The sequence below is a fragment of the Vibrio viridaestus genome, from assembly GCF_003856525.1.
In the GTDB taxonomy this organism is placed as follows: domain Bacteria; phylum Pseudomonadota; class Gammaproteobacteria; order Enterobacterales; family Vibrionaceae; genus Vibrio; species Vibrio viridaestus.
The window spans coordinates 1-57,671 of the sequence record NZ_RJVQ01000008.1 but is presented as its reverse complement, the minus strand read 5'-3'; the positions used below and the strand labels follow the sequence as shown (position 1 = coordinate 57,671).

General features: G+C 41.6%; 50 protein-coding genes, 4 tRNA genes, 1 pseudogene and 1 riboswitch (1 of these 56 running past the window's edge). Of the genes and pseudogenes, 31 read left to right on the top strand and 24 right to left on the bottom strand.

All coding sequences use genetic code 11. The annotated features are described in order from the left end of the window. On the top strand, positions 1-366 hold the 3' end of the coding sequence (locus tag EES38_RS16430; protein ID WP_124938304.1) for an NADP-dependent isocitrate dehydrogenase. It extends 1,863 nt beyond the left edge of the window; 366 of the gene's 2,229 nt are visible here — the last part of the coding sequence; its start codon lies beyond the left edge, outside the window; it ends in the stop codon at positions 364-366. 101 nt (positions 367-467) lie between these two features. Here the strand turns inward: EES38_RS16430 and cspD are convergent, their stop codons facing one another. Beyond that, entirely contained in the window at positions 468-689 is a 222-nt protein-coding gene (gene cspD / locus EES38_RS16425; protein ID WP_166434295.1) for a cold shock domain-containing protein CspD, read from the bottom strand. A gap of 485 nt (positions 690-1,174) precedes the next feature. On the opposite strand from cspD, the gene clpS reads away from it, so the two are divergent. Together clpS and clpA are read left to right on the top strand one after the other, a co-directional pair. Further along, positions 1,175-1,495 (top strand): ATP-dependent Clp protease adapter ClpS, encoded by a 321-nt coding sequence (clpS, locus tag EES38_RS16420; RefSeq protein ID WP_124938302.1) that lies wholly within the window; start codon positions 1,175-1,177, stop codon positions 1,493-1,495. Positions 1,496-1,539: 44 nt separating this feature from the next. Further along, positions 1,540-3,813, top strand: a complete 2,274-nt coding sequence (clpA, locus tag EES38_RS16415; RefSeq protein ID WP_124938301.1) for an ATP-dependent Clp protease ATP-binding subunit ClpA — start codon at positions 1,540-1,542, stop codon at positions 3,811-3,813. 73 nt (positions 3,814-3,886) lie between these two features. Here clpA and infA read toward each other — a convergent pair whose 3' ends face one another. From infA to aat, 3 genes are all read right to left on the bottom strand, one after another. Further along, a complete protein-coding gene (infA, locus tag EES38_RS16410) occupies positions 3,887-4,105 on the bottom strand; it encodes a translation initiation factor IF-1 (protein WP_001040192.1) in 219 nt (72 codons plus the stop codon). An 80-nt stretch (positions 4,106-4,185) separates the two neighbouring features. Further along, positions 4,186-4,881, bottom strand: coding sequence for an arginyltransferase (locus EES38_RS16405; protein ID WP_124938300.1), 696 nt, complete (start codon positions 4,879-4,881; stop codon positions 4,186-4,188). Position 4,882: 1 nt separating this feature from the next. Further along, positions 4,883-5,599, bottom strand: a complete 717-nt coding sequence (aat, locus tag EES38_RS16400; RefSeq protein WP_124938299.1) for a leucyl/phenylalanyl-tRNA--protein transferase — start codon at positions 5,597-5,599, stop codon at positions 4,883-4,885. 14 nt (positions 5,600-5,613) lie between these two features. On the opposite strand from aat, the gene EES38_RS16395 reads away from it, so the two are divergent. After that, positions 5,614-6,069, top strand: coding sequence for an outer membrane lipoprotein (locus EES38_RS16395; protein ID WP_243694213.1), 456 nt, complete (start codon positions 5,614-5,616; stop codon positions 6,067-6,069). Positions 6,070-6,195: 126 nt separating this feature from the next. Continuing rightward, positions 6,196-7,476, top strand: coding sequence for a 3-phosphoshikimate 1-carboxyvinyltransferase (gene aroA / locus EES38_RS16390; RefSeq protein ID WP_124938297.1), 1,281 nt, complete (start codon positions 6,196-6,198; stop codon positions 7,474-7,476). Between the two features lie 35 nt (positions 7,477-7,511). On the opposite strand, the gene EES38_RS16385 is transcribed toward aroA, so the two are convergent. Next, positions 7,512-7,760 (bottom strand): DUF2498 family protein, encoded by a 249-nt coding sequence (locus tag EES38_RS16385; protein WP_124938296.1) that lies wholly within the window; start codon positions 7,758-7,760, stop codon positions 7,512-7,514. 337 nt (positions 7,761-8,097) lie between these two features. Here EES38_RS16385 and topA point away from each other — a divergent pair, with 337 nt between their 5' ends. The 4 genes from topA to EES38_RS16365 all read left to right on the top strand — a co-directional run bounded on the left by topA (position 8,098) and on the right by EES38_RS16365 (position 14,586). Continuing rightward, the gene (gene topA / locus EES38_RS16380; protein ID WP_124938295.1) at positions 8,098-10,704 is read left to right on the top strand and encodes a type I DNA topoisomerase; all 2,607 of its coding nucleotides are present in this window, start codon (positions 8,098-8,100) and stop codon (positions 10,702-10,704) included. Positions 10,705-11,033: 329 nt separating this feature from the next. Then, on the top strand, positions 11,034-12,260 hold the full coding sequence (glgC, locus tag EES38_RS16375) for a glucose-1-phosphate adenylyltransferase (RefSeq protein WP_341824586.1): 1,227 nt from the start codon (positions 11,034-11,036) through the stop codon (positions 12,258-12,260). A gap of 2 nt (positions 12,261-12,262) precedes the next feature. Then, the gene (glgA, locus tag EES38_RS16370) at positions 12,263-13,714 is read left to right on the top strand and encodes a glycogen synthase GlgA (protein ID WP_124938293.1); all 1,452 of its coding nucleotides are present in this window, start codon (positions 12,263-12,265) and stop codon (positions 13,712-13,714) included. A 77-nt stretch (positions 13,715-13,791) separates the two neighbouring features. Next, positions 13,792-14,586, top strand: coding sequence for an alpha/beta fold hydrolase (locus tag EES38_RS16365; protein ID WP_124938292.1), 795 nt, complete (start codon positions 13,792-13,794; stop codon positions 14,584-14,586). A 32-nt stretch (positions 14,587-14,618) separates the two neighbouring features. Here EES38_RS16365 and EES38_RS16360 read toward each other — a convergent pair whose 3' ends face one another. The 3 genes from EES38_RS16360 to elyC all read right to left on the bottom strand — a co-directional run bounded on the left by EES38_RS16360 (position 14,619) and on the right by elyC (position 17,584). After that, positions 14,619-15,206, bottom strand: coding sequence for a TfoX/Sxy family DNA transformation protein (locus EES38_RS16360; protein ID WP_124938291.1), 588 nt, complete (start codon positions 15,204-15,206; stop codon positions 14,619-14,621). 89 nt (positions 15,207-15,295) lie between these two features. Next, positions 15,296-15,382, bottom strand: a riboswitch (cyclic di-GMP riboswitch). 147 nt (positions 15,383-15,529) lie between these two features. After that, positions 15,530-16,540, bottom strand: a complete 1,011-nt coding sequence (gene purR / locus EES38_RS16355; protein WP_124938290.1) for an HTH-type transcriptional repressor PurR — start codon at positions 16,538-16,540, stop codon at positions 15,530-15,532. Between the two features lie 237 nt (positions 16,541-16,777). Beyond that, positions 16,778-17,584: an envelope biogenesis factor ElyC gene (elyC, locus tag EES38_RS16350; protein ID WP_124938289.1), complete on the bottom strand. Its 807-nt coding sequence runs from the start codon at positions 17,582-17,584 to the stop codon at positions 16,778-16,780. A 113-nt stretch (positions 17,585-17,697) separates the two neighbouring features. On the opposite strand from elyC, the gene cmoM reads away from it, so the two are divergent. The 4 genes from cmoM to mukB are packed head-to-tail and all read left to right on the top strand — an operon-like array spanning position 17,698 to position 25,000. Beyond that, a complete protein-coding gene (cmoM, locus tag EES38_RS16345; RefSeq protein ID WP_124938288.1) occupies positions 17,698-18,477 on the top strand; it encodes a tRNA uridine 5-oxyacetic acid(34) methyltransferase CmoM in 780 nt (259 codons plus the stop codon). Positions 18,478-18,490: 13 nt separating this feature from the next. Further along, complete coding sequence (gene mukF / locus EES38_RS16340; RefSeq protein WP_124938287.1) at positions 18,491-19,828, top strand: chromosome partition protein MukF; 1,338 nt, start codon at positions 18,491-18,493, stop codon at positions 19,826-19,828. Further along, positions 19,809-20,552: a chromosome partition protein MukE gene (mukE, locus tag EES38_RS16335; protein WP_166434294.1), complete on the top strand. Its 744-nt coding sequence runs from the start codon at positions 19,809-19,811 to the stop codon at positions 20,550-20,552. Before mukF ends, mukE begins: the two co-directional genes overlap by 20 nt. Next, positions 20,549-25,000 carry a chromosome partition protein MukB gene (mukB, locus tag EES38_RS16330; RefSeq protein ID WP_124938285.1) on the top strand — a complete coding sequence of 1,484 codons (4,452 nt, stop codon included), beginning with the start codon at positions 20,549-20,551 and terminating at the stop codon, positions 24,998-25,000. The genes mukE and mukB overlap by 4 nt, the downstream gene beginning before the upstream one ends. A 72-nt stretch (positions 25,001-25,072) precedes the next feature. Here mukB and EES38_RS16325 read toward each other — a convergent pair whose 3' ends face one another. From EES38_RS16325 to EES38_RS16300, 6 genes are all read right to left on the bottom strand, one after another. Continuing rightward, positions 25,073-26,050, bottom strand: a complete 978-nt coding sequence (locus EES38_RS16325; protein ID WP_124938284.1) for an alpha-L-glutamate ligase-like protein — start codon at positions 26,048-26,050, stop codon at positions 25,073-25,075. Continuing rightward, positions 26,047-27,558: an inactive transglutaminase family protein gene (locus EES38_RS16320; RefSeq protein WP_124938283.1), complete on the bottom strand. Its 1,512-nt coding sequence runs from the start codon at positions 27,556-27,558 to the stop codon at positions 26,047-26,049. Before EES38_RS16320 ends, EES38_RS16325 begins: the two co-directional genes overlap by 4 nt. A gap of 19 nt (positions 27,559-27,577) precedes the next feature. Next, the gene (locus EES38_RS16315; protein ID WP_124938282.1) at positions 27,578-28,342 is read right to left on the bottom strand and encodes an ATP-dependent zinc protease family protein; all 765 of its coding nucleotides are present in this window, start codon (positions 28,340-28,342) and stop codon (positions 27,578-27,580) included. A 113-nt stretch (positions 28,343-28,455) separates the two neighbouring features. Further along, positions 28,456-29,427 carry a tRNA 5-methoxyuridine(34)/uridine 5-oxyacetic acid(34) synthase CmoB gene (gene cmoB / locus EES38_RS16310; protein WP_124938281.1) on the bottom strand — a complete coding sequence of 324 codons (972 nt, stop codon included), beginning with the start codon at positions 29,425-29,427 and terminating at the stop codon, positions 28,456-28,458. Positions 29,428-29,474: 47 nt separating this feature from the next. Continuing rightward, positions 29,475-30,203, bottom strand: a complete 729-nt coding sequence (gene cmoA / locus EES38_RS16305; RefSeq protein WP_124938280.1) for a carboxy-S-adenosyl-L-methionine synthase CmoA — start codon at positions 30,201-30,203, stop codon at positions 29,475-29,477. Between the two features lie 112 nt (positions 30,204-30,315). Beyond that, positions 30,316-31,185, bottom strand: a complete 870-nt coding sequence (locus EES38_RS16300; protein ID WP_124938279.1) for a DUF72 domain-containing protein — start codon at positions 31,183-31,185, stop codon at positions 30,316-30,318. Between the two features lie 297 nt (positions 31,186-31,482). Here EES38_RS16300 and aspS point away from each other — a divergent pair, with 297 nt between their 5' ends. Together aspS and EES38_RS16290 are read left to right on the top strand one after the other, a co-directional pair. After that, positions 31,483-33,255: an aspartate--tRNA ligase gene (aspS, locus tag EES38_RS16295; protein WP_124938278.1), complete on the top strand. Its 1,773-nt coding sequence runs from the start codon at positions 31,483-31,485 to the stop codon at positions 33,253-33,255. 68 nt (positions 33,256-33,323) lie between these two features. After that, positions 33,324-33,902, top strand: coding sequence for a thymidine kinase (locus EES38_RS16290; protein WP_124938277.1), 579 nt, complete (start codon positions 33,324-33,326; stop codon positions 33,900-33,902). Positions 33,903-33,943: 41 nt separating this feature from the next. On the opposite strand, the gene EES38_RS16285 is transcribed toward EES38_RS16290, so the two are convergent. Further along, positions 33,944-34,789: an NAD-dependent epimerase/dehydratase family protein gene (locus tag EES38_RS16285; RefSeq protein ID WP_124938276.1), complete on the bottom strand. Its 846-nt coding sequence runs from the start codon at positions 34,787-34,789 to the stop codon at positions 33,944-33,946. Positions 34,790-35,040: 251 nt separating this feature from the next. Between EES38_RS16285 and EES38_RS16280 the strand changes: the two genes are divergently transcribed. From EES38_RS16280 to EES38_RS16245, 8 genes are all read left to right on the top strand, one after another. Then, positions 35,041-35,114 (top strand) — tRNA-Cys (locus EES38_RS16280). Between the two features lie 3 nt (positions 35,115-35,117). Further along, positions 35,118-35,193, top strand: a tRNA-Gly gene (locus EES38_RS16275). A 52-nt stretch (positions 35,194-35,245) separates the two neighbouring features. Further along, a tRNA-Leu gene (locus EES38_RS16270) sits at positions 35,246-35,332 on the top strand. 22 nt (positions 35,333-35,354) lie between these two features. Continuing rightward, positions 35,355-35,430, top strand: a tRNA-Gly gene (locus tag EES38_RS16265). A 267-nt stretch (positions 35,431-35,697) separates the two neighbouring features. After that, positions 35,698-36,681, top strand: coding sequence for a phenylalanine--tRNA ligase subunit alpha (gene pheS / locus EES38_RS16260; protein WP_124938384.1), 984 nt, complete (start codon positions 35,698-35,700; stop codon positions 36,679-36,681). A gap of 17 nt (positions 36,682-36,698) precedes the next feature. Continuing rightward, positions 36,699-39,086, top strand: coding sequence for a phenylalanine--tRNA ligase subunit beta (pheT, locus tag EES38_RS16255; RefSeq protein WP_124938275.1), 2,388 nt, complete (start codon positions 36,699-36,701; stop codon positions 39,084-39,086). Between the two features lie 416 nt (positions 39,087-39,502). Then, positions 39,503-39,802 carry an integration host factor subunit alpha gene (ihfA, locus tag EES38_RS16250; protein WP_124938274.1) on the top strand — a complete coding sequence of 100 codons (300 nt, stop codon included), beginning with the start codon at positions 39,503-39,505 and terminating at the stop codon, positions 39,800-39,802. Between the two features lie 72 nt (positions 39,803-39,874). Further along, entirely contained in the window at positions 39,875-40,450 is a 576-nt protein-coding gene (locus EES38_RS16245) for a class I SAM-dependent methyltransferase (RefSeq protein WP_124938273.1), read from the top strand. Positions 40,451-40,486: 36 nt separating this feature from the next. On the opposite strand, the gene purT is transcribed toward EES38_RS16245, so the two are convergent. After that, complete coding sequence (gene purT, locus EES38_RS16240) at positions 40,487-41,662, bottom strand: formate-dependent phosphoribosylglycinamide formyltransferase (protein ID WP_124938272.1); 1,176 nt, start codon at positions 41,660-41,662, stop codon at positions 40,487-40,489. Between the two features lie 233 nt (positions 41,663-41,895). Between purT and EES38_RS16235 the strand changes: the two genes are divergently transcribed. Continuing rightward, positions 41,896-44,628: an EAL domain-containing protein gene (locus EES38_RS16235; RefSeq protein WP_124938271.1), complete on the top strand. Its 2,733-nt coding sequence runs from the start codon at positions 41,896-41,898 to the stop codon at positions 44,626-44,628. Here the strand turns inward: EES38_RS16235 and cdd are convergent. The 4 genes from cdd to sbcB form a co-directional block, all read right to left on the bottom strand. Continuing rightward, positions 44,625-45,434 carry a cytidine deaminase gene (cdd, locus tag EES38_RS16230; protein ID WP_124938270.1) on the bottom strand — a complete coding sequence of 270 codons (810 nt, stop codon included), beginning with the start codon at positions 45,432-45,434 and terminating at the stop codon, positions 44,625-44,627. The two genes, EES38_RS16235 and cdd, sit on opposite strands and share 4 nt — an antisense overlap. Positions 45,435-45,564: 130 nt before the next feature. After that, positions 45,565-46,251 carry an LrgB family protein gene (locus EES38_RS16225; RefSeq protein WP_124938269.1) on the bottom strand — a complete coding sequence of 229 codons (687 nt, stop codon included), beginning with the start codon at positions 46,249-46,251 and terminating at the stop codon, positions 45,565-45,567. 2 nt (positions 46,252-46,253) lie between these two features. Beyond that, positions 46,254-46,619 (bottom strand): CidA/LrgA family protein, encoded by a 366-nt coding sequence (locus tag EES38_RS16220; RefSeq protein ID WP_124938268.1) that lies wholly within the window; start codon positions 46,617-46,619, stop codon positions 46,254-46,256. Between the two features lie 28 nt (positions 46,620-46,647). Next, on the bottom strand, positions 46,648-48,069 hold the full coding sequence (gene sbcB / locus EES38_RS16215) for an exodeoxyribonuclease I (protein WP_124938267.1): 1,422 nt from the start codon (positions 48,067-48,069) through the stop codon (positions 46,648-46,650). 195 nt (positions 48,070-48,264) lie between these two features. Here sbcB and cobT point away from each other — a divergent pair, with 195 nt between their 5' ends. From cobT to btuD, 6 genes are all read left to right on the top strand, one after another. After that, a complete protein-coding gene (cobT, locus tag EES38_RS16210) occupies positions 48,265-49,314 on the top strand; it encodes a nicotinate-nucleotide--dimethylbenzimidazole phosphoribosyltransferase (protein WP_279432220.1) in 1,050 nt (349 codons plus the stop codon). A gap of 62 nt (positions 49,315-49,376) precedes the next feature. Next, positions 49,377-49,922 carry a bifunctional adenosylcobinamide kinase/adenosylcobinamide-phosphate guanylyltransferase gene (gene cobU / locus EES38_RS16205; RefSeq protein ID WP_124938383.1) on the top strand — a complete coding sequence of 182 codons (546 nt, stop codon included), beginning with the start codon at positions 49,377-49,379 and terminating at the stop codon, positions 49,920-49,922. Beyond that, positions 49,919-50,521: a histidine phosphatase family protein gene (locus tag EES38_RS16200; protein WP_124938265.1), complete on the top strand. Its 603-nt coding sequence runs from the start codon at positions 49,919-49,921 to the stop codon at positions 50,519-50,521. Before cobU ends, EES38_RS16200 begins: the two co-directional genes overlap by 4 nt. Positions 50,522-50,632: 111 nt before the next feature. Further along, positions 50,633-51,589 (top strand): succinylglutamate desuccinylase/aspartoacylase domain-containing protein, encoded by a 957-nt coding sequence (locus EES38_RS16195; protein ID WP_166434293.1) that lies wholly within the window; start codon positions 50,633-50,635, stop codon positions 51,587-51,589. Between the two features lie 73 nt (positions 51,590-51,662). Next, entirely contained in the window at positions 51,663-52,658 is a 996-nt protein-coding gene (gene btuC, locus EES38_RS16190; RefSeq protein WP_124938263.1) for a vitamin B12 ABC transporter permease BtuC, read from the top strand. Beyond that, complete coding sequence (gene btuD, locus EES38_RS16185; RefSeq protein ID WP_124938262.1) at positions 52,645-53,400, top strand: vitamin B12 ABC transporter ATP-binding protein BtuD; 756 nt, start codon at positions 52,645-52,647, stop codon at positions 53,398-53,400. The genes btuC and btuD overlap by 14 nt, the downstream gene beginning before the upstream one ends. A gap of 216 nt (positions 53,401-53,616) precedes the next feature. Here btuD and EES38_RS16180 read toward each other — a convergent pair whose 3' ends face one another. The 4 genes from EES38_RS16180 to EES38_RS16165 form a co-directional block, all read right to left on the bottom strand. Further along, positions 53,617-54,189 carry a nucleoside triphosphate pyrophosphohydrolase family protein gene (locus EES38_RS16180; protein ID WP_124938261.1) on the bottom strand — a complete coding sequence of 191 codons (573 nt, stop codon included), beginning with the start codon at positions 54,187-54,189 and terminating at the stop codon, positions 53,617-53,619. A 21-nt stretch (positions 54,190-54,210) separates the two neighbouring features. Further along, positions 54,211-54,561, bottom strand: a complete 351-nt coding sequence (locus EES38_RS16175) for a DUF2750 domain-containing protein (protein WP_124938260.1) — start codon at positions 54,559-54,561, stop codon at positions 54,211-54,213. Between the two features lie 121 nt (positions 54,562-54,682). Beyond that, entirely contained in the window at positions 54,683-55,333 is a 651-nt protein-coding gene (locus EES38_RS16170; protein WP_124938259.1) for an OmpA family protein, read from the bottom strand. 9 nt (positions 55,334-55,342) lie between these two features. Beyond that, positions 55,343-56,656 carry a TolC family outer membrane protein gene (locus EES38_RS16165; protein ID WP_124938258.1) on the bottom strand — a complete coding sequence of 438 codons (1,314 nt, stop codon included), beginning with the start codon at positions 56,654-56,656 and terminating at the stop codon, positions 55,343-55,345. A gap of 381 nt (positions 56,657-57,037) precedes the next feature. Between EES38_RS16165 and EES38_RS16160 the strand changes: the two are divergent. Then, positions 57,038-57,671 (top strand): annotated as a pseudogene (locus tag EES38_RS16160) (hypothetical protein); the annotation flags it as partial.

Sequence of the window (57,671 nt, the reverse complement as noted above, 5' to 3'; positions counted from 1 at the left end):
CAAGTGACAGGCAATGCTAAAGCGAAAGTCTTGGCTGACACCTTAGATAAAGCGACAGGTGACTTCCTGAATAACAACAAGTCTCCATCGCGTAAAGTAGGTGAAATAGATAACCGCGGTAGTCATTTCTATCTTGCTCTATACTGGGCTCAAGCGTTGGCAGGTCAAACTGAAGATAGTGACTTAGCGAAGGAATTTGCTCCAATCAGTCAGGTTATGGCTGAGAAAGAAGAGGACATACTTGCCCAACTAAATGGTGCTCAAGGCGTCGCCGGTGATTTAGGAGGTTATTACCTACCTGAATTTGCTAAGGCATCATCATTAATGCGACCAAGTTCAATTCTAAATGAGATCATTAGTGAGTAATGGTCATCGAATCTGATAAACAAAAAACCCGCCAACTGGCGGGTTTTTTCATTTTTCGATTCAATGGTCAGACGTTGAGTTGAAATCAGTTTAAGTCAGAACTATTTTGCTTGTTCACCTTCAATCGGAACAACACTACTGGCATGATAACCTTTAGGTCCTTGTTCCACTTCGTAAGAAACTACTTGGCCTGCTTTGAGGGTACGATATCCGTCCATTTGAATGGTTGAATAATGTGCGAAGATATCCCCTTCTTCTCCTTCCGGACAAATGAAGCCAAATCCCTTGGCGTTGTTAAACCATTTTACTGTACCTGTAGCCATGCTATACATCCCTCATGCATTTTATTTACTGGAAATAGTATTGACCTTGAAACGAAATATTTGTTTACAATTTTGTTTCATTGATGTGATAAAAATTTAGATAATTGCTAAAAAATTAGTCACTAATTAACCAATTTAGCGTGTTCAATACCGTAGTCAATACCAAAAGGGCATAAATATGCCTATGATTGCAACAAATTCCAGTAATGTTTACATTTCTGTAACTAAAGTGGTAGTGTATTTGTGAAGGATATCAATCGGCCATATCAATGACAGTTTACTCGATATCCAATTTCGCAATCTTATTGAAGTAAATAGCAATCTTTTATTTGCAGCGATACAATTGGTGCATTAGTCTCTAAGTAAGAGATGTTTTTCTCTCAGATGGAATTTTATGTGGTACTAGAGTTGGCTTTGCAGAAACACATCCATTGAGATTTTAACAGACCAATAATCGGAAAACTCTCTAAGAATTATCGGCCATTATGAGTAAACATTTTGAATGGGTGACTCCAGACTCAGAACTACTGGAGAAAGAAAAAACGGCTGTACAACCACCTGCGATGTACAATGTGTTGTTGTTGAACGATGACTATACGCCAATGGATTTTGTAATTGATGTACTGCAAAAATTCTTTACTATGGATATAGACAAAGCGACGCAAACGATGTTAGCTGTACATTATGAAGGAAAAGCGATTTGTGGCACATTTACAGCTGAAGTTGCTGAGACCAAAGTTGCGCAAGTAACGATGTATTCTCGGGAAAATGAGCACCCGCTTTTGTGTACGATGGAGCGAGCTTAAATCTTGCCAGAACGACTACGTAGTCGTTCCTTAAGGAGGTCCCAATGCTTAACAAAGAACTAGAGTCCAGTTTGAATGGTGCGTTCGCTCGTGCCAGAGACAAGCGACATGAATACATGACCGTCGAGCACCTCCTGCTAGCATTGTTAGACAACGATGCAGCTAAGGAAGCATTACTAGCATGTGGTGCGAACATTGACGAGTTACGCAGTGAACTTGACGTGTTCATCGATCAGACCACTCCCTTAATCCCAGATAATGACGAAACACGTGAAACTCAACCAACATTGAGCTTTCAACGGGTTTTACAACGTGCTGTCTTCCATGTGCAATCCTCAGGACGCAATGAAGTAAGCGGTGCAAATGTATTAGTCGCTATATTCAGCGAACAAGAATCCCAAGCGGCATTTCTACTGAAAAAACACGATGTTAGCCGTCTTGATATTGTTAATTTTATTTCTCATGGAATCACTAAGGCTTCCAGCTCAAGTGAGGGTCCATCTTCTGATTCATTTAGTGCAGAATCGACAGAGGAAACCAGTTCAGAAGAAAGACTAGAGAACTTTGCGACCAACTTAAACCACATGGCTGCGCAGGGTAAAATTGATCCTCTAATCGGCCGTGATTTTGAATTGGAACGTACTATTCAGGTGTTATGTCGTCGCCGTAAAAACAATCCACTTCTCGTGGGTGAGGCGGGTGTGGGTAAGACCGCGATAGCAGAAGGACTAGCTTGGCGTATTGTTCAGGGTCAGGTCCCTGATGTGATTAAAGATAGCGTTATTTATTCTCTCGATATTGGTTCATTACTGGCTGGGACCAAATACCGTGGTGACTTTGAAAAACGCTTTAAAAATATATTAAAACAGTTAGAGCGTGAGAAAGATGCCGTACTGTTTATTGATGAAATTCATACTATTATCGGTGCGGGTGCTGCATCAGGTGGTCAAGTTGACGCTGCGAACCTGATCAAGCCTTTGCTTAGCAGTGGTAAACTGCGTTGTATTGGTTCTACGACATATCAGGAATACAACAACATTTTTGAGAAAGAAAGAGCACTATCTCGTCGTTTCCAAAAAATCGATATTGTTGAACCATCAATTGACGACACAACGAAAATTTTGATGGGGCTTAAACCTAAATATGAAGCTCACCATGATGTTCGTTATACCAAAGAAGCGTTACGTGCTGCTGTTGAACTTTCGGCCAAATACATCAACGAGCGTCATTTGCCTGATAAAGCGATTGACGTCATAGATGAAGCAGGTGCTCGCGCACGTTTGGTTCCAGTTAGTCGTCGTAAGAAAACTGTTGGTGTGGCAGAGATCGAAGCCATGGTAGCTAAAATCGCTCGTATCCCTGAAAAATCTCTTTCTGCCAGTGACAAAGATGTTCTTCAGAACTTAGATGAGAAAATGAAGATGCTCGTATTCGGTCAAGACAACGCTATCGATGCGCTGACTGAAGCGATTAAGCTTTCTCGTGCAGGTTTGGGTGCTGAGAATAAACCTGTAGGTTCATTCTTGTTTGCTGGGCCTACTGGTGTGGGTAAGACAGAGGTTACATTACAGCTTTCAAAACTGATGGGTATAGAACTACTTCGTTTTGATATGTCTGAATATGGAGAACGCCACTCGGTGAGCCGTCTTATCGGTGCTCCTCCAGGTTATGTAGGCTTTGACCAAGGTGGTATGTTAACGGATGCCGTTATTAAACATCCACATGCAGTCGTGCTGCTTGATGAGATAGAAAAAGCTCACCCTGACATATTTAACTTGTTACTGCAGGTAATGGATAACGGAACGTTAACGGATAACAACGGCCGTAAAGCAGATTTCCGCAATGTTATTCTCGTCATGACAACGAATGCGGGCGTTCAGGAAACCGTTAAAAAATCGATTGGTCTTATCCAGCAAGATCATAGTCATGACGCTATGGTCGAGATTAAGAAAGTATTTACGCCTGAATTCCGTAACCGCCTTGATAACATTATTTGGTTCAATAGCTTGGACGAAAGTGTTATTCATCAGGTTGTTGACAAATTTATTGTCGAGCTTCAGGTTCAACTCGATGCTCGTGGAGTTTCTCTAGAAGTGGATGAGGACGCGAGAAACTGGTTGGCTGTTAAGGGCTACGATAAAGCAATGGGTGCTCGTCCTATGGCTCGAGTTATCCAGGAGCAGGTTAAGAAACCGTTGGCTAATGAGCTGCTATTTGGTTCTTTAGTGGATGGTGGAACAGTGAAAGTGTCACTAGATGGTAAGGATGACAAACTCGCTTTCACCTGCATTGGTCGTAAAGAAGAAGCGGTGCATTAAGCCGCTCTTCCATGTAAAAACAAAAAACGGAGCATCTGCTCCGTTTTTTGTTATGCGACTTTTCTACTCGGCATTAACGAGCACGGAAGACGATGCGGCCTTTTGATAGGTCGTAAGGAGTCATCTCTACAGTCACTTTGTCTCCAGTCAGGATACGGATGTAGTTTTTACGCATCTTACCTGAAATGTGGGCTGTCACTACGTGACCGTTTTCAAGTTCAACTCGAAACATTGTATTGGGCAAGGTATCAAGAACTGTACCTTGCATTTCAATTACGTCTTCTTTAGCCATTTAATCCTCTTTAGAAAATGTGGCGGAAATGGCAACTAGAGGTGTCGCCAAAAACGAGATTAGTAAAGTTGGGCAGTATTTTACCCTCGCCAACGCTGATTTACTAGCCTTTGATGAGGATGAAAACGAACTTTATAGTTCATTGCGGGGCAGCTGTCTATCTGATAACCAAGATACAGCCATTGTTTTTGATGAAGTTTACTGAATTCGAGCTGAAATAAAACAGCCAGAGTTCCAAGAGAAAAATGATAATCTGGGTCAAAGAAAGTATAAAACGCACTCGTACAGTTTGGTAATACGTCCATCACTGCAATCGCGATTAACCTTTCGTCCTCATATATATGCAGGTATTTTACATTAAGCCAGTTACAAGACGAGAAAGTTTCGAAATCATGTTTGTCTGGAGGGTACATACTGCCGTCACTATGGCGCTTCGCTATATAGTCGGCATAGAGGGAAAACCAACTATCATCAAGTGATGATTTAACCTGATAATGTAGGCGTTGGGCTTTGTTTTTTAGGCGTTTTTGACTCTTAGATAGTTCAAAAGATTGTGCGTCTACGCGTAGTGCTTCGCATTGATTGCAATTAGAGCAATAAGGTTTGTAGATAGTTTGACCGCTGCGGCGAAAACCATTAGCTAACAGTATCTCGTAATTTTCGGCGCATTGCATACGAGGATCAACAGCCACAGCTACTCTTTCCTTTTGATCAGAGAGATAGCTGCATGGGTGTTCCTGTGTGAGGCCTATTTGGATACTTTGCATTGGGTTCATTTTAATCCTGAAGCGTGGGTGTAATCCATTGTTTTTCGAAACATCCTGATTGAATATTGCTACTCTTACATAAGTTTAGCGTTGAAAGAAAGCTTTCTCTGGAAATTTCCTTCGCACCAAGTGATTGAAGGTGAGGATTCATGACTTGGCAATCAATCATCTTGCCTCCATAACGAGCAAAGTGTTCACAAAAAGCCCATAGTGCAATCTTTGAAGCATTACTGGTTAACGAAAACATCGATTCACCACAGAATAGTTGACCAACCTGGACTCCATATAAACCACCAACCAGCTCGGTCTCACTCCATACTTCAACAGAATGAACATGGCCTTTTTCATGTAATGATAGATAAGACGCTATCATTTCTTCGTTGAGCCATGTTTCTTCGGGTCCGCGAGTAGAAGCGCAGAGATTTATGACAGAGTACGCATCTTTATTAATGCTTACTGAGAAATTCGCTTTTTTTTGGAATTTTTTAACACTTCTAGCGGGTTTAAATGTCATAGGATAGAACACCGCACGTGGTGCTGGACTCCACCAAAGCAGCGGTTCATTCGGACCATACCATGGGAATATGCCATGGTAGTAACCATTGAGTATTCTCGCAGGATTGAGATCGCCTCCAATTGCCAATAGACCATTAGGCTCATCAAGAGCATCATAGGGTGACGGGAAGTCGAAATTATCGAGACTGAGTTCAGATAAATATATTGTCATTTATGGAGAAGTTTATGCGTTGGGTAGTATTGATCTTAAGCATTTTGCCGTTGTTTGCCAATGCTGAATACCAGAGAAATGTTGCTAGGCCTGTGGACAAAGTCGTCTTTGGTCAGGTGGAATCGGCTCGTTATTTTAGTGAATCAGAAATCGAATATGCCAAAGACAATGGGTTAAAAACATTTTTAGGGGCGATTGCTGGAGGGGTTATCGGTCATCAGTTCGGCGGTGGACACGGACGAACTGTCGCAACCATCGTCGGTACAGTTGCAGGCGCAGCTGTTGGGAATCAGTATGAAGGTAAGCCCTATGAAACTCATGATAGGGGAGTGGAATTACTAATTAAATCTAAGGATGGGCAACTTATTGATGTTGTTCAGGATGTAGACGATAAAATGATCTTTCACCATGGAGATTCGGTGCGAATTTTGTATTTCAGTGATGGAGTTCGTGTCGATAAAGAATACTAATTCCACAAAAAGTCATACTTGGGTCTAGAGAAACCAAGAAAATTTCGTTAGTCTCACCCTACGATGAATTTATCGTCTTACCAAACGACTGATTAAGGTAAGACGACAAGGAACATATATCTTTAGATGGAAAGCCTAACGTTACAGCCAATAAAATCAATAAATGGAGAAGTGAACCTTCCAGGTTCAAAAAGTGTATCTAATCGAGCATTACTGCTTGCTGCTTTAGCTAATGGTAAAACAAAGTTAACTAACTTGTTAGATAGCGATGATATTCGCCATATGCTTAATGCATTGACTAAGCTTGGCGTCAAATATCAATTATCAGCAGATAAGACATCATGTGAAGTAGAAGGCCTAGGACGACCTTTTAAAAGTAATGAAGCCCTAGAGTTATTTCTTGGTAATGCCGGAACAGCAATGCGTCCGTTGGCAGCTGCATTGACTCTTTCTCAAGGAGAGTTTGTGCTTACTGGTGAGCCTCGAATGAAGGAACGTCCAATCGGACATCTTGTAGATGCATTAACGCAGGCTGGGGCTAAGATTGAATATCTTGAGAATGAAGGGTTTCCACCGTTAAAGATTATCGGTTCTGGATTAACCGGTGGTACAGTAGAAATCGATGGTTCTATTTCTAGCCAATTTTTAACCGCTTTCCTAATGTCAGCGCCATTAGCGCAAGCTGACACTACAATCAAGATAGTTGGTGAGCTTGTATCGAAACCATACATCGATATAACACTTCATATCATGGAGCAATTTGGTGTTAGCGTTGATAACCAAAACTACAAGGAATTCGTCGTTAAAGCTGGTCAACAATATCAGGCACCAGGAGACTTTTTAGTTGAGGGCGATGCATCATCCGCTTCCTATTTTCTTGCCGCAGCAGCAATTCGAGGCGGTCAGGTGAAAGTGACTGGTATCGGCAAAAACAGTATTCAGGGTGATACTCAGTTTGCACAAGCGCTGGAAAAAATGGGTGCAGAAATAGAGTGGGGTGATGACTACGTAATCGCTCGACATGGTGAACTCAATGCAGTTGACATGGATTTTAATCATATTCCAGATGCTGCTATGACCATTGCAACGACTGCGTTATTTGCCAAAGGTACGACTTCTATTCGCAATGTATATAACTGGCGAGTGAAAGAAACTGACCGATTAAGCGCAATGGCGACTGAATTGAGAAAAGTGGGTGCCATCGTTGAAGAAGGGGACGATTATATTACGATTACGCCACCTAAACAGTTAATACACGCTGCTATTGATACATACGATGATCATCGTATGGCAATGTGTTTTTCTCTTGTGGCTCTGAGTGATACCCCAGTGACCATCAATGATCCGAAGTGTACTTCTAAAACGTTTCCTGATTACTTTGACCGATTGGCTGGTTTAAGTGCTTAGTTAGGATAGTGAGCTAGGTGAACATTGCAGTTCACCTAGTCTTTTAATGTGTATTCTTTAGACATTACATGAGCTAAAAACTTGTATAGGTTAAACGCGACAGTTGTTTTGCTCGTAGGCAGTCCAGACGCGTCCAGAAAATACTCGCCCTTAAATATTAGAACGCTGTCTTTTTCCACGACATCGGTTACTTTTAACCCTTCAATGTATTGTTCGTGTTTTACGATTTCATGATTGGCTATCTCAATCAAGTCGCTTTTTGAAATTGGTTTTAGATCACTCATTGGCTGTTCTCATTGTTAGTAATTACAGTGATTTTATTGATGTCAATTCAGATATCAACAGCAAATATTTAAATCAAACATTGAATAATTGACATTTGCCATTACATTTGTCCCATAATGCACCGTCAATTTAGAGTCAATTTCTGGAATTTTTTTCTGTTATCGAGTAATGTCCACGACATTATTCACTTAGTGTAAATGTCGAGCAATTGATGATTAAATTAAAAAAACAGGTTGATCTTCTTTATTTATCGCTCGATATTAAAAAAAGAAAAGTTTATCAAGAATGAAATGCGAGTCAGGATTCGCATAGTGATTAAGGACATTTGAGTCAATTATGAGTAAATCACTGGTTATAGTGGAGTCTCCTGCCAAGGCGAAAACAATCAATAAATATCTTGGCAAAGACTATATAGTGAAGTCTAGTGTCGGTCACGTCCGCGATCTTCCAACATCGGGTCAATCTAGTACCGCAAAGAAGACGGCATCAAAAACAACAAAAACACTTTCGCCTGAAGAAAAAGCAAAGAACGCGCTTGTTAAGAAAATGGGGGTAGACCCTTATCATGGCTGGGAGGCCAATTATCAAATTCTTCCGGGTAAAGAGAAAGTTGTTTCAGAACTTCAAAAGCTAGCTAAAGATGCAGATTATGTTTATCTCGCAACGGATTTGGATCGCGAGGGAGAAGCAATTGCATGGCATCTGCGTGAAATTATCGGTGGAGATGAAGACCGATATAAGCGTGTTGTTTTTAACGAAATTACGAAAAATGCTATCAAGCAAGCATTTGAAAAACCAGGAACACTGAATATCGATGGAGTAAATGCTCAGCAGGCACGACGTTTTATGGATCGTGTTGTGGGCTTTATGGTATCGCCGTTACTGTGGAAAAAAGTCGCCAGAGGCTTATCCGCAGGGCGAGTACAATCCGTTGCGGTGAAGCTTCTGGTCGAACGTGAACGCGAAATCAAGGCCTTTGTTCCTGAAGAGTTTTGGGATATTAACGCGTTTACGCAGACTAAAGCCGCTGACGCTTTACAATTATTAGTTGCACAGAAAGATGGTCAATCATTTAAGCCATCGAGTGAAGCTGAAACAAAAGTTGCATTAGATATATTAAAAAATGCCACTTACGAAGTATGTAAGCGTGAAGATAAGCCAACATCAAGTAAGCCAACTGCACCATTTATTACGTCGACGTTGCAACAAGCAGCAAGCACCAGACTGGGATATGGCGTTAAAAAAACGATGATGCTAGCTCAGCGTCTCTACGAAGCGGGTTACATTACGTACATGCGTACTGACTCCACGAACCTCAGTTCTGAAGCCGTAGATGCTGTAAGAGGCTATATTTCAGATAATTATGGTGCTAACTATCTTCCTGCATCGCCAAACGTGTATGGAAGCAAAGAGAACGCTCAGGAAGCGCACGAAGCAATACGACCTTCGGATGTTTCGGTTTTAGAGCCGGACTTGAAAGGAATGGAAGCAGACGCGCACAAGCTGTACGCACTAATCTGGAATCAATTTGTATCTTGTCAGATGACTCCGGCAAAATACATTTCCAGCACAATTAGTGTGAAAGCGGCGGAATTTACGCTTAAAGCGAAAGGTCGGATTCTTAAGTTCGATGGTTGGACTCGAGTGCAGAGACCATTGGGCAAGAATGAAGACCAATTGTTACCAGAGGTAGAGTTAGGAGACAAGTTAACTCTTAAGTCTCTTGAGCCAAAACAGCACTTTACAAAGCCGCCAGCACGATACACTGAAGCTGCGTTGGTAAAAGAGCTTGAAAAACGAGGTATTGGTCGTCCATCGACTTATGCGTCGATTATTTCTACTATTCAGGATCGTGGCTATGTCAAAGTCGAGCAGCGTCGTTTTTATGCTGAAAAGATGGGTGAAATTGTTACCGATCGTCTGGACCAAAGCTTCCAGGATCTTATGAACTACGACTTTACTGCTCGAATGGAAGAAAAACTCGACCAGATAGCCGTCGGTCACATGAACTGGAAAGAAGTGCTAGACAACTTTTTCAATGACTTCTCTGACGAATTAAATGTTGCTGAGAGGGACGAAGATGATGGTGGTATGAAGCCTAATCATATCGTCATGACAAACATCGAATGTCCTACCTGTTCTCGACCTATGGGGATTAGGACAGCATCTACAGGGGTGTTCCTTGGTTGTTCAGGGTATGCTCTTCCACCAAAAGAACGTTGTAAAACAACTATTAACCTTGGTGATGAAGACGGTATCGTTAACGTTCTTGAAGAGGATGTAGAAACCGCTGACTTACGTGCAAAACGTCGTTGTCCAAAATGTGGAACTGCGATGGATGCTTACCTTATTGATGATAAGCGTAAACTGCATGTCTGTGGTAATAACCCTAACTGTGAAGGCTATGAAGTTGAACACGGTGAATTTAAAGTCAAAGGGTATGATGGACCAGTCGTCGAGTGCGATAAATGTGGTTCTGATATGGTTCTTAAAAATGGTCGGTTCGGCAAGTATATGGACTGTACTAACGAGAGCTGTAAGAACACGCGTAAGATTCTAAGAAATGGTGAAGTGGCGCCACCGAAAGAAGATCCAGTCCATTTCCCAGAGCTACCATGCTCTAACTCTGACGCGTATTTTGTATTACGCGATGGCGCATCAGGACTCTTTTTTGCGGCGAGTAACTTTCCGAAATCACGAGAAACCAGAGCGCCAATGGTCAGCGAATTTGTGCAGTACGCCGATCGTATACCTGAGAAGTTTAAATACCTTACGACCGCGCCTGAGAAAGATCCAGATGGCGAGCCAGCAGTAATACGTTTTAGTCGTAAATCAAAGGAACATTACGTTAGAACAGAGTCTGATGGCAAACCGACTGGCTGGACTGCTTTATACATTGACGGTGAGTGGGTTGTCACTGATAAGCGAAAAAAAGCTAAGTAACAGATCATAGACAGTCACTATATTAAAAAGCAGCGTAAGCTGCTTTTTTTATACCCAAAGATAGCCGTTATCGAGGTATCGTGGATAGCAAATGCAACCAACCACGCAAAGAGTTCCACCAGGGAATGATTTAATTCGTGGAATGTGACGTGCGTTACGAACTTCACATTGTTATTTCATTGCACCCGGTAACTTCACGTTTTTCACGTTGTATTCTTTTTAAAATCCGATAACTTATAAACAACATGTTGCACTGTATGACGGTTTTTTGTACTGCTGTGGTTTGAATTACTGCCGGATGGTGTGAAAAATGAAAAGTAAGTAGATGGATGGAGAACGTCATGGCTGGTGTATTGAGTATGATTTTGGCTGGGGGGGAAGGATCTCGTTTGAGACCCTTAACTGAGAGCCGAAGCAAACCGTCTGTACCTTTTGGTGGTAGCTACAGGTTAATCGATTTTGCGTTAAACAATTTTGTCAATGCGGACATTATGCGTATTTACATTTTGACTCAGTTTAAGTCGCAGTCGCTCAATTTGCATATGAAGAAAGGTTGGCATGTTTCGGGAATTACTGATCGTTTTATAGACGTGATTCCGGCACAAATGCGTGATGGGAAGCGTTGGTATGAGGGGACCGCCGATGCTATTTATCAAAATATTCGCTTTATAGAATTATCTGATCCGGACTACGTTTGTATCTTTGGCTCAGATCATATTTATAAAATGGATGTGCGGCAGATGCTGGATTATCACAGATCGACTGACGCAAAACTAACAGTATCAGCAATTCGAATGCCGATTTCCGAAGCATCGCAGTTCGGAATTATAGAGGTAGACGAAACCGGTAAAATGGTCGGCTTTCAGGAAAAGCCTGATAACCCTAAGTGTATTCCGGGCGAGCCAGATTGGGTACTTGTTTCAATGGGAAACTATATCTTTGATGCGAAAACACTGTATACGGAGCTTAAAGAAGATTCCGTTAATCCTGATTCCAGCCATGATTTTGGCAAAGATATTATTCCTAAACTGTACCCTCAAGGTGATGTCTATGTTTATGACTTCTCAACCAATAAAATTAAAGGTGAAAAGGATCAATATTGGCGAGATGTTGGAACTATCGATTCGTATTGGGCTGCGAACATGGATCTTTTAGGCAAAGACCCTGAATTCTCTTTGTACAATCGTAGCTGGCCACTACATACCTACTATCCACCCTTACCACCAGCAACATTTGTTGACGTTGATAATCATAGAGTTAAGATAACAGATAGTTTAGTTTCTGGTGGTAGCTACATTCAGGGAAGTGAAATATACAAATCTGTTCTGGGCTATCGAAGTAATATTGCTGCTGGCTCAATTATTAGTGAATCCGTCATTCTAGGTGACACTAAAATTGGTGAAGGCTGCATCATCAAGCGAGCAATAATTGATAAAGATGTCGAAATTGCGCCGGGTATGGTTATTGGCGAAGATCTTGAATTGGATCGCAAGCGCTTTCACGTTTCACCCAATGGCATCGTCGTTATCGCTAAAGGCTCAAAAATTGGATTTTAAAGATGGAACAAATCGACATATGGTTTACGGTTTCTGAGGTTCAAGGGATTGTTAAGACAGGGGGATTGGCTGACGTTGCTAAAGCACTCCCTATGGCTTTAAAAGCTCAGGGAATGTCGGTTAAAGTGGTTATGCCAGGTTATCGATCTGTGCCGGGAAAGGATGGCTGCCCAGTTATTCTCGATACTGAATTGGCCTATTGGCCGCACACGCGATATCAGATCCGAAAGGCTGAGTTTAATGGGATAGAGGTATTCTTAGTCGATAACGATGAATATTTTAATCGTCCAGAGCTTTATTCGGAACATAATAGAGCCTACGCGGATAATGGAGATAGGTTTGCTTTTTTCTCTGCGGCAACATTGGATTGTTTACCAAAACTCGGTTTTAAGCCTGACATAATTCATGCAAATGACTGGCATACGGGACTCGTCCCATTTTTATTGAAAACGCGTTACGCTCAGGATGATTACTTCGGAAAAATGAAAAGTGCTATTACCATTCATAACGCGATGTTCAAGGGGATCTTCTCTTTCAATGAGCTAGAGTTAATACCCGAGTTACACGTGTCTGGAATGGAACACCTGCATTATGGCTATGGTTATATCAGTATGCTGCGCGCCGGCATTGCTTATGCGGATAAAGTCAATGCGGTTAGCCCTAACTATGCAAAGGAGCTGTTGACACCATTGGGCTCTCACGGTTTGGTCGACGACTTCGTACGAAGAGCAAAGGATCTTCATGGTATTCTAAACGGGTGCGATTACTCAGAATGGAGCCCTGTCACTGATGAGTATATACCGCAGCATTATGAGGGTAACCTAGACTCTATGATAAAGGGGAAGGCGATAAACAAAGCCGCGTTACAAGAGGCTTTTCATTTACCCCATAAGGAAGTACCTGTATTTGGGATGGTGTGCCGGTTAACCCATCAAAAAGGCTTTCATTACCTGCTCCCGATCTTAAACGATTTCTTAAAGAATGATGTTCAGATTGCGATTGTGGGAACAGGAGAGCCAGAAATGGCTAATCAGCTACACCACATTGCATCGCGCTTTCCTGATAAATGCGCTTTTCTGGAGGCGTACAGCAACGAGTTTGCCCACTTGGTTGAAGCAGGATCTGACTTTTTCCTCATGCCATCAGAGTTTGAAGCGTGCGGTCTGAATCAAATCTATAGTATGGCCTATGGTACTTTACCTATAGTGAGAGAAGTCGGAGGGCTAAAAGATACTGTCATTGATTATGATAAAAATCCCGATCAAGCCACGGGCTTTAGTTTCGTCGAGCCTTCAGCTCAAGCACTTCTGATCACAATGCAGAGAGCACTAATTCTCTATCTCCAATCGAAGAATGTGTTTAATGAAATTCAATTGCGTGCGATGAGCAAGAACTTCAGTTGGGATGACGCTGCGACTGAATACATCAAAATGTATCATGAAGCCCTAATTTAGAATTTAAGAGACGCTACGGCGTCTTTTTTATGCTAAAGTTCTGCGATTCTTAACTGACAGAACTCTTAGTAATTTTTATGAAGTCTAGCCTCTTACACCACAAAACATATATTTGTGCGCCAAACGCAGATTGGCTGGTGTTTATTCATGGGGCTGGCGGCAGTAGTGCTACTTGGTTCAAACAGGTCAGATATTTCCGTCAATACTATAACATCGTTCTCGTTGATCTCAGAGGGCATGGGGAGTCCACCTCACGTGATCCAAATAATAATTCTCAACGATATTCCTTTTCTCTAGTTACCCAAGACGTCATCGACTTGCTTGACTTCCTAAATATAAAAAGTGCACATTTCGTTGGCATGTCCATGGGGACTATCATCGTTAGAACTCTTATTGAAATAAGGCCCGCGTTGGTTAAGACAATGATATTAGCTGGAGCAACAGTAAAGCTGAACTGCTATGCTCAAGGTTTGATTACGATTGGGAACCTATTCAAAGATATTCTTCCTTACATGTGGCTCTATCGTTTTTTTGCGTTTGTCGTAATGCCGCAACGATGCCAAAAAGAAGCCAGAAATATCTTCATCAATGAAGCACGTAAGCTTAATAAAGAAGAATTTAAACGTTGGTTTGCACTGACCAAAGACGCTCAAACTATTCTCAAGCGCCACAGAAAACTAGCTCCGCAAGCCCCAACAATTTATATAATGGGGGATAAAGATCGGTTCTTTCTAGAGGCAGTAGTGCAAAATGTTAGTCGTCATGAAACGAGCCATCTAAAGGTGATGGTAAATTGTGGCCATGTTTGCAATATCGAACAACCAGACAGGTTTAATCAGATAGCAGAAGAATTTCTTTCCCAATATCGTTGAGATTTATTCATCTCAACGATATTAAGTTATTGCTAAAGAGATTTGGTAAGTTCGTCCCGACGATCTTGTGTTATGACAGACCAGTGAATGCCTTCAATAGCGCCTTCCAGAGCCCATAGTAGCTCTAGGGATGGATCAGAAGGGGAGGTGTCCTTAATTGCACGGTAAGCTCTTACTGAACCTTGTTCAATTAGCTCGTCAACGGTTTTTATACCCGCTTTCTTCAGCATTCGCTCGATAGACAATCTCAAATTGGGTAAATCTTTGAGCCGCTGAGGTTTAGTTTGAGACTGCTGCTTTTTTTCATCTTTAGCAAAAGAGAGTGCCGCTTCGCCCATATGATAGATATTTTGCGGAGACTCCCAGTAATTGTCTGGAAGAGCGAAGTATTTTGTTACGACAGGGAACCCCTTTTTAGAATAGACATAAGGTTCTAAGCCATTATCGCTAAATTGCTTTTTCGATTTTTGATCTGCTCTTATGTGAAGTTGGTCGTTTACGACTAACGCAAACATAGTGTCATCAACAAAGATGCCAAATCCACCGAACATTGATCGAGATTTCACCTCGCCAAGAGGCTCAAACAATCTCATTGAGTCTAAAAGTATTGGTTTTTTCATTATCATCTATCTCGGTAAGTTCTTTTTCCGCCGTCACCGAATAAGGTCCGAGAAACTAGCAATCAATTGCATAGGATTTTTTCTCTGCGATTGGCAACCCCGCTACCTGTGAGTAATACTCAGTAAGGCCGGAAGCTTTGCGTCCCCACTTTTCAGTAGGTTTGCCCTAATACGTGACACAGATTTTGTGAGCGTTATCGTATCCTTAATAACACTCACTTTGTGATTCTAGTCCAATTTTTTTAGGACAGCAACTGGTAAAGATAGATTATCGGAATGGTAAGTTTTTAATATATAAGTGAAAGCTAAATATCTTATGAAATCTAACGCTTAGCAACTCTTTGAACTGAATTTCGTTCTACTATTTCTGGTTTCATCTCAAACACACGGCGTTCGTGCTCTTTGTTTTTTATTCGCTCGAGCAAAATCTCAAATGCGTTTTTACCAACACGTCTTTTCGGTTGATGAATAGTGGTTAGAGGAGGTGAAAAGTACTCAGCCAGCTCAATATTATCGTATCCAATTACAGAAATTTCTTCTGGAATTTTAACGCCTCTTTGTTGCAAACGACTCATGAGCCCGAGAGCCATTGTATCGTTGAAACAAAAAACAGCTGTAGGCTTATTGTCCATTGCCAGAATTTTATCAGCGGCTAAAACGGCGGTATCACATTCAAAGTTACCTTCCAAAATCCAGTCTTCAACAACAGGTAAGTTAGCTTCTGTCATTGCACGGCAAAAGCCTTGTATACGTTCCTGACATATTGGCTTCGATAGATGGCCGCTTAAGCAAGCGATATGTTCATGACCATGATCAATAAGGTATTTTGTAGCTAGATAACCACCTTCTTCGGAGTTATCTATGATTTTGTCACCGTGACTATTTTGAGCACCCCAATCCATAACCACTTTTGGAATATCGGTGTATGCATCCAACATCGTGAACAGTTCGTCAGTGAGATCAGAACAAATAACCAACATGCCATCAACGCGTTTTTCTGCAAGCATACGAATGTAGTCCCGCTGTTTTTCTTCAATCCCACCAGTGTTACAAAGTATTAGGGTATAACCTTGGCGATAACAATAACTCTCAGCGCCATCTATTACTTCGGAAAAAAACGGATTGGTAGATTGAGTGACCAACATACCAATAGTTCTGGTTGAATTGCATTTTAGACTGCGAGCGACTGCGCTTGGTGCATAGTTCAAGGATTTGACTGCTTCCATTACCTTTTCTTGGGTAGTTTCAGCAACGAAGCGAGTTTTATTAATTACGTGAGAGACTGTTGTCGTTGATACGCCTGCAAGGCGAGCGACGTCTTTTATTGTAGCCATATCTTCTTGTCCTATTGATTACTGATGATCATCAGCAGCACTGCTCAACATGGCCTTAATATTCAATAGTGTATAAAAAGCGAGGCCTTGAAGCATTAAAATAACAAAACCGCTCTAAAAGCGGTTTTGAACAAATATTGAATTATCGATTGATAAAATTAGACACAAGATTCTAAGCGTCGTTTAACGTTCGCGCAACCGATAAAACATAATATTGTGACAATTTGATTAATTAGATTATTGAAGCGTTGTCATTTCCTTTTGCGTCACGGTCTCTTCTTGTGTTGCTGCCCAGTTTTTCAATATTCGCCAAACCTTACCTAATCGCTCATGCCAAAATATTTCTGTTTGTTCCAGATATTGTGCATTTGGTGTGTATTTGGTCCATGGTTGCTCGATATCTTTTTGCGCTAAATAGTTGGTTGGTGCTGGTATTGGACTTAATCCAGCCTCTTCGAATTCTGTCATAGCTCTTGGCATATGAGCCGCTGACGTGACAAGCACGAGCCTCGAATTACCAATGTAGCTCGCTGTTTGGTGTGCTTCTTCCCAGGTATCACGAGCTGACTCCATCAGCACGATATCTGACTTCGCTACGCCGAGAGATAGCGCCACTTTGGCTAGCATTCTCGCGTGACTTACCGACGTGCCGCCATCGTAACCTGACAAAATCAACTTGGAACCTGGATACATTCGATTGATTCTTATCCCTTCCGTTAATCTCATTAAAGCGGTACGACTAATTTCAGAGGTGGGTGGAATGGAGTCATCCACGACGTGTCCACTGCCTAAAACAAGGATGTAGTTTATGTTACCCTCAACGGGAAGAAATGCGTGATATTGTCGCTCCAAAGGCATGAGTAAACGAGATGACACTGGTTGAAAAGAAGCTAAAAACAGAGTGACGTAGGAAATTAAAACAATAAGACAACCTGTTTTTCTTTTGCTTGTAAACATCACTAGCATCAGCCCGAGAAAGCCGATTATAAGTAAAGCTGGCATCGGCATTACCAATGCAGAGAGAATTTTTTTCAATTCAAACATAGAAAATAGCCCGAAAAAACATCAGTTGATATTAAAATCGCAGAATCCCTCTTTATTATTGCCATTCCTATGACAGAATAAACGCACGATTAGTTATCATAACTTAAACCAAAGTGACTGAAGATCGCAATTTCGACGATATTGCCCACAAATTTGCAAAAAATATATATGGCTCTGACAAAGGCGAAGTTCGCCAAGTCATTGTCTGGGAAGATTTTGAGCAAATTTTACAAACTTTTGCAAGTGATAGTTTTCCTCTTAACGTGCTAGATGCAGGTGGAGGACTGGCTCAGCTATCACAAAAATTAGCCGTGCAGGGGCATAACATAACGCTTTGTGACGTTTCATCTGAGATGCTCAGGTTAGCGGAAGACGATATTACAAAAAATGGATTAATGCAGAATTTTACTTTTGTTCATAGCTCAGTGCAGGAATTACCCGAAGAGCAATATGGATCGCGAGATTTTGTGCTTTTCCACGCTGTGATGGAGTGGCTGCAAGATCCTGAAGGGGTTTTGAAGCGATTGCTCAAATTTGTTCGTCCCGGCGGTGTCGTGTCAATTATGTTCTACAATCAGCATGGTCTCGTACTCAAAAATGCGATTTGTGGCAATATTCCGCACGTGTTAAATGGTATGCCGTTTAGAAAACGCTTTAAACTTCAACCACAGAAAGGGTTGATACCGGACGATGTCTATCGTTGGATAGAGGAAAGTGGCTTTGCAATCGAAGGCCGTTCAGGTATTCGATCTTTTACCGACTATATTGGCAACAAACAAAACATGGGTGAATACACGCATGACGATCTCATTGAATTGGAACGCATGTATTGTCGTCAGGAGCCTTTTTTATCTCTGGGACGTTACATCCATGTTTGGGCACGAAAATTATAATTTAGGTTGAGTAGTGATAGAAGTGACTCAAGAAAGACAACAAAAGCCCATAGATGAATTAGTTGATTGGGTACAAAAGAATAATTTTGCACTGAATTTGACGTCTGAGCGACTTGCATTTCTTATTGCAATTGCGGTGTTAAATGATGACAAGTTTGATGAAGAGCTGGGTGAAGGTGAGTTACACGATGCATTTAAGATTGTATCGGTAATGTTCGAAGACACTGGTGAGGCGTCCGGTTACCGAGCAAATAATGCAATAAATGAACTCGTTAACCAACGTCTCCTTCGTCGCTTTACGAGCGAGCTCAATGAAGGAAACAGTATTTATCGTTTATCTCCCTTAGCGATTGGGATTACCGATCATTACATTCGTCATAGAGAATTTTCCAAGCTTCGATTGTCCATCCAGTTGGCGATGCTGGCGGATGAAATGAGCAAAGCAAAAGAGGCGGCTGAAAACGATGGCTCGATTGGTCATTGGCAGAAAAATGTATACGGTGTCCTCAAGTACTCAGTTGCGGAAATCTTCGATCAGATAGACATGAATCAGAGAGTCATGGATGAACAACAGCAGGAAGTCAAAGACCAGATTGCTGAACTTCTGGATAAAGATTGGAGAGAGGCTATTCACAATTGTGAACATCTTCTGTCAGAAACATCCACTACATTGAAAGAGCTGCAGGATACGCTGCAGGCTGCCGGTGATAAACTCCAAACGCAAATCCTAGATATTCAAGATGCTGTTCAGGGAAAAAGTGAACTCGATTTCATCTCTGAGATCCTGTTTGCCCTGCAGATAAAACTCGATCGTATTATCAGTTGGGGTCAACAAGCCATTGACTTATGGATTGGTTATGATCGCCACGTGCATAAGTTCATTCGAACGGCAATCGATATGGACCAGAATAGAGCTTTTAGCCAACGTCTACGCGAATCCATCAATGGTTTCTTTGAACGTCCATGGCTTCTTACTTACGCTGATGCAGAACGATTACAAGACATGAGAGACGAAGCTCTAGTACTTCGCGATGAAGAAGTGATGGGAGCAGTACCTCAGGAATTGGAATTTGAAGAGTATGAAGAAGTCAGCAATCAACTCTCGGAAAAGATCGGCGATATGCTTTCTGTTCATAAAGCTGAGGGAACGCCACTCGATTTGGGACGGGTTTTAAAGGACTATCTCGCTCAGCATCCACAAACACATCACTTTGATTTAGCAAGAATCGTGATTGACCAGGCAGTAAGGCTTGGCTATTCAGAGTCCGACTTTAGAGCTATTCAACCAGATTGGCAGGCCATCAACGAGTATGGCGCAAAGGTACAAGCAAATGTCATCGACAGATATTAATGACTATATGCCAGAGAAACTGGCAAAAGCAATTTCTAACCCTTTATTCCCAGCACTTGATAGTGTTTTGAGAGCGGGACGACACATTTCCACGGATGATTTGGATAATCATGCATTTCTACTGGAATTTGAAACTGAATTATCTGTTTTTTATCAGCGTTATAACACTGAATTAGTACGAGCGCCTGAGGGTTTTTTCTATTTACGTCCACGTTCTACTTCGTTGATTAACCGCAGTGTTCTGTCTGAGTTAGACATGTTAGTCGGTAAAGTACTGTGCTTTTTGTATTTGAGTCCTGAACGTCTTGCCCATGAAGGTATTTTTACTCAACAGGAAATGTTTGAGGAATTGATGACACTTTGTGATGAAACGAAACTCATGAAGCTGTCAACCAATCGTGCTGGTGGGACTGATTTAGACAAAGAAAAACTGTTTGACAAGGTTAGAGGTTCTCTGCGACGCCTAAAGCGCATGGGGATGATCATTACTCTTGGTGATACAGCCAAGTTTAGAATTACAGAAGCCGTATTTCGATTCGGTGCCGATGTCAGAACGGGTGAGGACCCTAAACAAGTACAGTTAAGGTTGATTCGAGACGGGGAGGCGGTTGTGCATGACGCCAATACCTCACCAAGCCAGCAAAACTTACTTGAACGTCGTGAAGACGAATCAGAAGACGAAGAAGATAGAGAAGCAGCAGTACGTGCAGAGGATGAAGTATGATTGAACGCGGTAAATATCAATCACTAACAATGATTAACTGGAATGGTTTTTTTGCACGCACCTTCGATATCGATGATTTAGTGACAACCTTATCTGGCGGAAATGGCGCGGGAAAATCCACAACAATGGCTGCGTTTATCACCGCGTTGATTCCCGATCAAAGCTTGTTGCATTTCCGTAATACAACCGAAGCTGGCAGCTCTCAGGCGTCGAGAGATAAGGGGCTGTTCGGAAAACTTCAACCCGGAACTTGTTATTCGTGTTTAGATGTTGTCAATTCAAAAAAACAGCGCCTGATGTTTGTCGTGAAACTTCAACAAGTCGCCGGTCGCGATAAAAAAGTTGATATTAAGCCATTCTTGATCCAAGGGTTACCAAGTGGCACACGTCCAACGGATATATTAACCGAAACCTTGGCATCAGGTCAGGCACGTGTACGCCAATTAAATGAAGTTAAAGATGTCGTCTCATCGATAGAAGGCGTACATTTCAAAACCTTTAATTCAATCGTTGATTATCACACTCAAATGTTTGAATTTGGCGTGGTGCCAAAGAAATTAAGGTCTAGTTCGGATCGAGCTAAGTTTTACCGTTTGATCGAGGCTTCATTGTACGGCGGTATCTCCAGTGCAATTACTCGCTCTTTACGTGATTATTTGTTACCGCAGAATGGTGGCGTAAAAAAAGCGTTCCAAGATATGGAATCTGCATTGCGTGAAAACCGCATGACGCTTGAAGCAATTAAAACAACGCAAGCTGACCGTGATTTGTTCAAACACTTGATCACGGAATCAACAAACTACGTGGCTGCGGACTATATGCGACATGCAAATGAACGTCGCATTAAACTAGCGAGTGCACTCGAACTTCGCCAAGAGCTGTTGTCCTCTCAATCCACAATACTCGAACAAAATGAATTACTGCAGAGCGTAGCTCAAGAGCTTTCTGAACTAAATGAACAAGAGAGTGGGGCGGAGCTAGATTATCAATCCGCTAGTGATCACCTGCAATTGGTTCAGTCAGCGCTACGGCAGAAAGAAAAAATCGAGCGCTACCGTGAAGATCTTGAAGAGCTACAATATCGTCTTGAAGAACAGGTGATGGTTGTCGAAGAAGCTCACGAAAAAGTGATGTCGGGTGAAGAACAATTTGCCCACTTTGAAGAAGAAGTCGATAGCCTGAAAACGCAACTTGCAGATTATCAGCAAGCTCTGGATATTCAGCAGACTCGCGCCCTTCAGTATCAGCAGGCTTACCAGTTGTTGGTACAAGCAAAGAGTGATCTCAATGATGATTCACTATCAGTTGATACGATTTCAGATTATATCTCTGAGTTGAACCAACAGCAGTCTTCGTTAACTGATGAACTGCTTTCTACTAAGCATAAGCTTGATATCGTTACTGCGGCAGCGAATAACTTTGATAAGGCATTCCAATTGGTGCTGAAAGTGTATCCTGACGCGGCGCGTTCGGAAGCTAAGACGCTCGCCGAAAAGGCACTGAATGAAAAGTTATCTAATGAGCGTCTATTGGAAAATGAATCTCAGTGGCGAGATAGTTTAGTGACATTAAAGAGCCGCCTGAAAACTGCTGCTGAAGTAGTGGGGTTACGTGATCAATATCAACAGGCGCATCAAGTAGAAATTAATAATGCAGAAGAGGCTGAACTTGAGCTTGAACGGTCTTCTGCGACCGCTGATGAATTAGCGCGTTCGTTAGAGGAAGTCCGAGAAGAAAGACGTGGAGTTTCAGCGAAGATAGAACAGTGTAACTCGGAAGTTTCTGAGCTACAAAAAATCGCTCCAGCGTGGATTGAAGCCCAACGATCGCTACAACATCTGCAAGAGCAGAGAGACATTACGTTCGAGTCTCAGGCTGGTGTTCTGACCGAAATGCAGAAAGTTCTAGAGTTAGAACGAATACAAACGTCGAGTAAGGAAGAACTCTATCGCAAACGAGAAACGTTGGAGCAAGAAATTTCAAGGCTGGCTTCTCCTGGTGGCGCAAATGACCCTAGGCTAAAGGCCTTAGCTGATTCGTTAGGTGGCGTACTACTTTCTGAAATCTATGACGATATTACGATGGAAGACGCACCATATTTTAGTGCGATGTACGGTCCTGCACGTCACGCTATTGTTGTTAGTGATCTTGACGGAGTAAAAGAATCACTGAATAACTTAGAAGACTGTCCCGATGATATTTATGTTATCGAAGGCGATGTTGATGCGTTTGATGACAGCAGCTTCAACACTGAAGAACTCGATGGCGCAGTCTGTGTTCAGCTGAATGATAGACAACTGCGATATTCTCGCTTTCCTAAAATTCCTTTGTTTGGTCGAGCTGCAAGAGAACATCGCTTGGAGTTGCTGCGTGAACAACGTGATGATGTGGTTGAGTTACATGCAAAAGCGGCTTTTGACTCACAAAAGCTACATCGTCAATATCAGGCATTTAATGAGTTTGTATCTCATCATATCTCAGTCGCATTTAACGATGATCCAGAAGCGAAGATAGACATAAAACGTAAAGAGTTGTCGTCGTTAGAGCCAAAACTAAGAGCACTTGTCAGTCAGGAAGAACAGCTGAAGTCATCTATCTCTGAAAATCAAAGAGCACAAAATGCGCTAGATAAAATCATGCGTAATATTGATGGCTTGGAGGAATCAGAACTACTAATAGAAAAGCAAGCTGATCTTGAGCTAAAGCTTGAGAGAATAGACGAAGCAAAAGCATATAATCAACAGTATGGCCGAACCATTGAGTTGCTCGAGACCTGTGTATCTGGACTGGAAGTGGATCCAGAAGAAAAAGACATTTTAGATGCGCGTTATCAAAAGGCGGATGCGGAGCTACAGGAGCTTAAACGTAAGCTTTTCTCTCTTAGTAATCTATACGAACGCAGGCATCACCTGAACTATGAAGAGTCAGTCAGTCTTGCCGATCACAGTTCTGAATTAAGTGAGCAGTTAAAACAACAGTTATTAATTGCTGAAGAGCGTCGTGCAAAAGCTCGAGAAGACTTAAAAGTGAATCAACAACAGCTTAATCAATGCAACCAACTATTAGCGTCATTGAAGAGTGCTCATCAGTCAAAACTTGAGACAGTACAAGAATTTGAGCAAGAGCTTGGAGAGTATGGGGTTAATGCTGATGATTCAGCACTGGAACGCGCTGAACAGCGTAAGTCACAATTGTATGCTCAGTTAAGTACAATTCGCACACGTCGAACCGAAATAGAGCGAACAATAACGGCGACTGAGCTAGAAATGTCAGCGTTGACCAAACGACTCAAGAAAGTGAAGAAAGAGTATGGTGACACTCGGAAGTTTGTCGTTAATGCAAAAGCTGGCTGGTGTGCAGTACTGAAACTTGCGAAACAGAACGACGTTGATCGCAGGCTCAATAAGCGTGAGCTTGCTTATTTGAGCGCCGATGAATTGCGTTCTATGTCAGATAAAGCATTGGGTTCATTGCGAATCGCCGTCGCTAATAACGAGATCCTGCGGGATGTATTGCGTCATTCGGAAGACAATGCGCGTCCAGAGAAGAAAGTGCTGTTCTATATCGCTGTATACCAGCATCTGAGGGAGCGTATTCGCCAAGATATCATTCGCACTGATGATCCGGTTGAAGCTATCGAAGAAATGGAAGTTGAGCTCGCTCGTCTAACTGAAGAATTGAACCAGAGAGAGATGCGTTTGGCGATTAGCTCGGACTCTGTTTCCAGTATTATTCGTAAGACGATACAGCGTGAAGAAAACCGTATTCGAATGTTAAACCAAGGCTTGTCTAATATCCATTTTGGTCAGGTTAATGGTGTAAGGTTAAATGTGAAAGTTCGTGAAAGTCACGAAACGCTGCTTTCCAGTCTCGCGGAACAACAGTCACAGCATAAAGACTTGTTTGAGAGTGCCAAGTATTCTTTTTCTGAAGCGATGGCCAAACTCTTCCAACGCGTCAATCCTCACATTGATTTAGGACAGCGTTCACCACAAATCTTTGGTGAAGAACTACTCGATTATCGAAATTATCTGGAGCTAAGCGTTGAGGTAAATCGTGGCTCGGATGGTTGGCTACAGGCCGAATCAGGTGCGCTTTCGACTGGTGAGGCGATTGGTACCGGTCAGTCGATTCTTCTTATGGTTGTACAAAGCTGGGAAGAAGAATCACGCCGCTTGAGAAGTAAAGATATCGTACCATGTCGATTGTTGTTCCTGGATGAAGCTGCGCGCCTAGATGCTAAATCGATATCCACGCTATTTGAGCTGTGTGATAGGCTCGACATGCAATTACTTATCGCGGCACCAGAGAATATCAGCCCAGAGAAGGGGACGACCTACAAGCTGGTACGTAAAGTATTTAAGGACCGGGAACATGTTCATGTTGTGGGCTTAAAGGGCTTTGGCAGCAAATCAGAAAGTCAGGTAGGAGAACCTCAGGTTCACTAATAAAAAAGAGGAAGCAACTGCTTCCTCTTTTTGTTTTCTCATCCGTATTTATAAGTCAGATAGATATATCTATTATTCCAGTTCGGACTCTACTTTAAAATGCTTCATTGAATAGGCTACACGTTCTTCAACTGAAGGGATCTGATAATCAGCACCAAGTTTCTCTATCTTCTTAAGCCTTGGTAATAGTCCCGCACCGTTGGCAATTTGAATAGCTAAACCTGGACGAGCATTCAGCTCAAGCACCATAGGGCCTCTGGATTTATCTAAAACCATATCAGTGCCCATATAACCAAGGCCTGTCATTTCCCAGGCACTGGAGGCTAATAGGAGTAACTTCTCCCAATGGGGAACTTCTAGCTCAGCCAGTTTCCGTTTTGTGTCTGGATGTTCAGTTACGGGTTGACCGAACTGGACTCCTTTAACAGCTTTACCTGTCGCCATATCCAAGCCTACACCGACAGCTCCCTGGTGAAGGTTGGCCTTACCATCTGATGCCGCTGTAGAGAGTCGCATCATGGACATGACCGGGAAGCCTTTAAATACGATGACACGTACATCAGGAACACCTTCATAGCTAAAACCATCAAAGCAGTCATCAAACTGAATCAGGTTTTCCACCACCGCAACGTCATTCTTGCCACCGAGGGAGAAGAGTCCCGCGAGTGCATTACTGATGTGTCGTTCAACGTCATCACGGCTGATTGTCGCCCCAGAGGGCTTTACATAGGTATTTCCATCATGGCTGGTAACAACGAGGATGCCTTTACCACCGCTACCATGAGCAGGCTTAATTACGAAGCCAGGCCAGTTCTTGACCATGTCATGAATAGATTTAACCTGATACTGGGTGGTAATGACACCAATTAACTCAGGGACATTGCAGCCTGCTTGCTCAGCAATAATCTTAGTTTTTAGCTTGTCATCAACCAGCGGGTATTTTGAGCGATCATTATATCTACCAATATAACTGTGGTTACGCTTGTTCATCCCCAATATTCCCTTTTGCGCGAGTTTAAAAGGGGTGGTGTAACGACTCAAACCTATCATAATTCGTCCTCAGCTAATGCTTTAAAACGTTTTAGTTCACTAATGCGATAACCAGTGTAGGTACCGAGAAGGAGGATAAACGATAAGACAATCAACTGAAGTCCAATGAAGTTAAAGGTCAAATGCTGAATATAACTATTAGTCATACCCAAATAAACCAAGATTGCAGTAAGAAGAGAGCCACCACCTTGCAGCATGACTTCTTTTGCCCCTTCTTCTTCCCAAAGAATAGACATACGTTCAATAGTCCATGACAGGATAATCATAGGGAAGAACGTGATGGTCAGACCCTGAGTGATTCCGAGCTTAAAGGAAAGCACGGTAAACATAGAGATGATAAGAATTACCACAATAATGACAGCAGATATTCGAGCGACCAGCAGTAAGTTTAGCCTCGAGAGGTAACTTCGAATGATCAAACCCGTACCGACAATAAGTAAGAAACCGATGATACCAGGGAGAAGTTGAGTCTGTACGAAAGCAACCGCAATCAATACAGGCATGAAGGTACCGGATGTTTTCAGGCCCACAATTACCCTCAGGAAAACCACAATCAGTGCACCGATAGGAATGAGCATAATGGTTTTAAACATTGCTTGCTCTTCCAGTGGAAGACTGTGGATGGATAAGTTGAGCAGATTGTCTGCACTCACTTTACTCGTCGTCGCCTGATTTGCTGATACATCTTGCTGTATCATACTGAATTGGACTCGGCTGTGTTGACCACCAATAACATCTAATAGTGAGACATTAGATTCATCCCAGATTAGCAGGTTCGAATTTTCGCCCTGATTACCAGTAGTCGGATCAAATAGAACCCATTTAGAACCGTTCCAAACTTGGTTCATTGGTTCTATTGCTTGTCTACGACGACCATCTTCTAGCTGAAGAACGCCAATGATTTTATTTGGAATGCCAGCGTATGACAGGATCTTCTCGATAACTTGGTACTTTTCTTGTTTATCAAGAAGTAACTGGGCACTTTGACTGTTGGTGTCATTAATTGCTTTGATTAATTCTCTGGTGAAGGTGACATCATCAGACGATCTTTCTTCAGCTTGTTGAATTAACGATTGGGCAGCGACAGCTTCAGGGCCATCAAAAGAGGGGGCTTCGACAGGATCTTTTGGAGCATCTTTATTTGCTACAGCATTCGGGTCAACTAGAAATTGCGCTTTGTAGTAGATGACCTGTGGACCGTCCGCCTTACGAATGGACCATTCTGCTCGGCGACTATTATCTTGGTTAATATAAGAAACACCATAGCCTGGAGAGGACGCCGACTCATTCAGAAGAGTAAAACCATCCTGAGTTTCCGGGGCTGCTAATGAAACTTTTACTGGCTTACCTAGTGCGCCAAACTCGACCCGAGCTTCTACTTCCCACACTTTTTTAGTTTCGCCCGGAGTCCAAGGGACTCCGTAAGTAATGTGCCTGAAAAGTGTCAGATATACACCGAGCACGATCAGGGCGACAATCGAAATATATAATGGAATCCGAGATGTCATGCTAAAAACCTATATTTTATTATTTAGTATTATTCTTTTTCGTCTGAGTTTTTGCGTTCTTATTTGTGTGAATATATTCCTTGCTCACATCGACTAGCGCTATGTCTCGAATAAATTCTCTTCCTAATAAAATTGGGTGAGACATTTGAGAACGATCAGCTAGCGTAAATTCCGTTTTTTCGTGAATATCACCGACAGTAACCCAAAGTTTAACGACGATACGTTTTTCACCATCTTCGTTGGACGCTTGTTTAATTTTAACGTTCCTTACGACTGGCGCTTCAATCCACTCTTTTTTCTCATCTTTATCATTGGCAATATGGAAACGAACCCATTCTTCACCATTGCGCTCGAAGCTCTCAATATCTTCGGCATTGATCGATGATGTTTTGGCTCCTGTATCTACACGTGCATCGAGTGTTTTATTCACGGCGTCTATTGTCACTTTTTCTACTGAACCTAAAACAACTTCATGCTCAGGAATTGGTGCAGCCGCAGATTGAGTTTTATTTGTGATTTTAATTGTTTGACTACTGTTTCCCATATAAGTCAGCGAATTTAATTTATCGACTTGTTGTTTTAACATGGAAATTTCATATTCCAAGCTATCAATATAGTCGGTTTGATTATTAAGTTTGCCTTCTAAATTGGTAATACGATCGCCAATTTTATTTTCTGATGTTTCAATGGCTTTTAATGTTGCCTTGTGATATTGCTCAGCATTCATAGCTGAACAGCCCATTAAGGAAGTCAGAACCACCGCAACGCTAAATAGTTTTAACATTGATTGCCTTACTATTTTTCCAATTGAATTGATGCTTTACTACTTACGAAGATTATCTTCAGTGGTATATAGCGTACCCTGTATATCATTCCTGATAGTTAGCGTTTTGTAAATTATGGTTTACGTGCGATTAAAATTGCTCGCCTTGGTGCAGGATAACCTTCAACCGTTTTAGTTGGATCATCCGCATCAAGATATTCAGGTAATGAATTATTTTTCATCCATTCAGTCGAACGTTGTTCTTCAACCGAAGTGATATTTTCATCAGCAATAGTAACATCAACAAAACCACATTTTTCTAACCATACTTTAAGCGCTTTAGCAGAAGGAAAAAAGTAGACATTTCGCATTTGCGCATATCTATCGAAAGGTACGAGTACCTGATTCTCATCACCTTCGATAACCAAAGTCTCAAGAACAAGCTCTCCTCCTGAAACTAACTGATTTTTCAACTGCATTATATGATCCAGAGGTGACCTGCGGTGATATAAGACACCCATACTGAAAACAGTATCAAACGCTTCTAACTCTGGTAACTGTTCTATACCCAAGGGTAATAGCTGAGCTCTCTGATCATTACCCATTAATTTTCGGATCGCTTCGAACTGCAAAAGGAAAAGATGAGAGGGATCAATCCCAATACAAAGCTGAGCACCTTCGCCAAGCATACGCCACATGTGATACCCATTTCCGCAGCCAACATCGAGGACTTTACGGTATTTCAATGGGGATATGTGTGGCATTACACGGTCCCACTTCCAGTCTGAGCGCCATTCCGTGTCGATATGAATATCATGGATGTGGTAAGGGCCCTTGCGCCATGGGTGGAATGTTTTTAACAGATTTTCGATTTTGTTTTTCTGAGAAGACGAAATTGGTTCGATACAAGATAGTCGAACTTCGTCTTTCAACTCGATATTATCGGGTTTGAAGTCCGGAAGTTTGTCCAGAGCCTTTAACCATCTTTCAAAATCGCCATGATCCTCATTTTGCCAGGCTGTCAATTGGCCAGGCAAGATGTTTAACCATGGTTGTAAAGCTTGGTCTTCAGCAATCAGTTTATATATATTTGAAAAGTTGAACATCTAAGCGTGTCCTGATAAATGTAAATTTAGCCTATTACTTTAGGAAGTTATTTTATGGCGAACATTGAGCCAAAATTAAAGCACTGAAACCAAACTTCAGCAGAATCATAACCTATATCAAGCAATCGTTTTTTATGTTCTAAAATAGAGTCAGAGCGTAGCACGTTTTCTATCGCAGTGCGTTTTTGACTTATTTCGAGTTCGCTATAACCATTAGCTCTTTTAAAATCATGATGAAGGTCTATCAATAACTCGTTGGAGGATGAATCTTCAAAAACAAACTTCTCAGAGATAATTAAAATTCCACCTTTATTAAGGCCTTTATAAATATTCTCCAGAAGGGTGTACCGATCTTCGGGAGATAAGAATTGCAGGGTGAAATTGAGTACGACTACTGAGGCATTTTCAATGTTGATATTTCTTATATCTGCTTCAATGACATCAACTGGAGTGTCCGAACGATAAGCGTTAATATGCAATTTGCAGCGCTCTACCATTGCCGGCGAATTATCTACAGCAATAATTCGACACCCGTCTTGCTGCACGTGTCGACGCATCGACAGCGTTGCCGCTCCCAGAGAACACCCAAGGTCATACAGGTTAGAATCTTTTGTAACGAAGCGTTCCGAGAGCATACCAATCGCTGAGATAATATTGCTGTAACCAGGAACAGACCGTTGAATCATGTCCGGAAACACTTCAGCTACTCGCTCGTCAAAAGTGAAGTCACCGATTTTATCAATTGGCGCTGAAAAAATGGTGTCTTTATTTGCCATTTTGAAGCCTCTAGATGAGAGTTCTGAGTGTTGGTTCAAAACCCACTCAGATAAATTAGAAAACGGCGTATTCTAGAAAAAATTCGGATCGATGTCATTAGTCTACCGACTATTAAAACATCTTTATTTGTGCATCTTTTTGACTGTTTAATAGTTCAGGCAGAGCAGGGAGGGGCAACTGGTCTGATAGTTGTTTGTAAAATGAAATCGCCAGCTCTGGCGCAAAGTCGTTATCTGCAGTATGTATCATCAAATAGGGCGTTTTCCCTGCTGATATCCATTCCGCTATTTTCGCAACCCAAGGTAGTACAAATGTTTGGTTGTCTTCGGGGGTTGGTAGGCCGATAAACCTAACCATAGGATTGTCTGAGGTCGATATTGCATGAACTGGAACTTTGGGTTTTTTCTGTTGTGCATCGGTAAGTACAGCATTATTTATTGCTGGCACCGAGAAAATAGGGCGACTATCCATGATAATCCGATCAATTTTCTTTTCTATTAACCACCGATTAAATTGCTTCTCGGATTCTCCTTTATCGAAAAAGCCGGGATGTCTGACTTCTATCGCTAAGGGTGCATGTTTAGGAAAAAAGCTAATTAGACTCTTTAATTCATTTAACATCTCTGGAGAAAAGCTTGCCGGAAGCTGAATAGTCCATAATCCAATTTTGTCATTAAGCGGATCCATGATGGAAAGGAAATCGTATAATTGTGCCTTCTTGTGTATCAGATTCCCTTCATGAGTTACTCCTTTGGGCAGTTTGAAGGTAAAGCGAAAGTCATCTGGAGTGGCATTGTTCCAGTTTTGGACAGTTGCCAACGAGGGGGTCGCGTAGAACGTCGTATTTCCTTCAACTGTGTTGAAGTAGTGAGCGTACTTATGTAATCGATCTGTGGATTTTGTCCCTGCTCCGAACAGAGACTCCTGCCAAGGGGCGTGAGACCACATCGTTAGACCCATTTTTAATGGAGCGTTTGTCATATGCTATTCGATTTACTGTTGATTTGATTTTGTAGTTATTCGAAATTTAGCGCTATAATCAGCGACAATTTTTATCATCTATACGTTAACGTTATTAGAAGCTTAAATCTGGTTGATTTTTGAGCTTAATGTCGGTTTGTTAGCCGACTGAATAGGCAGTGATAATATTTCTATATTATATTACTGCGATTACTCGAATTCATAAGCTAATAAGCGTATAACGTAGATATTGTTATGTTACCGACCCTTTTCGGTAATGGAAGTTTAAATTTTAGAGATATTATTGGGAATTTCATTATGCGTAGCCATTATTGTGGTCACCTGAACAAGTCTCTTGCGGGACAGAAAGTAGAGTTGTGCGGCTGGGTTAACCGTCGTCGCGATCTTGGTGGATTGATCTTCATTGATATGAGAGACCGTGAAGGAATTGTTCAGGTAGTTGTCGATCCAGATATGGCGGACGTTTTTGGAGTTGCAAACCAACTGAGAAGCGAATTCTGTATCCGTCTTGAAGGTGAAGTCCGTACTCGTCCTGAAAGTCAGGCAAATAAAGATATGGCAACGGGTGAAGTTGAAGTATTGGCAACCAGCCTAGAAATCATTAACCGTTCAGACGTATTGCCTCTAGACTTTAACCAGAACAACTCAGAAGAGCAGCGTCTAAAATATCGTTATCTTGATCTGCGTCGTCCGGAAATGAGTGACCGAATCAAACTGAGAGCGAAAGCATCGAGTTTTGTTCGTCGCTTTTTGGATGACAATGGATTTTTGGATATTGAAACTCCAGTTCTAACCAAAGCAACGCCAGAAGGTGCGCGCGATTATTTAGTTCCTAGCCGTGTTCATAAAGGTAAATTCTACGCTCTACCTCAATCACCACAGTTATTTAAACAGCTACTGATGATGTCTGGTTTTGATCGTTATTATCAAATTGTTAAATGCTTCCGTGATGAAGATTTGCGTGCAGATCGTCAGCCTGAATTTACACAAGTCGATATTGAAACTTCCTTCATGACGGCTGATCAGGTACGTGGCGTTACCGAACAAATGATTCGTTCAATGTGGAAAGAGCTATTGGATGTTGAATTAGGTGAGTTCCCTGTCATGCCATTTAGCGAAGCGATGAGCCGCTTTGGTAGTGATAAACCTGATCTGCGTAACCCAATGGAATTAGTTGATGTTGCTGATCTTGTAAAAGACGTTGAATTCAAAGTGTTCTCAGGACCAGCTAATGATGATAAAGGTCGTGTTGCTGCATTGAAAGTACCTGGTGGTGCTGCAATGACTCGTAAGCAAATTGATGGTTACGGTGAGTTTGCTGCTGTATATGGAGCAAAAGGTCTTGCTTGGCTTAAGGTGAATGACAAAGACGCTGGCATTGACGGCATACAGTCACCGATTGCTAAGTTCCTTAATGCAGAAATTATTGCATCGATCATTGAAAGAACAGGTGCGGACTCAGGCGACATCATCTTGTTTGGTGCGGATAAGGCAAAAGTTGTATCTGAAGCTTTAGGTGCGCTTCGTCTTAAAGTCGGTAAGGATTTTGAGATTACCAATGGTAAAGCATGGGCTCCTTTATGGGTCGTTGATTTCCCAATGTTTGAAGAAGATGATGAAGGTAACTTGGCAGCCATGCACCACCCATTTACTTCACCATTGAATGTGTCTCCAGAAGAACTGAAAGCAAATCCTGCAGCAGCAAATTCAAATGCTTACGATATGGTGCTTAACGGTTATGAAGTTGGCGGCGGTTCTGTTCGTATTCACGATGCAAAAATACAGGCAGCAGTGTTTGACATTCTTGGTATCAATGCAGAAGAGCAGCAGCTTAAGTTTGGCTTCTTATTGGATGCACTAAAATACGGTACGCCTCCTCACGCTGGTCTTGCTTTTGGTTTAGACAGACTTGTTATGTTGTTATGTGGTACGGAAAATATCAGAAACGTTATTGCATTCCCTAAAACAACTGCAGCAGCATGTTTGATGACGGATGCTCCAAGTGTTGCCAATCCAGCCGCTCTTGAAGAACTGGCTTTGTCTATCACTAAAGCAAAAGAAGATAAGTAATTATCAAAGGACGATGAAAGGTGGCTCAAGCCACCTTTTCTTTTTTTGGGCTAAAGAGAATATTCAACTTGGCACAGTTATATTTTTATTATTCTTCGATGAATGCTGGTAAATCTACCACTCTGCTTCAATCCGCATTTAATTATCAAGAGCGTGGTATGAATCCCGTTATTTATACTGCAGCTATTGATGATCGTTTCGGAGTTGGTAAAGTCAGTTCGAGGCTTGGTATAGAATCTGATGCATACTTGTTTAAGGAAGAAACTGACCTATTTGATTCAGTACAATCTTTGAATAAAGAGAACAAATGCCATTGTGTGTTAATAGATGAATGTCAGTTCTTATCAAAACAGCAGGTATATCAAATTACCGAGATCGTCGATAAGCTTAAAATTCCAGTGTTGTGCTACGGTTTGCGGACAGATTTTCGCGGAGAATTGTTTGAAGGCAGCCAGTATTTGCTCGCCTGGGCTGATAAGTTAATTGAACTTAAAACCATTTGTCATTGTGGTAAGAAAGCCATCATGGTTGTCCGTCTCGATGAAAACGGCCAACCGATTGCTGAAGGGAACCAAGTCGCAATCGGAGGTAATGATAGGTACGTATCTATGTGTCGTAAGCACTTTAAAGAAGTCTTGGGCAGGTAGTCATCGTTTCAAATGATATGAGGAAGTGATGTCTTCCTCATTCAAAGTCTCTCCTCAATCCCATCAACGGCCTCGTGAGTTGTATTAAAGCGAAAGTTAAAGCCAATATTGACGAGTCTATCACTGATAATACATTTATCCGGGACATCAACGATATCGGGTAATACGGGGTGATCTTCAATTGAAAGTGCAGCATACCGGTAAAATTCAGCCTTACTAACCGTATATGGTGTTGTAACGTTAAGTACTTCGTTGTGAACATGTGCTACAGAAAAAACAATACTTTGAATCGCATCAATTTGATGAACCATATTTGCAGGTGCCAGCGTACTCACCTTACGAAGCTTACTTATAAAGCGAGCAGGATGACGGTCAGGTCCAATAAGTCCACTCATCCTGAGAACACAGTAATCGATTCCAGAGCGAATAACTGACTCCTCTGCTTCTAATAGGATCCGTGCTTTATCCGAAAACGTCTCATCATTTAGCGCAATCCGAATATCAGCCATATCTTCTGTCATTATTTCCGCTGAATCAGGATATACCGCGGTAGAACTAATCATGATGATTTTCTTTACGTTTGTATTGGCACAGGATTCTACGAGGTTTTTCCAGTGTTTGGCATAATCAGCTCCTTTACCTTTGCGAAAACCTGGAGGAAAACAGCCTATAACACAGTCACTACCTTGTTCGTTCAGTACGTGTTGTAGATGCGTGGCGTCAGAGTCGAATTTGAATAAAAAGCCGTTTACCGATGGATAGGACTCGTTTAATTTGTTGACACCCTCTGGAGTGGTTTTCGAGGCAAAAACCGTGTGGTTTTTACTTAGAAATGCAGCGAGAGGGGAACCTAGCCACCCTGCGCCAATAACTGTTATTACGTTCATCTAACTATCCCTAAAGGGTTATCGACTGCTCATATATTAGCTTAGCGTCCGTTATTTTAATAATTGTAAATGGTGTTTTAATTCTCTTCTACGATTGATTCAGTACAGTTTTTGTCAGTTTATTCACAGTTTTATCGATATTTGACTGTAAAGTAAGCAAACGAAATAAAAATATAAAATTTATGTTGACTGAAAAGTCCGAATCCGTAGAATGCATGGCGTACCAGAGAGGGAGTCCTCGAAAAGTATAAGGCGCGTTGGCAGAGTGGCTATGCAGCGGATTGCAAATCCGTGGACCTCGGTTCGACTCCGGGACGCGCCTCCATTTGCGACACTAGCTCAGTTGGTAGAGCGCAACCTTGCCAAGGTTGAGGTCACGAGTTCGAACCTCGTGTGTCGCTCCAGACAATTCGGTATGGCTGAGACCATTAAAGCGATACTGATACGAAATTGTGTGCCCTGGTGGTGGAATTGGTAGACACAAGGGATTTAAAATCCCTCGGCGTTCGCGCTGTGCCGGTTCAAGTCCGGCCCGGGGCACCATCTTTTAAGCTCAAGAGCGATTGCGACACTAGCTCAGTTGGTAGAGCGCAACCTTGCCAAGGTTGAGGTCACGAGTTCGAACCTCGTGTGTCGCTCCAAAATATGAAGCCCCGATTTATATCGGGGCTTTTTCGTTTCTGACTATAATTCCTCTTCCCAAAAATATTCCTAATAGCTAACACGTGACTGTTTCAATAAGCTTTTCCTTGTTATAATCGATAATATTTTTCATTGTATATATCAGCTGCGCAAAGTGAGTTAGAGACTTTCTATTTACTTATTGCTGGTACCACATTCGATTTAATACTACCCGAGAAGCCCTCTAAGGGTCCTTAAAGAGACTGCCTGTGGCAGACGAGGAAACGATGCAACATCTAGAAGAGATAATTGCGAATGCAACTGCAGCGATAGAAGGTGCAGATTCGTTGAATACGTTAGACGAAGTCCGTGTTCAATATTTAGGTAAGAAAGGCGAGTTAACGTTACAGCTACAAAATCTGGGTAAGTTACCACCTGAAGAAAGACGTACTGCTGGTCAAGAAATTAATGCAGCTAAGACTCAGGTTCAGCAAGCTATTGTAGCGCGTAAAGATCAATTACAACGTGCTGAATTAGAGCAAAAATTAGCGGCAGAAAAAATCGATGTAACTCTTCCTGGACGCAAGATTGATAATGGCGGCCTTCATCCTGTAACACGTACTATCGAGCGTATCGAAAGCTTTTTTGGTGAACTTGGTTTTACTGTTCAATCAGGGCCAGAAATTGAAGATGATTTCCATAACTTCGACGCGCTGAATATTGCAGAAGATCACCCAGCTCGAACTGATCATGATACGTTTTTCTTCAATCCGAAACTGATGTTGCGTACGCACACCTCTGGTGTTCAGATTCGTACTATGGAACAAAATCAGCCGCCTTTGCGTTTTATCGCTCCTGGACGTGTTTATCGTAACGATTACGACCAAACACACACGCCAATGTTTCACCAAGTAGAAGGCATGTTGGTTGATAAAAATGTTAATTTTGCTCAGCTAAAAGGCATTTTGAACGATTTCTTATGTAATTTCTTTGAAGAAGACTTAGAAGTTCGTTTCCGTCCTTCCTATTTCCCATTTACTGAGCCTTCTGCGGAAGTGGATGTTAAAGGTAAAAATGGTAAATGGCTTGAAGTTCTTGGCTGCGGTATGGTTCACCCGAACGTATTACGCAGCGTTGGTATAGACCCTGAAGAATACACTGGCTTCGCATTTGGTATGGGCGTAGAACGTCTGACGATGTTGCGTTACGGTGTTAATGATCTTCGAGCGTTCTTCGAAAACGATTTACGCTTCTTAAAACAGTTCAAATAATTCAGGGGTAATTAAGAATGAAATTCAGCGAATCATGGCTTCGTGAGTGGGTTAACCCTTCAATTACCACTGACGAATTAACACATCAAATTACTATGGCTGGGCTTGAAGTCGATGATGTTTTACCTGTTGCAGGTACCTTCAATGGTGTAAAAGTTGGTCAGGTAGTTGAGTGTGGTCAGCATCCAGATGCCGACAAACTTCGAGTTACAAAAGTTGATGTTGGTGAAGCAGAGTTATTGGATATCGTTTGTGGTGCGCCAAACTGTCGACAAGGTCTAAAAGTCGCAGTTGCGACTGTCGGTGCTGTTCTGCCTGGCGATTTCAAGATCAAAAAAGCTAAGCTAAGAGGCCAGCCAAGTCACGGAATGCTTTGTTCATTTAGTGAATTAGGTATCGATGTTGAATCTGATGGCATCATGGAGCTGCCGGCTGATGCTGAAATCGGTCAGGATTTTCGCGTGTTCTTAGGTCTCGATGATGTGACTGTCGACGTGGATCTTACAGCGAACCGCGCAGATTGCTTCAGCATAAAAGGCTTGGCTAGAGAAGTTGGTGTGCTTAACCGCTTAGATGTCACTTATCCAGAGATTACTCCGGTATCGGCATCGATTTCAGATGAGCCTAAAATCGAAGTATTAGCACCATCTGCTTGCCCTCGTTATCTTGGTCGTATTGTTAAGAATGTCGATGTCAAAGCGACAACACCGTTGTGGATTAAAGAGAATCTGCGTCGTTGTGGCATTCGCTCTATCGATCCTGTCGTTGATATCACTAACTACGTATTGCTAGAACAAGGGCAGCCAATGCATGCGTTTGATCTTGCAAAAGTTGACGGTGGTATTCGCGTGAGAATGGCTGAAGAAGGTGAGAAGCTTACTCTTCTTGATGGAAGCGAAGTGACACTTACTCCAGACACTTTAGTTGTCGCTGACCATAAGGAAGCACTTGCTTTAGCGGGTATTTTCGGCGGAGAGCATTCAGGTGTTAATGAAGACGCTAAAGATATCCTACTAGAATGCGCGTTTTTTGCGCCAGATGCAATTCGTGGCCGTGCGCGTTCTTACGGTTTGCATACGGATTCATCGATGCGTTATGAGCGTGGTGTTGATTATTCTCTGCAGCATGACGCTATTGAAAGAGCAACTCAGCTAATTATTGATATTTGTGGTGGTGAAGCTGGTCCTGTCGTTGGTGTTGAATCGGCAAGCGACCTTCCAACCCCAAACAAAGTTGCATTACGTCGTATTAAGCTGGATGCACTTTTAGGTCATCATGTTTCTGATGAGGAAGTTGTGGAAATTCTGCAACGTCTCGGTATGACTGTTGAAACCACTGATGAAGGTTGGCTAGCAACGGCCCCAACATGGCGTTTTGATATCGCTATTGAGCAAGATTTGATTGAGGAAGTAGGCCGTATTTACGGCTATGACAATATCCCAAATCAAGCGCCTCTGGCTTCATTGAATATGAATCTATATAAAGAAGCGAACCTGCCGCTTAAGCGCGTTCGTGATCTTTTAGTGGATCGTGGTTACCACGAAGCAATTACTTATAGTTTCGTTGAACCGGAGCAGCAAAAACTGTTCGTTCCTGATGTGGAACCATTGGTGCTACCAAATCCAATTTCTGCTGATATGTCAGCGATGAGATTAGGATTGATGCAGGGGTTATTGAATACGGTTGTTCGTAACCAAAAACGCCAGCAACCAAGAGTTCGCTTATTCGAATATGGCCTGAGATTTACACCAGACCAAACTGCTGAAAATGGCATGCGTCAAGAGCCGATTCTGGCTGGCGTTATTTCGGGTACACGTTCTGATGAACATTGGAATCTTCCAAGTGAAACTGTCGATTTCTTCGATCTTAAAGGTGATTTAGAAGCGGTATTAGAATTGACTTCTAATTCTACCGGTTATGAATTTACACCAGTATCGCATCCGGCCCTTCATCCAGGTCAAAGTGCAGCAATTGTGTTTGAAGGTAAGAAGGTTGGCGTCATAGGTACTGTTCATCCGGAAGTTGAACGTAAACTAGGGCTGAATGGCAAAACCATCGTTTTTGAGCTTGAGTGGGCTGCTATTGCAACTCGTGTAGTGCCTGAGGCTGCTTCATTGAGTAAGTTCCCTTCAAATCGACGTGATATTGCTTTGGTTGTTGATGAGGATGTTGCTTCTGGTGATGTTGTTAAAGCATGCCGTGAGTCTCAGAGCTCTCTCGTTACCAATGCAAAATTATTTGATGTCTATGTTGGTAAGGGCATCGAAGAAGGTAAGAAAAGCTTAGCTATAGCTCTAACTCTGCAATCAAATGAAAGAACACTAGAAGAGGCTGATATTAGTCAGGCTGTTGATAGTGTTGTTAGTGAGATGGGAGATAAATTCGGAGCGTCTCTCAGAGATTGATGAAAATCCGTCAATTTCATTGATCAAAAACAGGCCGCAATGCGGCCTGTTTCATATTTTGTAGTTTCAAATATGAGAAGTTGTTTATATTTCATAAATTTACTTTGTTTTAATTATAATTGACTCATAAATTTACATCTTAAGCTTAATAACTATTATATTAACTAATGTTAGATTTAAATATTAAAAAATATTGATATCTTAGATAATAATTTCATTTATGACTCTTCTCTAAACTGTTCAATCATTAGTCAGTAGCACAATTTAGACAACGATCGCAACAAAAAAGTTGGCGTAAATCATAAGGTTGGCTTACACTTTTGGAGTAATACTTGTCATGGTGGTCTGACAGTAGACTATTGCTTTGGTGCTGTTTTAGAGCAGTAAAGGTTCAACATAGCTTTGAGGAAAGTTTTATGGCGCTAACAAAGGCCGATTTGGCTGAAAACCTGTTCGAAAAGCTCGAGTTTAGTAAAAGGGATGCCAAGGAAACGGTTGAGGTGTTTTTTGAAGAAATTCGAAAAGCGCTAGAAAATGGCGAACAGGTAAAACTGTCTGGTTTCGGTAATTTCGACTTGCGCGACAAAAACGAACGTCCAGGAAGAAACCCTAAAACTGGTGAAGATATTCCTATTTCAGCTAGACGTGTAGTAACGTTTAGACCGGGTCAAAAATTAAAAGCCCGTGTAGAAGGTATCGAATCAGAAGAAGAATAATCGGGTAGAGTAGAAAGAGTAGTCAAGAAAGAGAAAAAGGCCTTAACTGGCCTTTTTGATTTATGTTCAATTATGACAAAAGAAGAATGGTTTTCGTATTGGGCTCAAGAAGGGCAACACAATAGTAGTACCCAGTCTTCAGTGTGTACTGAAAGAGTATGGGATATCGTTAGTCCGAAAAGAGAAGATACGATTTTGTATCCTTTGTGCGGAAAAGGCGTTTTACTTGACTGGTTAATGGAGCGTCACTCGAATGTTACGGCAATTGAGCTTAGTGACATACCGGTAAAATCGTTTTTTTCACAGAGATTCTATCTCCCGACTGTAACGCAGATTGACTCTTACACTACCTTATATCAGTTTGATGAACTGAGTTTATACGTGGGCGATATCTTTCATGTGCCGCTAAGTCGTTATGATGTCGTTTATGAGCAGGATGGCTTTGATAGTTTAGATGAGTCTGAGTGGCCTCTTTACGCGCAGAAACTGGAGAGTTTAGTCGCGGAAAGTGGAAAGTTGTGCATTGTTTTTGGGAAAGAGCGTGCCTTTTCTCCCGTAAGAGGCAATGTCTTTTTTGGACATTTGAACAGAACAGAAATTCGCATCAACGATACTCAAGAGTTGGTATGGATAATAACGCTTGATTAATTACAAGGCTCATCGCGCAGATGAGCCTTTTTGTTTTTAGTAAATAATCTTTATTTTTGCTGCAGATTCAAGCGCGTTTGCTTTTGCTGATTCAGTGCTCTCTGCAATCGCTGTTACCACGCCTAGTCTGCGTCTGCCATTAATATCAGGTTTACCAAACAAACGTAGCTGAGTGTCAGTTATCGCTAATGCTTCATTGATCCCATCAAATTGAATATTATTCGATTTACCATTACCCAGCAGAGCAACGGATGCTGCAGGCGCTAATTGAGTGATCGGTCCAATAGGCATGCCTAGAAAGGCTCTGACATGAAGTGCAAACTCAGATAAGTTTTGTGAAGCAAGAGTCACAAGTCCAGTATCATGTGGACGAGGAGAAACTTCGTTAAAAATTACATCGTCACCTTTTATGAATAATTCCACGCCAAATATGCCGTGGCCTCCGAGAGCATCAACCACTTTGCCAGCGACTTCACGAGCTTTATCTTTCGCCTTTTCTGACATTTGCTGTGGCTGCCATGATTCACGATAGTCCCCGTCTTCCTGACGGTGGCCAATGGGTTCACAGAAATGGATACCATCAGCTGCTCTGATTGTTAATTGTGTTATTTCGTAGTCGAAGTCGATGAAGCCTTCAACAATGACACGACCGGCACCAGAACGGCCACCTTCTTGAGCATAATTCCAAGACTTATCAATGTCTTGTTCAGACTTAATGACACTCTGTCCTTTACCTGAGGAACTCATAACAGGCTTGACGACGCAAGGTATACCAACAGAGGTGACTGCAGCGCGAAAGTCTTCATAATTATCCGCAAATGAAAAAGGAGAGGTTGGCAAGCTCAACGTTTCTGCTGCTAAGCGACGAATACCTTCACGATTCATTGTCAGTAAAGTTGCATTCGCTGTAGGAACAACATTAAAACCTTTCGCTTCGACTTCAACCAGTACTTTAGTTGCTATTGCTTCTACTTCAGGAACGATAAAATTGGGTTTTTCTTCTTCGATTACTTTACGTAATTCATTCTCATCGAGCATGTTGAATACACGTGAACGATGAGCAATTTGCATTGCAGGGGCGTTTTCGTAACGGTCGCATGCAATAACTTCGATTCCTAAACGCTGACATTCGATGGCAACTTCCTTGCCCAACTCTCCTGAGCCCAGAAGTAATACTTTGGTTGCTGAATTTGCTGTCGCAGTCCCTAACATAGCTGATACCTTTGAGATGATTTTAACCGGGAGAGATGATACAGAAAAAAAATCTTTAAGCAAACGTTTGCGTTGCGGTAAAATTTAACTGAAATATCACGTAAATGATAGTATTGTTAAAAACTTACGGCATTTATAGAATCAGTATCAATACCTGATCATTGATACTTGCTAAGATGTGATGACTATAGCTGATATCAAGCCCTTAAATAAATATAGAGTTCCCAGATAATATGAGTGTTGATAAGCCGACATTGAACCAAACAAACGATTCGCTGCAATTTGTCTCTTTTCATCGCAAGACAGTTGCTTATTTTGTTGTTGGACTCATTGTTATTATCGCAATCTTTCTTACGATAGTGAGATTTGTTTGGCTGGAAGGCCTTACAAGGTTAGAAGAGGATGCGTTGCGTCAGTCATCTTCTCAGGCTCAGGGCATTATTAATAATCTAATGACTCAGCAGAGTAATGCATCTTATGACTGGTCATATTGGGATGAAACTGAGCAGTATATATTACATTCAGACGGTGCGTATTTTGAGCGTAACCTAGGGAATGAAACATTTAATATTCTTAGTTTAGATGCAATGATTTTCCTTGATAAAGCGGGTAATGTTATCGACTTTTCCGCTCGGGACGAGTCGGGCATCAATAAAAGTCTTGTGAATCAACTCCTGTCGTATAAAAACATCAACCGCTATCTCAATAAACCCATGGCATCTGATAAAGAAGGGGATGAGAGTTTATACGGTCTAATCAGCTTCAATAAGGGGATCTTTATTGTTTCTTTTTCACCAGTGAGGAACAGCGAAGCAACGTCAGATCAGGTTGGCTGGTTAGTTTGGGTTCAGAATCTCAGTAATCGCTTTCCTGAAGAATATCAGTCTTTATTAACAGGTGATTCTAAAGTTGTCATGCCCGAAAAAACGTCCTCAGCGACAAAGCAAACCATCGTTAAGAATTCCGAAGATATGTCTATCGCGTTACCACTAACCGATGTCGATGGCCATTATATCGGAGACTTAAAAACACAACTCACCAGAAAGTATTATCTGCAAGGTGAGCGAATATTTTTTTACATTGCATCGTTTATTGTTATTTCAGGAATTTTAGTCACCTTTTTATTCAAATATTTATTGTCTAAAAATGTGGGTCGAAAATTACTTGAGTTTGAACAAGGGATTAACGGATTAATTGCTAATTATGCGGCAGATAGCAATGCTAACAGTGCAGGCATTATTGACTGGTTAAAGAGGATGGCTGAGTCAGGTAATAAAGCCAATAATGATCTCGCGGCTTTAATGCAAAAGTTCAATGCAATTTATCAGAGTAACCACTTTGGTATTCTCCTGATCGTTGATGGCATTGTTATTGATGTTAACGAGTTTCTTCTCAATACACTTGATTATTCTAAGGGTGATGTTATTGGTTATGGCGTAGACAAATTATGCAGAAGCGAAGCTAATGGTCCGTGCGGTAAGGAGATATTAGAAAAATATTTAGCCGAAGGGCAACACTCATTTGAAGCGACAATGAACTCTCGTGAGGGAGATGCGGTCGATTGCTTTATTGAAGCAAAAGTGATTGAAGAAGACTCAAAAACAGCGGTTCTTCTTTCTATAAAAGACATTACCCATCAGAAGAAACAGGCAAAACTCATCGAGGAACTCATCCAAACTGACCACGCATCCGGTTTCTTGAATCGTGCCACGGTTTCCGAAGAGCTTGATAACACTCTGGTTCAATTAAACAGTACATTGGCTTTCGCTTACTTATCAATTGATAAACTAGGTCAAATTGGCGATATCTATGGTGAAAAAATTTATTCAGACACGGTCGCTAAACTCGCTGAGTCGATGAAAAATATCTATGGTTCAGATATGTTATTCGGGCGTTTAAGTGACCATGAGTTTATTGTTATTTCCAGTGCTCCAGATGCTAAGCAACGCTTAAAAGAAAAGTCGAATCACCTACTTAAAATATGTCGTACGGCAATAGAACTGTATGATATTCATATCAAAATTGATGTTAAAGCTGTTGTTGCATCATCAGACTTGCAGCTTGGAACGTTCGAATCTTACTTGCAAGCGGTCATCTTTACCTGTCATGAGAAAAGGACAACAGCAGATAATTTTGTTGTCGAAATGGATGATTCGTTGGCCAGCAAAGCAACGTTAGCCATCGGAATCAGTCGAGACTTCCTTTGCGCGTTACAGTCAGGACAAATAAGGGCTTACTATCAACCGATGATAGAAGCAAGTACCGGCAAGATTGTTGGCTTTGAGGCGCTCGCGCGTTGGGAGCATCCGAAATTTGGGATGATTTCACCTGAAGTCTTCATTTCACTTGCAGAGCAGCGCTCACTGATTATTGAACTTGGAGAGCAAATACTGCAACAGGCATGCGAATTTCTTGCGAGCGTCAATGCTTCTCAAGGTCCCCACTGCGAACTTTCTGTTCACGTAAACTTATCGAGCCCACACTTTCACTATCATCGTTTAACGGAAACGATCGCTAGGTTGCTTGATGAATATGATATTCGTCCTTGCCAACTGGTATTTGAGTTAACTGAAAGTATTTTGATCCGCTCCGAAAGCGATGCGATCGAACAAATGCATTCGATACAGCAATTGGGGACAAAGCTTGCGCTTGACGATTTTGGAACGGGCTATTCCTCTTTTAGTGTTTTGTGTGATTTTCCATTTGATATCGTTAAACTCGATCGATCCTACATCGAACCCATATCGAACAATCCACGTGCAGAAGCCATGGTGAGAAATATTTTGAATATGTCTCAGGAAATTGGTCTCAAGACCGTTGCAGAAGGTGTCGAAACGAACAAACAGTTTGTTCAGTTACAAGCTTGGGGCATTGATGAAATTCAGGGGTATTACTTCTACGAAGCAAAACCACCTGAAACAGCACTGGCTCTGTTGGATAAAGAGAAGAATGGACGGTTTGACTAAGCCACTACAAACTCTGCCTGAGGGGCAATTAAAGAGGCTAAACTTGCAGAGGTGTCACGGTGCTTTATTCGGTTGCTTGGACTTTCTTTGAGGGTCACTCTGACAATATCATTCAACGAGCACCGATCTAGAATACACATAATCAGGGCAGATTGTAATGGCGGAAGGCTAGGGTTAAATGCTGCATTTTCAGCATAGGCACCATGGTAGATTGTGCCGTTTTTCATTAATAGCTCCACGGCGGAAGGGCTTTGGGTATAGGGAGAATAGCTTCTTTCAAGTGCCGCTATGCTTTGACTATTGTTTGTCAAAAATGATGCTTCGATACCTAGATCGGTAGGGCCAAAATCGTCAGGTAATAAAGACTTAAGAGTCTTAACAGTTGAATCCTTAATCCAAATATTCAGTTTATGAGACGTATTTAATTCGTTCATAAATTGTCTGCAGTGTCCACATGGTGGAGCTGTAACAAAAATGTCTTCTATCCCATTTTCTCCGTTCATCCACGCGTTATTACATGCGGCTTGTTCAGCATGAATTGTATGACCTAGAGGAGCCGATTCAAACTCAATATTTGCCCCAAAGTACAGAGCACCGGATGAGCCTTTTGCAATTGCACCAACGTGAAAATTAGATAGGGGGACATGAGCTAACGTGGCAGCGATTGGCAGCAGACTAAAGCAGATTTCAGCTTCACTTAAGCTAAATTCTTTCATCAGAGCTTGTTTTTCATTTGATGGAATGACTGATACTGAGCTTTTGGTTCTTTGAACATAGCGCTGTTTTAGAGTCTCAGAGTGGAGCATAAAATAACCTGTTTTTTATTTGCTTGAGAAACAGGTTATCTTATGAAGTCTTATTTTGGTGTGTTATTTATCACAATATAGGATGGGGTTTTCATTTTGTTTTTATAATTGTGTGATTGTTATCAAATTATTATGCTACGAACGATCGTACCCACAATGCTAAGGCAAGAAAGATGGGGGCGAGAATCGATGTTATAACACCACACAGAACGAGAGCGAGCGAACTAAAAGCAGCGTCTTTGGTATCACGTTCGGCACACATTGAGGTTCCCAAAGCATGCGAGACTGTGCCCATTGCAAAGCCTTTTGCTATGGGGTGAGTAATATTGAATATACGATAAATCGGATAACCCAAAATGGCACCAAACAAGCCAGCGAGCAGAACTAAAATTGCCGCAATAGATGGTTCACCGCCCAGTTGACTCGCCACTTCCATTGCAATAGGGGTGGTGATCGATTTCGTTAGTACCTCAGCAATGAGCCCTGCGTCAGCATGAAGGAACACCGCTATCATTGATGCTGTTAACATAGATAGAGAACTCCCAGCGAGAGCCGCGGTTAATATCACTTTCCAGTTCGCTCTTATTTGAGGTAGCTGCTCGTAAAGCGGATAGGCGAGTGCAACAACTGCAGGTTGAAGTAAGAAGCTGACCCAAGAGTTCTGCGCATAATAGGTGTCAAAAGGAATATCGAATGTCATAAGTATCGCGATGAGAACAACGATACTGACTAAAAGTGGATTGAACAGAGGCGACCCAATTTTTGCTGCAGCCGTTTTAGCCGCGTAGAAAACGATAACGGTGAGAATAAACCACATGATTATTCACCTTTTTTCTTTAATAAACGATCGAGAGTAATACTCATGACAAGCATGACGATAACTGAGCCCCCAAGGACACTGGCCAGAATCGGTAGGGCATTAGCTAATAAGGTATCGAAGTGTGTCATAAGCCCCACACTAATTGGAACGAAAAGGAACATCATATGCCGGATGAATAAGGTCGCACCTGGCCTTAACCATTCTACTTTGATGATTCCCGACGCTAAGAGCGCAAACAATAACAACATACCCAAAATGCTACCTGGTATAGAGATGGCCAGAAATTGCTGAGCTTTGTTACCTAAAAACAAACAAAGGAAAATAATACTTAATGCGATGACATAGTGAATGACAGTTTTGATCATATCGTAATACCAATTATTTCTAACATACTCATTGAGTGATGTTAGACACATACTTATAAATAGATTGTAAAATGGCGAGTTTTTCCGGCTGATTTTGATGTTCTGATATTAGATTTTCTAGGTTTAAAGCGTAATCTTCGATGTTACTTTCAAAATATTCTCGGCAATGATGTTGCCACTTCTGCTGTTCTTCATATGTTAATGTCCAAGGGTAATTCCTAGCACGGTAACGGAACAGCAACAACGGAATGCGTTTATCTTCAAAAGCGATGTTTAGTGAACCTAAAGCCTCGACGTCAGTTTCACGAATGATTTCCATGCCTGCTTTATCTGCATCAGAAAAGAAACCGTCGTAAAGTTGCTCTTCCACTTCGCCAGTTTCGAATTCTCTGTTTTCAGAGAATACTTCGATTAGTTTCTCGCGAATACCTACATTTTGTTTTATTAACGCCAGATTGGCTAGACACTGTTCTCTGTCAACGCCATTTTGCGCAGCATTCTCTGCAGTGAGAGTTTTCGCAGGCGCTAGAATAGGGCACTTGTTTAGATGAATTAGTTTGACTGGCACTGGAAACTCATCTGAACCTAGATCCGCTTTTTTGGTATAAAGCCTGGCTTTTAGTTCTTCTGCGCCTAATGTTAATAACGGCTCCGGTGCCTTAGCTAGATCGATAACGATAACGGCATTTGAGTTGGTCGGATGCCAGGCAACGGGTACAACCCAGCTAATGTAGTTACATTCTTTACCCAACATTCCTGATACATGTACCAGTGGAGTCATGTTAACGATATCAATAAGATTATTGAGCTTACGTTTGTTCCGATGTTCATAAAAATAATCAAACAGTTTAGGCTGTGCCTGCTTAACTTTCTTGGCTAATTCAATAGTAGCAATAACGTCTGCCATTGCATCGTGAGCATTGCTATGCTCAATACCATTCGCTACCGAAAGATGCTCTAGCTTGAAGCTTGGAAAGCCATCTTCATTCTCAGGCCAATTTATTCCTTCTGGTCTTAACGCATGGCATGCTCTCATTACATCGAGAAGATCCCATCTTGAGTTGCCTTTTTGCCACGCCCAAGCGTAAGGGTCATAAAAATTGCGATAGCAAGTGTAACGCGTTACTTCATCATCAAAACGAATGTTGTTATAGCCTAATGATGTCGTATTGGGATGGGCAAGAGCATCGTGAATCTTTTTAATAAACTCAGGCTCTGAAAGACCTTTATTCAGTGCTACTTGGGGGGTGATACCTGTAATTAGCGCAGCTTCTGGTGCGGGTAAATAATCATGAGGAGGCTGACAATAGATGACAAGTGGCTCTTCGATGATATTGAAGTCCATATCGGTTCTTACACCAGCAAATTGGCATGGCCTGTCTTTGGCAGGGCTAGTACCCCATGTTTCATAATCAAAAAAGAAAAAAGAAGGCTCGGTGCTTTTGGACATCTAATTGCAGCTCTTTAGGTATTAATAAAGGTCACTATTAGAACACTACCTACTTACAATCGCAATCGCTGAAACATATTGAGTATTCGATAATTCTCAAACTTATTTTCTATAAAAGTACTCGATAAGTAATGGAATTAGTTCTGGAATTTACGCTTTGGCAGAGTACACTTACGAACTACAAAAATTCACAATATTTACTCAGGGTTGAGCATGCTTGATAACCGTTTTGCAGATCAGATACAACACCGTATAGACCAGAAAACCAAACCACTTGGCTCCTTAGGAAAAATAGAGACTATCGCTCATCAATTGGCACTAATTCAGTCTCAGGGAAAAAATGCATTCCCTTCTAAAATCGATATTATAAAACCTACTGTTCTTGTCTTCGCTGGCGATCATGGCGTTGCAGACGAAGGTGTAAGTATTGCTCCTAGCGCTGTTACGTTCCAAATGGTTTCCAATTTCTTGGCCGGTGGTGCTGGAGTTAATTGCTTCTGTCGTAGTAATAACGTTGATATGAAGGTCATAGATTGTGGTATTTTGACGAAAATAGAACCGCCTCATCAACCTTGCTTTATCGAACAAAGACTTGGCAGCCGCACTGAAAACTTTGCTCATAAAGCGGCCATGTCTCTTGATATTGTGAAACAAGGTATCGAATTGGGTAAGTCGGTCGTCAGAGATACCATAAATAGTGGTTCTAATCTGGTCATGTTTGGCGAGATGGGGATTGCAAACACAACCAGCGCTGCGGCTATATTGGCTTCATTGACTCTTCGTGACCCTAAAGAATGTGTCGGGTTGGGAACAGGGATTAACTCGGAGCAATATCAGAAAAAACTCGCTATTGTTACTGATGCTGCACAAGCGAATGCTGGGCGAAATGCCTTAGAAGTATTAGCGTCTGTTGGTGGCTATGAGATAGTTCAGATGGTGGGTGCTTTTCTTGCTGCGGCAGAGAAAAAAACGACGGTTTTAGTGGATGGATTTATTGTTACTGTTTCTGCCTATGTGGCAACCTTAATTGAGCCTGAATGTCGTGATTACATGATCTTCGCGCATCAGTCAGAAGAATCCGGGCATAAACTGGTTCTTAAGGAGTTAGGTGCAGACCCAATTTTAAATCTCGGCTTACGTCTTGGTGAGGGTACAGGGTCAGTCCTTGCTGTTGCGATCTTAAGAGCTGCTTGCGAATTTTATAACACGATGGCAAGTTTTGATGAAGCTGGCGTGACAGTGTAACTCTATTTGTTGATGCGTTATTATAAAAACTGAAGTGAAATGGTGAGTATTGAGAGGCGATGATGAGCAAATTTCTTGTCTTGGGCGGAGCCAGAAGCGGTAAATCATCGTTTGCGGAAACTTTGGTCAAAGATCAGTATGCCCAAACACCGGACAGTAGATTGCATTACGTTGCGACGGCTGTGGCATTTGATGATGAAATGAAGTTGCGGATAAAAGAACATCAGTCGCGGAGAGACTCCTGTTGGATAGAACATGAGTGCCCAACGGATTTAGCTGAACTTTTGTCTGAGCTGGGGACTAACGATATCGTGCTCATTGATTGTTTAACGGTATGGTTAAATAACGTTATTTATAATGATGGTAACGATATAACCCAGCAAAATATTTCAGATAAAATCGAAGAGCTACAACAGGTTATATCAAAGTCACCGGCATCTTTTGTGTTTGTATCAAACGAAGTTGGAATGGGCGTCGTGCCACTTGGAAAAGTAACCCGTCTGTTTGTTGACAATGCTGGATGGATGAATCAGGGCATTGCCAGCATTGTCGATAATGTTGTTCTTGTCACCGCAGGTATACCGATGGCTATAAAAGGACAACTATGAAACGATTTGATGTATGGTTGTTGAGGCATGGTCAAACAGAAGGTAAAGCGGCGCTTAATGGACATTATGATGCCAAAGTAAAACCTGAGGTTCAAAGGAAGATAATAGAGAGCTTACAATCTAAACATCTTTCGTTTGAAACCATCATAAGTTCTCCTCTCTCTAGGTGTCTTGACCTAGCCAAACAATTAGAGGTAAAAGAGGGGATTCGAGTTGTGTCTGATTTGCAGGAAATGAATTTTGGTGATTACGATGGGAAGGCATTTGATGAAATCCCGTCAGAAGATTGGGGCACGTTAGAAAAATTCTGGTGTGATCCTCGCCAGTATCCATTACCGCGTTCTGAACCGATTGGTGAATTTTACCAGAGAGTTACTGCTGCATGGTCTGAAGTCATTGAGTCAATAAGTTCTGATACGCTTATTGTCACACACGGTGGTGTTATAAGAATGATTTTAGCTAGCGTATTAAATCTTGCTTGGGATAACCCTGCTCTTTTTACTCAGCTAGCTATCTCGAACCAAACGCTCACTCATCTGCAAGTCATTATCTCAGACCAAAACTATGTAATTGTGAAAAGTATTGGTGCTACATTGTGATCGAGTCGATTAACTGATTTGACAACGCCATGATAGTATTAGCTTTTAGGTACAGAAATATCGTCGAAAATGATTTCTGTATACGGACTTTCGTTACGATTTAGGTGCAATATGTACAGCAAATTATTTGAGCAGTCCTTTATTAAAGACTATTTGGCCGCAAATAGCCGTAAGGATACTGAAGAGGTGATTACCTCCAAAGGCGTAAGCATTACATTTCACCAAGCTGGTGTTATTGAACTTATTCCTGATTCAATTAATTCAGATACATGCCACCTCATTCTGAGTTGTAGTTATGTGAAGAGTGATACTTCCCACCTTCAGATTATCGATTCAATCATCAGTGATATTGCTATCGGATTTCAAACGTTAAAATCACGTTGTTTGGTTATACTTCAGCCGAAGTCACGCTCATTAAATGATGATCGCGTAATAGATGAGCATCTCAATAATATAATTGAAGCGTTCTGGCGTGATACAAGTAAGAATCAACGACGACATGTGGATATCTCCCCGAATAACCACCCGTCGATTTACTCTACCGTCGCGTATAGCCCAAAAGTCAGAGGCGCAGTTCGATCTTCCTCTTTGTTTAGTTTTATTGAGTCGAGCCATATCGATGCTGTCGTATTGAATAATGCACCTACTCAAACGCTAAGTTGGCAAATAGCTCAGACATATGATGTTGACTCAATTCAAATAGAGTTACCTACGGATAGCTATAACACTGTTAGGCATAATCAGGGATTTGAACTGGCTTTACGAGATCTCTTATCGAATGAAAAAAGCGAGCATATGCCTAAAAAGCCGAAATATTTTCGTGTCACTCGGACGATTGTGAAACAGCATGAGAATTTTAAATTCTTATTTTCTGAATCCTTGGCTAACTTTACACGATTTAAGCACGGTGAAGTTTTTGGCATGGATGATGACAAACCATTAATGGCAAAAAATGATGGTGAAGCCATTTTGTATCCTGATGCCAGCGTCGATATCGGGGAGTCTGCTGCCATCATGGTCTTTGACGTTCTTCCTCGTATTGAAGAAGGGCAGCTTGTTTACGACTAAAGCAACATTTGTTCTTTCTATTAAGTTTACGAAAAGGTAAGGTTAGGCGAAATTAGTCAAGTAACAAGAACAAATGGACTTTTATCATCTAACCAAACTTCAGAGACAGAAATGGCTAAAAGTAATCTGTCTCTTTTTTATCATACTTCTGCTTGTTAGCGCCGTTTATATGATGTGTGGTGAGGTTTTTATTTCGCCGTTTCATACCGTATCCACCTTTGAGCAGCAACTCCTAATTGATCTCAGACTTCCTCGTTTATTTGCCGCTATTGTTATCGGTGCGGCCTTAGCTTTATCTGGAGCGACTCTCCAAGTCTTACTGGGTAACGTCCTGGCAGAGCCTGGTGTAATTGGCGTATCTGGTGGCGCGAGTGTTGCTATGGTGATTGTATTGTTCTTTTTTCCCATGTTTGCAACACCTATTGTGTTTATGATTAGTGCTATTATGGGGTCGCTCTTATTTACTTTTATATTAGTTGCGATTGCTAAGGCAATGAGGTTGACCACTGCGAGACTCTTATTAGTCGGGGTGGCACTTGGTATTTTAGCCTCATCAGTTGTCACTTGGGCATTTTACTTCAGTGATGATCTCAGTTTACGTCAACTGATGTATTGGCTAATGGGAAGTATTGGTGGAGCAACTTGGGAGCAACATTGGATTAGTTTATTGATGATTCCTGCCATTATTTGGTTGATGGTGAAAGGGAATATCCTAGACAGACTTATGTTGGGAGAGGTTCACGCTAAGCAGCTTGGTGTGGATGTATATAGAATTCGTTGGCAGCTTATTGTTGCTGTTTCAGTTTTGGTGGGTGGCTCTGTTGCTTTAGGTGGCATTATAGGCTTTGTTGGTTTGGTTGTACCTCATCTTTTACGTTTGGCGTTTGGTACGGAAAATCGATACCTATTACCGTTGTCTGCTATTTCTGGTGCATTACTGCTTGTGCTGGCCGATTTACTTGCCAGAACGATGCTTGATTCGGCGGAACTACCTTTAGGGGTAGTCACAACGACAATTGGTGCACCAGTATTTGTATGGATGCTATTAAAAAATCATGATGTACATTGAAAATGTAACTGTCGAAAATAGGCTTGATAACGTTAACGTTAAGTTACCGAAAAATAAGCAAATTCATGTTATTGGACCCAATGGTAGCGGCAAGAGTACGTTCCTAGCAGCTATCGCTGGTGTGATCCCTTTTCAAGGACGCGTTGAACTTGATGGTATCAATGTCAGTGAACTATCGCTAAATGAGCTTTCAAAAGTTCGTTCCTATTTGGCTCAGAATGAAAAACCTGTTTTCAATATAACCGTCTTTGAATATCTGCGTTTATCACTTCCGGAACACGTCAAACAAAGTCCTGTAACGATAACTAATGTGGTGAATCACTTAGTCGACCTCCTCAATATACGTGGCAAGCTAAGTCGAAGTATTCATCAGTTGTCCGGTGGCGAGTGGCAACGGGTAAGAATTGTTGGGTGCTGTCTTCAGATATGGCCTGAGCTCAACCCTGATGGACGACTACTGATACTTGATGAACCTTCAGGACCGCTTGATATTGGTCAGGAAAAATACTTGTATAAGCTTCTGGATGAAGTCACGGCCCAAGGTCTGACAGTCATCATGGCCAATCATGACTTAAATCGTTCATTGCGTCATGCCGAACATGCCGTCCTCTTCTCAAATAGCGAGTTAGTTGCTCATGGTGATATTCACCACGTCATTACTGCTGATAACATTAAGTCCGTGTTTCATACCGGAGTACAACAATTTGAAATAGAAGACAAAAGATATCTGGTGTTCGAATGATTTTGGTGCAAGAAGCACAAGTGTAGAGCACAAGATATTTGGTAAGGTTTGATAAAACGCGCTGAAAAATAAAATAGTCAATAAAAACAAAGGGTTAAATAAAAATAAAAAGTTGGCACGCAATTGGCATTAATAAGATCGATACATTCTCGTTCTTGTTAGGCTTTTTATAGTCTCCTTGCCACCTTGGTCAACAAGGTGGCTTTTTTTTATCTTTTAAAAGAACTGAGCGAGATCCGCTGGACGATAATCAACAGATTTAAGCACTTTCCCTTTGCGAATAGTTTTGTCAGGGCCGACAAAGTCTTCGGCACATTTAGCAATAATGTAGTTTCCTTTGCTGCTAGGCGCGATGACGATTCCCTGCTGTGCATAGAATGATTCTGTATTCGAATATTCTTGTTGTGACTTACACACTTTGCTCATGTTGGAGCTATGAACTTCATCCCAACATTTAACAAAATCAATCCCTCTATTCGCTGCAACATTCAATAGTAAATCGATGATGTAGCAGATACCTAGATTTGAATCGATGGTATCGTCGCCTAGGTGAACTAAACGCCCCATTAATACATAAACCGTATCAACAATCGCGTCCGCTTGCTCTACAACATCTACTGCCTCAGCTAACTCAGTCAATTCTTCTATAGCAAGAGATGTATGAAGCGTGTCAGCACCGTCGTCCAGACTCTGTGGATTTGCGACTGGCAAATCGAACGTTGTCCTGAATTCGACGATATCAGAATACAAATGATTAAATAGTTCGGAGTTAAGTTTTGATAATTTCATATTTGGGTAACGTTTTTTGGTTTATAAGTATTTTTTCGCAAGTTCCGCTGGTTCTAACTCGCATCCTTCTAGGTTGGCATTCCAGTTTGTACCAACAAGAACGCCATCTTCATCCAGAGTAATCAGCCAATCTTCAACGAAGATATCGAGAGGAATTTCCAATACTTCAAAATCGGACCACTCCTCGACATTATGTTGTTCAGCGTCTTCTTTTGATGACCAGAATGGCATAACCTCGCTATTTTCGAATTCTGAAGAATCACAAGACAACCAGCCTTCTTCGTTACGTAGTCCCCAAACAAGTTTGGTAGCTGCTGATTCTTCGATGAATATTTCAAGGTTTTTATTAATATCATTAGTCAATTTAGACATGATTTAGGTCCTTAGGATTAAAGTGACTAGAGGTTATCACTGAGAGTCATTAATTCCCATAGCAATAAATAATAAAAGCGCCATTTAGACGCTTTTAAAACTAAGGAAGTATTATTTGAGATCAGTATGTTTCCCAATCCTTCGGAAGCCTGGAGAAGATTGTCCATTCCTTCTCAATCACATTATCGTGCGTAACCACTGTGGCAGTGACTCGACGATTCTTGGTATCGGCTAATTCAGACTCTTCGTCAACTTCAGGCTCTTGTTCTCCGTAACCGATTATAGAAATTCTATCAGGTTCTACTCCGTAAGTGACGAGCGCTTGTTTTACTGCTTCTGCGCGTTCTTTTGATAACGTTAAATTCGTTTCTTCTGTACCAACTTTACTTGCATAGCCGTTGATCTCGATTTTTGAAGAAGGATAGCTGGCCATAAATGTTGCCATTTGCTTTATTTGTCCAACAAAGATTGGGTTAACCACGCTAGAATTGTGAGCAAACAATATATGAAGCTGTTGTTGTTGATTCGAATTGAACATCTTGCCACAGCCATCATTATTAATTTTAGAGCCACCCGCAGTTTCTTGACATAGGTCGCGAGCGTTTATGACTCCGTCACCATCACTGTCTGCAAGATCAGCAGGCTGTTCTATGGTCGGATAAGCTTGATACTGGTATTCGTCTACTGTGTTTTGCTCATCTAATGATGTACATGCTGTCAGAAGAGAAGCAAAAATCAAGGCACTATACTGATAAAAAATACGACTATTCATAGACATGCCTTAATTAACCTCCGATTGTGACCACTGCTCAGGTATTTCTACACGCAGAGTTTTTAAAAGATCACCAATTGCATTATAGACGCGATACTTAGCATACTGCTGGGTATATTTAGCGTCCAAGTAGTCTTTCCGAGCTTCAAATAATTCATTTTGGCTGTTAAGCAAATCAAGTAATGTCCGTTGGCCAATTTGGTACTGTTTCTGATACGCTACCACGGTTTCTGACACTGTATCTACGTGCTTCGATAGGAACTCCATCTGCTTCTTAGTAAATTCAAGAGAATGCCAGGAAAGCGTTAGTCCCTCTTTTACGTCACGAAATGCCTTTTCACGTAAATCTTTCGCCTGATTAAGTTTATAGGCAAAACTCTTTATGTTGGCCTGATCAGAACCACCACTATATAAATTGTACTTCATCCGTAACATTGCAGTTGTTTCGCTACTTTCACCTTCATAGCCTCCCGCATCATTACGAATACTGTGGCTAGCATCAATAGAAAAAGTTGGCATATTCGGCGCTTTGGCTTGTTTATATTGGAACTTCGCTGCCGTAACGTCCATTTGAGAGACTTTAATTGTTGGATGAGTTGTAAAAGCAATGTTTGTAGCCTGGTCTAGATCTTGTGGCATCTGAGACATGTCAATTTCTGGATAAATCAGGTCTTGTGGAGGCTCCCCGACCAATTGTTCGAACTGAGTGAGAGTATCAAAATAATTATTTTGTGCTGCGAGTAAATTTGCCTCAGCTTTTGCTATACGCGCTTCGACCTGAGAAACATCAGCCGTAGAACCTAAGCCCAGTTCGGCTTTACGTTTTATATCACTGTATATTTTTTTATGAATAGCCAAATTATCCTGCGATAAGTCGAGAACCTCTTTAGCTTCATAAGCATCTAGATACACTTTAGCAACGCTAAGTGCCTTATCTGACGCATCCGCTAATAATTGATAACGATCGGCTTCTGCTTCGGATTGGGTACGATGAATATTATTGATAGTAGAAGAACCATCCCAAATTAACTGGCTTAAGGAAACGGTCGCTTCCTTACGTGTCATATCTGTTGCTTCTTTGGAATTAGAAGACGCTGGGTCTAATCCTTCATAACCAATGCCGGCATCTAAATCGACGGAAGGGAGGTAGGAGCCCTTCGCAGAATCAATATCATGTAAGCGACTTTGATATTGGTTAAATGAACTTTTTAACTCGGGATTGGATGACAAAGTTAAGGCAATAGCCTGCTCCAGCGTTTGAGATAATACATTAGTACTGGCGAAAACAGATGCGCCAACCAATATCTTTTGAAATGTATTCAAGACATTTCTCCTGCGTGCCGATAAAAACTAATTGTGAGTATTCTCATATCTAATTATTGAGATAAACAAGGTTCAGTAACTTATTGCTCTTCGGTAATATTAAGTGAAATTTGGCGAATAGTACTGTTTATTTTTTGAGCGCACCAGGTCTGAGTGTAAAAATTTATTTCAAGTAAGGGCACAGTGTATATTAATTCGTCTATTATTTAGCTTGCAAAGATGTGCTCGTATCTAGTTGTGACACGAGTATAGCGCTGTTATTTAACTTTGTCTTATCAATAATTAGTGTTATCTTTGACATAATTCTGACATTAGATGTTGTATAAAATCAAGTTATAAACATCTGATTTAATGTAGTTTACATCCTGTTCGAGGCATTATATGGGTCTAGAGTCGATTATCTCGTTTGCTAACTTAACGTCTGATCAAGTCATCGCTATTGATAGTGAAGGTAACGTCTCCATTTTGGTTAAAGGGCAGCCAGTGCCCCCAGGTTTTATTTTGGTAGAGAAAGGTGAGTTTGTAGAAAGTCCAGTCGATGGCACAACACAGACTCCTGTTGTCACAGCAAAATACACAACTCCCAATAATGCGAATATTGATGTCACAAATGAGATAAATGACATTATTACAGCCTTAGAGCAAGGTGTGGATCCTACTCAATTAGGTGAGCAATTTGCGACCGCTGCTGGTGGTGGAGCTGGAGGATCAAGCTTAACTCCAAGTGCAACCATTTCCCGAACAGATCTCGAAGTCCTCGCTCAAACCTCATTTGATACATCTAGCCTATCTGGCACTGGTATTTCTCAAACACAAAGCTTAGCTCTTGTCGATGTTTTGGCAACAGCTGTCAATGCTGATAGTGAAAACCTAACGGATGACACAAGCGAAAGCGGCATCAGTGCGGTAGTGGACGCGGATAGCGACGCGAACACCATCAGTGAAAGTGCGGCGAACGGTACCGAAGTCCAGATCACCGGTCTGGCGACGGATGCGGATGCGACCGACACAGTCA

Coding starts and splice junctions, on each gene's coding strand:
- ihfA (WP_124938274.1), top strand. CDS start 39,503: ATGGCGCTAACAAAGGCCGATTTGGCTGAAAACCTGTTCGAAAAGCTC.
- EES38_RS16180 (WP_124938261.1), bottom strand. CDS start 54,189: ATGAAATTATCAAAACTTAACTCCGAACTATTTAATCATTTGTATTCT.
- purT (WP_124938272.1), bottom strand. CDS start 41,662: ATGTTAGGGACTGCGACAGCAAATTCAGCAACCAAAGTATTACTTCTG.
- EES38_RS16385 (WP_124938296.1), bottom strand. CDS start 7,760: ATGAGTGATCTAAAACCAATTTCAAAAAGCGACTTGATTGAGATAGCC.
- EES38_RS16200 (WP_124938265.1), top strand. CDS start 49,919: ATGAAACGATTTGATGTATGGTTGTTGAGGCATGGTCAAACAGAAGGT.
- glgA (WP_124938293.1), top strand. CDS start 12,263: ATGGAACAAATCGACATATGGTTTACGGTTTCTGAGGTTCAAGGGATT.
- cspD (WP_166434295.1), bottom strand. CDS start 689: ATGGCTACAGGTACAGTAAAATGGTTTAACAACGCCAAGGGATTTGGC.
- elyC (WP_124938289.1), bottom strand. CDS start 17,584: ATGTTTGAATTGAAAAAAATTCTCTCTGCATTGGTAATGCCGATGCCA.
- EES38_RS16175 (WP_124938260.1), bottom strand. CDS start 54,561: ATGTCTAAATTGACTAATGATATTAATAAAAACCTTGAAATATTCATC.
- EES38_RS16245 (WP_124938273.1), top strand. CDS start 39,875: ATGACAAAAGAAGAATGGTTTTCGTATTGGGCTCAAGAAGGGCAACAC.
- EES38_RS16325 (WP_124938284.1), bottom strand. CDS start 26,050: ATGATAGGTTTGAGTCGTTACACCACCCCTTTTAAACTCGCGCAAAAG.
- pheT (WP_124938275.1), top strand. CDS start 36,699: ATGAAATTCAGCGAATCATGGCTTCGTGAGTGGGTTAACCCTTCAATT.
- clpA (WP_124938301.1), top strand. CDS start 1,540: ATGCTTAACAAAGAACTAGAGTCCAGTTTGAATGGTGCGTTCGCTCGT.
- mukE (WP_166434294.1), top strand. CDS start 19,809: ATGTCATCGACAGATATTAATGACTATATGCCAGAGAAACTGGCAAAA.
- glgC (WP_341824586.1), top strand. CDS start 11,034: ATGGAGAACGTCATGGCTGGTGTATTGAGTATGATTTTGGCTGGGGGG.
- aat (WP_124938299.1), bottom strand. CDS start 5,599: ATGACAATATATTTATCTGAACTCAGTCTCGATAATTTCGACTTCCCG.
- infA (WP_001040192.1), bottom strand. CDS start 4,105: ATGGCTAAAGAAGACGTAATTGAAATGCAAGGTACAGTTCTTGATACC.
- EES38_RS16195 (WP_166434293.1), top strand. CDS start 50,633: ATGTACAGCAAATTATTTGAGCAGTCCTTTATTAAAGACTATTTGGCC.
- cmoA (WP_124938280.1), bottom strand. CDS start 30,203: ATGGCAAATAAAGACACCATTTTTTCAGCGCCAATTGATAAAATCGGT.
- EES38_RS16235 (WP_124938271.1), top strand. CDS start 41,896: ATGAGTGTTGATAAGCCGACATTGAACCAAACAAACGATTCGCTGCAA.
- aspS (WP_124938278.1), top strand. CDS start 31,483: ATGCGTAGCCATTATTGTGGTCACCTGAACAAGTCTCTTGCGGGACAG.
- topA (WP_124938295.1), top strand. CDS start 8,098: ATGAGTAAATCACTGGTTATAGTGGAGTCTCCTGCCAAGGCGAAAACA.
- EES38_RS16315 (WP_124938282.1), bottom strand. CDS start 28,342: ATGTTAAAACTATTTAGCGTTGCGGTGGTTCTGACTTCCTTAATGGGC.
- EES38_RS16320 (WP_124938283.1), bottom strand. CDS start 27,558: ATGACATCTCGGATTCCATTATATATTTCGATTGTCGCCCTGATCGTG.
- EES38_RS16220 (WP_124938268.1), bottom strand. CDS start 46,619: ATGATCAAAACTGTCATTCACTATGTCATCGCATTAAGTATTATTTTC.
- btuD (WP_124938262.1), top strand. CDS start 52,645: ATGATGTACATTGAAAATGTAACTGTCGAAAATAGGCTTGATAACGTT.
- btuC (WP_124938263.1), top strand. CDS start 51,663: ATGGACTTTTATCATCTAACCAAACTTCAGAGACAGAAATGGCTAAAA.
- mukB (WP_124938285.1), top strand. CDS start 20,549: ATGATTGAACGCGGTAAATATCAATCACTAACAATGATTAACTGGAAT.
- clpS (WP_124938302.1), top strand. CDS start 1,175: ATGAGTAAACATTTTGAATGGGTGACTCCAGACTCAGAACTACTGGAG.
- EES38_RS16360 (WP_124938291.1), bottom strand. CDS start 15,206: ATGAAAAAACCAATACTTTTAGACTCAATGAGATTGTTTGAGCCTCTT.
- EES38_RS16225 (WP_124938269.1), bottom strand. CDS start 46,251: ATGTGGTTTATTCTCACCGTTATCGTTTTCTACGCGGCTAAAACGGCT.
- sbcB (WP_124938267.1), bottom strand. CDS start 48,069: ATGTCCAAAAGCACCGAGCCTTCTTTTTTCTTTTTTGATTATGAAACA.
- EES38_RS16365 (WP_124938292.1), top strand. CDS start 13,792: ATGAAGTCTAGCCTCTTACACCACAAAACATATATTTGTGCGCCAAAC.
- cdd (WP_124938270.1), bottom strand. CDS start 45,434: ATGCTCCACTCTGAGACTCTAAAACAGCGCTATGTTCAAAGAACCAAA.
- EES38_RS16170 (WP_124938259.1), bottom strand. CDS start 55,333: ATGAATAGTCGTATTTTTTATCAGTATAGTGCCTTGATTTTTGCTTCT.
- EES38_RS16405 (WP_124938300.1), bottom strand. CDS start 4,881: ATGAACCCAATGCAAAGTATCCAAATAGGCCTCACACAGGAACACCCA.
- cmoB (WP_124938281.1), bottom strand. CDS start 29,427: ATGTTCAACTTTTCAAATATATATAAACTGATTGCTGAAGACCAAGCT.
- EES38_RS16300 (WP_124938279.1), bottom strand. CDS start 31,185: ATGACAAACGCTCCATTAAAAATGGGTCTAACGATGTGGTCTCACGCC.
- pheS (WP_124938384.1), top strand. CDS start 35,698: ATGCAACATCTAGAAGAGATAATTGCGAATGCAACTGCAGCGATAGAA.
- aroA (WP_124938297.1), top strand. CDS start 6,196: ATGGAAAGCCTAACGTTACAGCCAATAAAATCAATAAATGGAGAAGTG.
- purR (WP_124938290.1), bottom strand. CDS start 16,540: ATGGCTACAATAAAAGACGTCGCTCGCCTTGCAGGCGTATCAACGACA.
- EES38_RS16395 (WP_243694213.1), top strand. CDS start 5,614: ATGCGTTGGGTAGTATTGATCTTAAGCATTTTGCCGTTGTTTGCCAAT.
- cobU (WP_124938383.1), top strand. CDS start 49,377: ATGAGCAAATTTCTTGTCTTGGGCGGAGCCAGAAGCGGTAAATCATCG.
- EES38_RS16285 (WP_124938276.1), bottom strand. CDS start 34,789: ATGAACGTAATAACAGTTATTGGCGCAGGGTGGCTAGGTTCCCCTCTC.